46 protein-coding genes and 1 pseudogene (1 of these 47 running past the window's edge) are annotated in these 57,671 nt (G+C 67.9%); 30 read left to right on the forward strand and 17 right to left on the reverse strand.

What is annotated here, in order from left to right; genetic code table 11:
- The 14 genes and pseudogenes from RT688_RS11970 to RT688_RS12035 all read left to right on the forward strand — a co-directional run.
- A pseudogene (locus RT688_RS11970) lies at positions 1-454 on the forward strand (NADH-quinone oxidoreductase subunit L); the annotation flags it as partial.
- Between the two features lie 22 nt (positions 455-476).
- On the forward strand, positions 477-1,988 hold the full coding sequence (locus RT688_RS11975) for an NADH-quinone oxidoreductase subunit M (RefSeq protein ID WP_313705103.1): 1,512 nt from the start codon (positions 477-479) through the stop codon (positions 1,986-1,988).
- A gap of 15 nt (positions 1,989-2,003) precedes the next feature.
- The gene (gene nuoN, locus RT688_RS11980) at positions 2,004-3,506 is read left to right on the forward strand and encodes an NADH-quinone oxidoreductase subunit NuoN (protein WP_313705104.1); all 1,503 of its coding nucleotides are present in this window, start codon (positions 2,004-2,006) and stop codon (positions 3,504-3,506) included.
- Between the two features lie 3 nt (positions 3,507-3,509).
- Positions 3,510-3,887 carry a DUF2818 family protein gene (locus RT688_RS11985; protein WP_313705105.1) on the forward strand — a complete coding sequence of 126 codons (378 nt, stop codon included), beginning with the start codon at positions 3,510-3,512 and terminating at the stop codon, positions 3,885-3,887.
- 59 nt (positions 3,888-3,946) lie between these two features.
- Positions 3,947-4,504 carry an NUDIX hydrolase gene (locus RT688_RS11990; protein ID WP_313705106.1) on the forward strand — a complete coding sequence of 186 codons (558 nt, stop codon included), beginning with the start codon at positions 3,947-3,949 and terminating at the stop codon, positions 4,502-4,504.
- 9 nt (positions 4,505-4,513) lie between these two features.
- Positions 4,514-5,212, forward strand: a complete 699-nt coding sequence (locus RT688_RS11995; RefSeq protein ID WP_313705107.1) for a hypothetical protein — start codon at positions 4,514-4,516, stop codon at positions 5,210-5,212.
- Entirely contained in the window at positions 5,209-5,913 is a 705-nt protein-coding gene (ispD, locus tag RT688_RS12000) for a 2-C-methyl-D-erythritol 4-phosphate cytidylyltransferase (protein ID WP_313705108.1), read from the forward strand. Before RT688_RS11995 ends, ispD begins: the two co-directional genes overlap by 4 nt.
- A gap of 7 nt (positions 5,914-5,920) precedes the next feature.
- On the forward strand, positions 5,921-6,433 hold the full coding sequence (gene ispF / locus RT688_RS12005; RefSeq protein WP_313705109.1) for a 2-C-methyl-D-erythritol 2,4-cyclodiphosphate synthase: 513 nt from the start codon (positions 5,921-5,923) through the stop codon (positions 6,431-6,433).
- A 276-nt stretch (positions 6,434-6,709) separates the two neighbouring features.
- On the forward strand, positions 6,710-7,972 hold the full coding sequence (locus RT688_RS12010) for an MFS transporter (RefSeq protein WP_313705110.1): 1,263 nt from the start codon (positions 6,710-6,712) through the stop codon (positions 7,970-7,972).
- Positions 7,973-7,975: 3 nt separating this feature from the next.
- Positions 7,976-8,284 (forward strand): hypothetical protein, encoded by a 309-nt coding sequence (locus RT688_RS12015; protein ID WP_313705111.1) that lies wholly within the window; start codon positions 7,976-7,978, stop codon positions 8,282-8,284.
- Positions 8,285-8,357: 73 nt separating this feature from the next.
- Entirely contained in the window at positions 8,358-8,912 is a 555-nt protein-coding gene (locus RT688_RS12020) for an NAD(P)H-dependent oxidoreductase (protein WP_313705112.1), read from the forward strand.
- Complete coding sequence (locus RT688_RS12025; protein ID WP_313705113.1) at positions 8,902-9,357, forward strand: VOC family protein; 456 nt, start codon at positions 8,902-8,904, stop codon at positions 9,355-9,357. The genes RT688_RS12020 and RT688_RS12025 overlap by 11 nt, the downstream gene beginning before the upstream one ends.
- On the forward strand, positions 9,354-10,250 hold the full coding sequence (locus RT688_RS12030; RefSeq protein ID WP_313705114.1) for an ion transporter: 897 nt from the start codon (positions 9,354-9,356) through the stop codon (positions 10,248-10,250). The genes RT688_RS12025 and RT688_RS12030 overlap by 4 nt, the downstream gene beginning before the upstream one ends.
- A 174-nt stretch (positions 10,251-10,424) precedes the next feature.
- Positions 10,425-11,006, forward strand: a complete 582-nt coding sequence (locus tag RT688_RS12035) for a phasin family protein (RefSeq protein WP_313705115.1) — start codon at positions 10,425-10,427, stop codon at positions 11,004-11,006.
- Positions 11,007-11,204: 198 nt separating this feature from the next.
- On the opposite strand, the gene RT688_RS12040 is transcribed toward RT688_RS12035, so the two are convergent.
- The 6 genes from RT688_RS12040 to ribA form a co-directional block, all read right to left on the reverse strand.
- On the reverse strand, positions 11,205-12,440 hold the full coding sequence (locus RT688_RS12040; protein ID WP_313705116.1) for an acyltransferase family protein: 1,236 nt from the start codon (positions 12,438-12,440) through the stop codon (positions 11,205-11,207).
- A 120-nt stretch (positions 12,441-12,560) separates the two neighbouring features.
- Positions 12,561-13,283 (reverse strand): LytTR family DNA-binding domain-containing protein, encoded by a 723-nt coding sequence (locus RT688_RS12045; protein ID WP_313705117.1) that lies wholly within the window; start codon positions 13,281-13,283, stop codon positions 12,561-12,563.
- Positions 13,271-14,338: a histidine kinase gene (locus RT688_RS12050; RefSeq protein ID WP_313705118.1), complete on the reverse strand. Its 1,068-nt coding sequence runs from the start codon at positions 14,336-14,338 to the stop codon at positions 13,271-13,273. Before RT688_RS12050 ends, RT688_RS12045 begins: the two co-directional genes overlap by 13 nt.
- A 65-nt stretch (positions 14,339-14,403) precedes the next feature.
- Positions 14,404-15,378, reverse strand: a complete 975-nt coding sequence (locus RT688_RS12055) for an FHA domain-containing protein (RefSeq protein ID WP_313705119.1) — start codon at positions 15,376-15,378, stop codon at positions 14,404-14,406.
- Complete coding sequence (locus RT688_RS12060; RefSeq protein ID WP_313705120.1) at positions 15,375-16,814, reverse strand: serine protease; 1,440 nt, start codon at positions 16,812-16,814, stop codon at positions 15,375-15,377. Before RT688_RS12060 ends, RT688_RS12055 begins: the two co-directional genes overlap by 4 nt.
- A gap of 109 nt (positions 16,815-16,923) precedes the next feature.
- Positions 16,924-17,583 carry a GTP cyclohydrolase II gene (ribA, locus tag RT688_RS12065; RefSeq protein WP_313705121.1) on the reverse strand — a complete coding sequence of 220 codons (660 nt, stop codon included), beginning with the start codon at positions 17,581-17,583 and terminating at the stop codon, positions 16,924-16,926.
- 146 nt (positions 17,584-17,729) lie between these two features.
- Here ribA and RT688_RS12070 point away from each other — a divergent pair, with 146 nt between their 5' ends.
- Together RT688_RS12070 and RT688_RS12075 are read left to right on the forward strand one after the other, a co-directional pair.
- The gene (locus RT688_RS12070) at positions 17,730-20,039 is read left to right on the forward strand and encodes an ATP-binding protein (RefSeq protein ID WP_313705122.1); all 2,310 of its coding nucleotides are present in this window, start codon (positions 17,730-17,732) and stop codon (positions 20,037-20,039) included.
- Positions 20,040-20,190: 151 nt separating this feature from the next.
- Positions 20,191-21,903 (forward strand): glycosyltransferase family 39 protein, encoded by a 1,713-nt coding sequence (locus tag RT688_RS12075; protein WP_313705123.1) that lies wholly within the window; start codon positions 20,191-20,193, stop codon positions 21,901-21,903.
- Between the two features lie 7 nt (positions 21,904-21,910).
- Here the strand turns inward: RT688_RS12075 and RT688_RS12080 are convergent, their stop codons facing one another.
- The 5 genes from RT688_RS12080 to RT688_RS12100 form a co-directional block, all read right to left on the reverse strand.
- Entirely contained in the window at positions 21,911-23,587 is a 1,677-nt protein-coding gene (locus tag RT688_RS12080) for a hypothetical protein (protein WP_313705124.1), read from the reverse strand.
- Entirely contained in the window at positions 23,584-25,065 is a 1,482-nt protein-coding gene (locus RT688_RS12085; RefSeq protein WP_313705125.1) for a glycosyltransferase, read from the reverse strand. Before RT688_RS12085 ends, RT688_RS12080 begins: the two co-directional genes overlap by 4 nt.
- The gene (locus RT688_RS12090) at positions 25,062-26,129 is read right to left on the reverse strand and encodes a HEAT repeat domain-containing protein (protein WP_313705126.1); all 1,068 of its coding nucleotides are present in this window, start codon (positions 26,127-26,129) and stop codon (positions 25,062-25,064) included. Before RT688_RS12090 ends, RT688_RS12085 begins: the two co-directional genes overlap by 4 nt.
- Positions 26,130-26,159: 30 nt before the next feature.
- The gene (locus RT688_RS12095; protein WP_313705127.1) at positions 26,160-26,543 is read right to left on the reverse strand and encodes a response regulator transcription factor; all 384 of its coding nucleotides are present in this window, start codon (positions 26,541-26,543) and stop codon (positions 26,160-26,162) included.
- Positions 26,544-26,705: 162 nt separating this feature from the next.
- Positions 26,706-26,927: a DUF3820 family protein gene (locus tag RT688_RS12100; protein ID WP_313705128.1), complete on the reverse strand. Its 222-nt coding sequence runs from the start codon at positions 26,925-26,927 to the stop codon at positions 26,706-26,708.
- Positions 26,928-26,997: 70 nt separating this feature from the next.
- On the opposite strand from RT688_RS12100, the gene RT688_RS12105 reads away from it, so the two are divergent.
- Positions 26,998-27,417 carry a DUF1810 domain-containing protein gene (locus RT688_RS12105; RefSeq protein WP_313705129.1) on the forward strand — a complete coding sequence of 140 codons (420 nt, stop codon included), beginning with the start codon at positions 26,998-27,000 and terminating at the stop codon, positions 27,415-27,417.
- A 13-nt stretch (positions 27,418-27,430) separates the two neighbouring features.
- On the opposite strand, the gene RT688_RS12110 is transcribed toward RT688_RS12105, so the two are convergent.
- The gene (locus tag RT688_RS12110) at positions 27,431-29,083 is read right to left on the reverse strand and encodes a phosphoethanolamine transferase (protein WP_313705130.1); all 1,653 of its coding nucleotides are present in this window, start codon (positions 29,081-29,083) and stop codon (positions 27,431-27,433) included.
- Between the two features lie 357 nt (positions 29,084-29,440).
- Between RT688_RS12110 and RT688_RS12115 the strand changes: the two genes are divergently transcribed.
- The 9 genes from RT688_RS12115 (at position 29,441) to RT688_RS12155 (ending at position 45,096) form a co-directional block, all read left to right on the forward strand.
- Complete coding sequence (locus tag RT688_RS12115) at positions 29,441-31,003, forward strand: NYN domain-containing protein (RefSeq protein ID WP_313705131.1); 1,563 nt, start codon at positions 29,441-29,443, stop codon at positions 31,001-31,003.
- Between the two features lie 164 nt (positions 31,004-31,167).
- Positions 31,168-31,599 carry a hypothetical protein gene (locus tag RT688_RS12120; protein WP_313705132.1) on the forward strand — a complete coding sequence of 144 codons (432 nt, stop codon included), beginning with the start codon at positions 31,168-31,170 and terminating at the stop codon, positions 31,597-31,599.
- Between the two features lie 286 nt (positions 31,600-31,885).
- Positions 31,886-33,355, forward strand: coding sequence for a sodium:solute symporter (locus RT688_RS12125; RefSeq protein ID WP_313705133.1), 1,470 nt, complete (start codon positions 31,886-31,888; stop codon positions 33,353-33,355).
- Between the two features lie 42 nt (positions 33,356-33,397).
- Positions 33,398-35,254 (forward strand): signal peptide peptidase SppA, encoded by a 1,857-nt coding sequence (gene sppA, locus RT688_RS12130; protein ID WP_313705134.1) that lies wholly within the window; start codon positions 33,398-33,400, stop codon positions 35,252-35,254.
- Positions 35,255-35,548: 294 nt separating this feature from the next.
- On the forward strand, positions 35,549-36,868 hold the full coding sequence (locus RT688_RS12135) for an efflux RND transporter periplasmic adaptor subunit (RefSeq protein ID WP_313705135.1): 1,320 nt from the start codon (positions 35,549-35,551) through the stop codon (positions 36,866-36,868).
- Positions 36,869-37,058: 190 nt separating this feature from the next.
- On the forward strand, positions 37,059-40,157 hold the full coding sequence (locus tag RT688_RS12140; protein ID WP_313705136.1) for an efflux RND transporter permease subunit: 3,099 nt from the start codon (positions 37,059-37,061) through the stop codon (positions 40,155-40,157).
- Positions 40,154-43,447 carry an efflux RND transporter permease subunit gene (locus tag RT688_RS12145; protein ID WP_313705137.1) on the forward strand — a complete coding sequence of 1,098 codons (3,294 nt, stop codon included), beginning with the start codon at positions 40,154-40,156 and terminating at the stop codon, positions 43,445-43,447. The genes RT688_RS12140 and RT688_RS12145 overlap by 4 nt, the downstream gene beginning before the upstream one ends.
- A gap of 8 nt (positions 43,448-43,455) precedes the next feature.
- A complete protein-coding gene (locus RT688_RS12150) occupies positions 43,456-44,865 on the forward strand; it encodes an efflux transporter outer membrane subunit (protein WP_313705138.1) in 1,410 nt (469 codons plus the stop codon).
- A gap of 54 nt (positions 44,866-44,919) precedes the next feature.
- Positions 44,920-45,096, forward strand: a complete 177-nt coding sequence (locus RT688_RS12155) for a hypothetical protein (RefSeq protein ID WP_313705139.1) — start codon at positions 44,920-44,922, stop codon at positions 45,094-45,096.
- Here RT688_RS12155 and RT688_RS12160 read toward each other — a convergent pair.
- The 3 genes from RT688_RS12160 to RT688_RS12170 form a co-directional block, all read right to left on the reverse strand.
- Positions 45,090-46,067, reverse strand: coding sequence for an SDR family oxidoreductase (locus RT688_RS12160; RefSeq protein ID WP_313705140.1), 978 nt, complete (start codon positions 46,065-46,067; stop codon positions 45,090-45,092). The two genes, RT688_RS12155 and RT688_RS12160, sit on opposite strands and share 7 nt — an antisense overlap.
- A gap of 192 nt (positions 46,068-46,259) precedes the next feature.
- Positions 46,260-46,445 carry a hypothetical protein gene (locus RT688_RS12165; RefSeq protein WP_313705141.1) on the reverse strand — a complete coding sequence of 62 codons (186 nt, stop codon included), beginning with the start codon at positions 46,443-46,445 and terminating at the stop codon, positions 46,260-46,262.
- Positions 46,446-46,472: 27 nt separating this feature from the next.
- Positions 46,473-47,342: an SPFH domain-containing protein gene (locus RT688_RS12170; protein WP_313705142.1), complete on the reverse strand. Its 870-nt coding sequence runs from the start codon at positions 47,340-47,342 to the stop codon at positions 46,473-46,475.
- A gap of 275 nt (positions 47,343-47,617) precedes the next feature.
- On the opposite strand from RT688_RS12170, the gene RT688_RS12175 reads away from it, so the two are divergent.
- The 3 genes from RT688_RS12175 (at position 47,618) to RT688_RS12185 (ending at position 53,148) form a co-directional block, all read left to right on the forward strand.
- On the forward strand, positions 47,618-48,544 hold the full coding sequence (locus RT688_RS12175; RefSeq protein ID WP_313705143.1) for an ABC transporter ATP-binding protein: 927 nt from the start codon (positions 47,618-47,620) through the stop codon (positions 48,542-48,544).
- A gap of 9 nt (positions 48,545-48,553) precedes the next feature.
- Positions 48,554-52,135 (forward strand): M1 family aminopeptidase, encoded by a 3,582-nt coding sequence (locus RT688_RS12180; protein ID WP_313705144.1) that lies wholly within the window; start codon positions 48,554-48,556, stop codon positions 52,133-52,135.
- Between the two features lie 155 nt (positions 52,136-52,290).
- Positions 52,291-53,148: a hypothetical protein gene (locus tag RT688_RS12185; protein WP_313705145.1), complete on the forward strand. Its 858-nt coding sequence runs from the start codon at positions 52,291-52,293 to the stop codon at positions 53,146-53,148.
- 48 nt (positions 53,149-53,196) lie between these two features.
- On the opposite strand, the gene RT688_RS12190 is transcribed toward RT688_RS12185, so the two are convergent.
- Complete coding sequence (locus RT688_RS12190; RefSeq protein WP_313705146.1) at positions 53,197-54,228, reverse strand: bile acid:sodium symporter family protein; 1,032 nt, start codon at positions 54,226-54,228, stop codon at positions 53,197-53,199.
- A gap of 206 nt (positions 54,229-54,434) precedes the next feature.
- Between RT688_RS12190 and RT688_RS12195 the strand changes: the two genes are divergently transcribed.
- Positions 54,435-56,558, forward strand: a complete 2,124-nt coding sequence (locus RT688_RS12195) for a S46 family peptidase (RefSeq protein ID WP_313705147.1) — start codon at positions 54,435-54,437, stop codon at positions 56,556-56,558.
- 201 nt (positions 56,559-56,759) lie between these two features.
- On the opposite strand, the gene RT688_RS12200 is transcribed toward RT688_RS12195, so the two are convergent.
- Positions 56,760-57,671, reverse strand: the 3' portion of a protein-coding gene (locus RT688_RS12200; protein ID WP_313705148.1) for an ATP-binding protein. The gene runs 474 nt beyond the window's last position; the window shows 912 of its 1,386 coding nt (coding positions 475-1,386); its start codon lies off the right edge, out of view; its stop codon occupies positions 56,760-56,762.

Here is a 57,671-nt window from a genome sequence, read left to right on the forward strand (position 1 = left end):
CGTCGGCGAGAACCACACCGCGATGGAAACCCTGCGCGAAGAGTTCCACGGCGCGCTGGGCATGGCCATCCACGGCCTGCAGACCGCACCGTTCTGGCTGGCACTGGCAGGCGTCGTCTGCGCCTACTACTGCTACATGGTCAACCCGCGCGTCCCGGCCTGGTTCTACAGCAAGTTCAAGTTCCTGCACACGCTGCTGGACAACAAGTACTACATGGACAAGTTCAACCAGGTCGTGTTTGCCGGCGGCGCGCGCGCCATCGGCGGCGGCCTGTGGAAAGTGGGCGACCGCGCGCTGATCGATGGCCTGGTGGTCAACGGTTCGGCGAAGCTGGTCGGCTGGTTCGCGCTGCTGACCCGTACCTTCCAGACGGGTTACATCTACCACTACGCGTTCGTGATGATCGTGGGCGTCCTCGCGACCCTGCTGTACTTCTTCCCGTTCTGGCGCTAATCACAGGCAAAGAAAAAGACAAATGATGCAGTCTACGATCTCTACATTTCCTCCTTACCTGAGCCTGGCTATCTGGCTCCCGATCCTGTTCGGCGTGCTCGTGCTCGCCGTGGGCCGCGACAAGAACGCCGGTTTCGTGCGTCTCCTGTCGCTGGTCGGCGCCATCGTCAGCCTGCTGCCGACGATCCCGCTGATTACGAACTTCGATAACGCCGCGCACGGCATGCAGTTCGCCGAAACGGCGCCGTGGATCGAGCGCTTCAACATCTTCTACCGCCTCGGCGTGGATGGCCTGTCGCTCTGGTTCATCCCGCTGACCGCCTTCATCACGATCATCGTGGTGGTCGCGGCCTGGGAAGTGATCCAGGAACGCGTGGCCCAGTACATGGGCTCCTTCCTGCTGCTGTCGGGCCTGATGATCGGCGTCTTCGCGGCGCTGGACGGCGTGCTGTTCTACTTCTTCTTCGAAGCGACCCTGATCCCGATGTTCATCATCATCGGCGTCTTCGGTGGCCCGAACCGCGTGTACGCGGCATTCAAGTTCTTCCTGTACACGTTCTTCGGCTCGCTGCTGACCCTGATCGCGATCATCTACCTGTACAACGTGTCGGGCACCTTCAACATCGTCGAATGGCACGCACAGCCGCTGTCGATGAAAGAGCAGATCCTGATCTTCATCGCCTTCTTCATGGCCTTCGCCGTCAAGGTGCCGATGTGGCCGGTGCACACCTGGCTGCCGGACGCCCACGTCGAAGCGCCGACCGGCGGTTCGGTCGTGCTGGCCGCGATCATGCTGAAGCTGGGCGCCTACGGCTTCCTGCGTTTTTCGCTGCCGATCGCCCCGGACGCCTCGCACTACCTGGCGCCGGTCGTCATCGTGCTGTCGCTGATCGCCGTGATCTACATCGGCCTGGTCGCCATGGTCCAGAAGGACATGAAGAAACTGGTCGCCTACTCGTCGATCGCCCACATGGGCTTCGTCACCCTGGGCTTCTTCATCTTCAACGAGATGGGCGTGCAGGGCGGCATCATGCAGGCGATCTCGCACGGCTTCGTGTCGGGCGCGATGTTCCTCTGCATCGGCGTGCTGTACGACCGCGTTCACTCGCGTGAAATCGCCGACTACGGCGGCGTCGTCAACACGATGCCGAAGTTCGCCGCCTTCGCCGTGCTGTTCTCGATGGCCAACGCCGGCCTGCCGGCCACCTCGGGCTTCATCGGCGAATTCATGGTGATCCTGGCCGCCGTGCAGTTCAACTTCTGGACCGGCCTGCTGGCAGGCACCGCCCTGATCCTGGGCGCCGCCTACTCGCTGTGGATGGTCAAGCGCGTGGTCTTCGGCCCGATCGGCAACAAGCACGTCGCCGAACTTGCCGATCTTAACAAGCGCGAGTTCGCCATCCTGGCGGTCCTGGCCATCGCCACGCTGTACATGGGCCTGTACCCGGCGCCGATCGCCGACACCCTGCAGACCTCGGTGTCCGACCTGCTGCAACACGTGTCCGTGAGCAAGCTCCCGCAGCTGCCTCAATAAATCGATATGAACGAGATGACCAACACTTTGCTACCGGCAGTCGACACCAACCTGGTGCCGGTCTACGCCGAAATCTTCCTGCTGATCGCGGCTTCCGCGATCCTGCTGATCGACTTGTACCTGAAGGGGTCGCGCCGTAACGTGACCTACTACCTGTCGCTGCTGACCCTGGTCGGCTGCGCAGTGTTCAGCTGGGCCGACTTCAACAGCGGCGCCACCGTGTACACCTTCAACCACATGTTCGTGTCGGACCCGATGTCGAACCTGCTGAAGCTGTTCACCTACCTGGCGGTCGGCATCACGCTGGTGTACTCGCGCCAGTACGTGGGCGAGCGCGGCATGCTCTCGGGTAACCTGGGCGGCGAGTTCTACGTGCTCGCGCTGTTCTCGACGCTGGGCCAGATGATCATGATCTCGGGTAACAGCATGCTGTCGATCTACCTGGGCGTGGAACTGATGTCGCTGTCGCTGTACGCCCTGGTGGCGCTGCGCCGCGACCACGCGGTCTCGACCGAAGCGGCGATGAAGTACTTCGTCCTCGGCGCACTGGCCTCGGGCTTCATGCTCTACGGTATCTCGATGATCTACGGCGCCACCGGTTCGCTGGACGTGAACGAGATCGCCGCGCGCAGCGTGGACGGCGCCAACACCACCATCCTGGTGTTCGGCCTGGTGTTCCTGGTCGCGGGCATGGCCTTCAAGCTCGGCGCGGTGCCGTTCCACATGTGGGCGCCGGACGTCTACCAGGGCGCGCCGACCGCGGTGACCCTGCTGCTGGGCGGCGCACCGAAGCTGGCCGCGTTCGCGATGCTGATGCGCATCCTGGTCGAAGGCCTGCCGGCCATGGCCAAGGACTGGCAGCAGATGCTGCTGGTGCTGGCCGTGCTGTCGCTGGCCATCGGCAACCTGACCGCGATCGCCCAGACCAACATCAAGCGCATGCTGGCCTACTCGTCGATCGCCCAGATGGGCTACGTGCTGCTGGCCATGATGGCCGGCGTCGTCGGCGACAGCACCGCCAACATGGCGACCGCCTACAGCGCCGCGATGTACTCGTCGATCACCTACGTCCTGACCACCCTGGGCAGCTTCGGCGTCGTCATGATGCTGGCGCGCGCCGGCTTCGAAGCCGACCTGCTGGCCGACTTCAAGGGCCTGGGCAAGCGCAGCCCGTGGTTCGCCGTCGTGATGACCATCCTGATGTTCTCGCTGGCCGGCGTGCCGCCGATGATGGGCTTCATGGCCAAGTGGGCAGTGCTGCAGGCGGTCGCCAGCGCCGGCCTGGTCTGGCTGGCCGTGATCGCGGTGCTGTTCTCGCTGATCGGCGCGTTCTACTACCTGCGCGTCGTCAAGCTGATGTGGTTCGACGAAGCCGCCGACACCAGCCCGATCGCCACCCCGGCCGACATGCGCGTCGCGCTGTCGCTGAACGGCATCATGGTCCTGGTCCTCGGCGTGATCCCGGGCGCACTGCTGGGCACCTGCCTGCAGGCGATCCGCGCCACCCTGGCGTCCTGATCCTTGGACGTCTCGCTGGCAGCTTGGCTGGTGCTGGCGGTCGCAATCGCGGCCGCCAACCTGCCGTTCGCGAACGAGCGCCTGTTCGGCTTCATCCCTCTGCCGCAGGGCAGGGGGGCGAAGGCCCCGCCGCCGGGCGTCACCTCCGCTTCCTCCTCTTCCTCTTCTCCAGCCGCAGCGGCACGCACGAAGTCCTTCTTCGCGCGCCTGCTCGAGCTGCTTGTCTTATACTTCATCGTCGGCGCACTGGCCTACGCATTGGAAGCCGGCATTGGCAACGTGTTTGCCCAGGGCTGGGAGTTCTATGCGATCACTGGCTGCCTGTTCGTCGTGCTGGCGTTTCCAGGCTTCGTCCTGCGTTACCTGCGCAAGCGCCGCTAGAGCGCCATTGGGCTTTCCCAGGCGCTCTGGATATCTCCACAATCCAACCTGGGAGCGTAATGGATTCTCATCTCAAAGAAGTACGCCTCGACGGCGAGGTCGCCTACGACGGCAATTTCCTGAAAGTCTCGCGTGACCGTATCCAGCTGCCTGACGGCAAAGTGACGCACCGCGAATACATCCGCCATCCGGGCGCGGTCGTGATCCTGCCCCTGTTCGATGACGGCCGCGTGCTGCTCGAACGCCAGTTCCGCTACCCGAACGACCGCGTCTTCGTCGAATTCCCCGCCGGGAAGATCGATCCGGGCGAAGAGCACCTGGCCTGCGCCCGGCGCGAGCTCGAGGAGGAAACCGGCTACACCGCGACCGACTGGCGCTACGTCTGCACCATCCACAACGCGATCGCCTATTCCGACGAGCACCTCGAGCTGTTCCTGGCGCGCGGCCTCACCGCCGGGACGCCGAAACTGGACGAGGGCGAGTTCCTGGAAACCTTCACCGCCACCGTGCCCGAGCTGCTCGAGATGGTGAAAAGCGGCCAGGTGACCGATGTGAAGACCATCATCGGCGCTTTCTGGCTCGACAAGATTACCAGCGGGACCTGGACGCCGGCCTGAGGCGCCACGATGAAACTGCCGTTCGCGCTGGCCATGCTGGCGTGCTGCGCACCCGGCATGGCGGCTGAACGGACTGCGTTTCAGGCGCGCTGCGAGGACACCATCGGCGAGAGCATCTCGGTGCTGTCCTCGCGCCAGAACGGCTACCGCGTCGACAATACCTATTCCTTCCACGGCCTGACGCGCATGAAGGGCAACCGCGCGCCGGGCAGCTACGTGCTCGGCCTGACGCGCGCCGAGAGCCGGGTCGCCATCGCGGTGCACGGGCGCATGCTGCAGGACCCCGCCACCGGCTACGAATGCGTGGCGCCGCGCCTCGAGGTAAACCTCTACTACCTCCCGATCGTTGTCTACGTGGGACGCGAGTTCGCGCCCGGCAGCTGCGCCTACCGGGAGATCCTGGCGCACGAGATGCGCCACCTCGAGGTCTACCGGGACTTCCTGCCGCGCGCCGAAAAGATCGTGAGCGAGGCGCTGGCGCGGCGTTTCCAGGGCAAGCCCTTGTATGCGCCGGCCGGCCAGGCGCGCAGTTTGTTGCAGCGCGAGATCGACAGCGGTTGGATGCCTTTCATCAAGAAGGAAATGGCGAAAGTCGAGATCCTGCAGGCAGCGATTGATACTCCGCAGGAATACGCGCGTCTCGGCAAAGTTTGTGCAGGTGAGGTACAGTCTCTTATTAGACCGGCAAAACGTAAGAAAACGACATGAATTCACAAGCTCCACGCTATTTCGCCTTGATCCCCGCTGCCGGCGTCGGGGCGCGCATGGCCGCCAGCGGTCCCAAGCAGTACCTGAAAATCGGCGGCAAGCCGATGCTGCGCCACGCCATCGACGCCTTCCTGTTCAGCGAACTGATCGCCCACACCTACGTCGTCGTCAGCCCCGACGACCCGATCATCGACAGCGTCGTGCCCAGCCACGGTGTCACCGTGCTCAGATGTGGCGGCGCAACACGGATGGAGTCGGTCCGGAACGGCCTGGCGGCCCTGAACGGCACCCTGCGCGAAAACGACTGGGTGCTGGTGCACGACGCCGCGCGCCCTGGCCTGGACGACGGCCTGATCGAAAAGCTGATCACCAACACCGGCGAACACCCGGTCGGGGGCGTGCTCGCGCTGCCGGTGGTCGACACCGTCAAGCGCTGCATCGCGGGCGAGGTTGGCACCGTCTCGCGCGAGGGCATGTGGCTGGCGCAGACGCCCCAGATGTTCCGCTATAAACTGCTGCGCGACGCCCTGGCCGCTGCGCGCGATCCGCACCAGGTCACCGACGACGCTTCCGCCGTCGAGGCGCTGGGCCTGTCGCCGAAACTGGTCGAAGGCCATCCGCGCAATTTGAAAGTCACGCTGCCGGGCGACGTCCGCATCGCCGAGATGTACCTGGCAACGACCCAACCCGAACTACTGTAACCGAACCATGGCACTTGCATCCTACAATCCGACCCCGCCGTTCCGCATCGGTACCGGCTATGACTGTCACCGCCTGGTCGAGGGCCGCAAGCTGATCGTCGGCGGCGTGACCATCCCGCACCGGCTCGGCCTGTTCGGTCATTCCGACGCCGACGTGCTGCTGCACGCGATCATCGACGCGCTCTTCGGCGCCGCCGCGCTGGGCGACATCGGCAAGCATTTCCCCGACACCGATCCGATGTTCGCAGGCGCGGACTCGCGCACGTTATTGCGCGAGGCGGCGACGCGTGTCCTTGCCACCGGCTACACCATCGGCAACGTCGACGCGACCATCATCGCCCAGCAGCCGAAGATGGCCCCCCACATCCCGCAGATGGTCTCGCGCATCGCCGAAGACCTGGGCGTCTCGCCGCAGCAGGTCAACATCAAGGCCAAGACCAACGAGAAGCTGGGTTACCTCGGCCGCGAGGAAGGCATGGCCGCCGAAGCGGTGGCGATGCTGATCCGCGCCGGCGCGTAAGCCCCGGCTCGCTCGCCTTGTACCGGGTGGGTTCGAGAACCCACCCTACGAAAACCAGGACGCCATTATCATCGACGAGCGTGGACGTAGGGTGGGGACTTGTCCCCACGCGGTGATACGCGACGTCTCCGTCCCACCAACCGCACCGGCGGTGAGAACGACGTTTCCCCATCCGCCCGCCGCGCCGACAAAAACAAACCCCGGCCAGCACACCCTCGACATCGTTGCTAAAATCCCATCCCTGATCCACGCCCACGCGTCCGAACCGGGAAACCAATGACCACGAATAACGAGATGTCGCCGCGCGCCGCCTGGCTGCTGATCCTGGCCGCCAGCGCCATCCTGATGATCACGATGGGCGCGCGCCTGACCACCGGCCTGTTCCTCTCGCCGCTGAACACCTCGACCGGCCTGGGCGTGGCCACGATCAGCTTCGCGATGGCGGTCGGCCAGTTCATGTGGGGCGCCTCGCAACCGGTGTTCGGCGCGGTGGCCGACAAGTACGGCCCGGCGCGCGTCATCGTTCTCGGCGCCGTGCTGCTGGCCGGCGGCCTGGCCGCCACGCCTTTCGTCAGCTCCGAGTGGGGCCTGCTGGTCACCCTCGGCGTGCTGTCGGCGGCCGGCGCCGGCGCGGGCAGCTTCTCGATCCTGATCGGCGCCACCGCCCAGCGCTTGCCGGCCGCGCGCCGCCCCTTCGCGTCCGGCTTCATCAACGCCGGCGGCTCCTTCGGGCAGTTCGTGTTCTCGCCTTTGACGCAGGTCCTGATCGCCGGCCCGGGCTGGATCGTCGCGATGCTGGCCATGGCCGCGACGACCCTGCTGACCATCCCGCTGGCCTGGTTCATGCGCGGCAAGGGCCCGGACGCGAAGACGAGCGCCGACACGGTCGCCGCCGCCGGCCCGGCCCCCATCGCCGGCATCGGCCTCACCGAACAGCTGCGCCAGGCCCTGCGCGACCGCAGCTACCTGTGCCTGCACGCCGGCTTCTTCACCTGCGGCTTCCACATCGCCTTCCTGGTCACCCACCTGCCGGGCGAGGTCGCGCTGTGCGGCCTGCCGGTCGGCGTCGCCGGCACCGCCCTCGGGCTGATCGGCCTGTTCAACATCGCCGGCAGCCTGTGCGCCGGCGCGCTGTCGACGCGCTACCGCATGAAGAACCTGCTGGCCCTGATGTACGCCAGCCGGGCGCTGATCATCGTGATCTACCTGCTGGCGCCGAAGACGGCGCTGACCTTCTACCTGTTCGCCGCCGCGCTCGGCTTCACCTGGCTGGCCACCGTGCCGCCGACCGCCGGCCTGGTCGGCAAGCTGTTCGGCACGCGCTACCTGGCCACGCTGTTCGGCCTGACCCTGTTGTCGCACCAGGTCGGCGGCTTCTTCGGCGCCTGGCTGGGCGGCCTGGCGTTCGTCCGCTTCGGCGACTACAGCTGGATGTGGTACGCCGACATCCTCCTGGCCCTCCTGGCCGCCCTGGTCAACCTGCCGATCCGCGAGGCGCCGCCGGCGCGCGCGGGCCTGCTGCCGGCGGCGAAGGCCTAGGCGATGGCGCGCGACACCTGGGCCTACCGCGAAGTGGCCGTGCATTCCGTGCGCGATGGGCGCAGCAGCAGGCTGCGCATCGTGCCGATGCCCGGCCAGGCCTTCGCCCCGACCATGCGCGTGCAGTGCGCGGCCGCCCTGCGCGACCCGGAACGCTATCCCGAGGGCACGCGCTTCCTGCTGCAGGCCAAGCTCACCGACCGCCTGGGCGGCGAGCCTTACCTGTATGCCTGGCATGGCGATCCGGTCCAGGTGCTGACCGCCTCGCAGGCGAAGAAATTCCTTGCCGCCTTCCGCCGCGGACGCATTTGAAGGCGGGCCGCGCACGCACTGCCGCAAAAATGGTTAACATCTGGTCTTTGCAACTAAACATGAAGGGGGAGAAATGGCAACGAAGAAAATCGCCGTCGTCGTCGGCAGCCTGCGCAAAGAGTCGTTCAGTCGCAAGATCGCCCAGACCATGATCAAGCTGGCCGAGGGCAAGCTCGACATGGAAATCGTCGAGATCCGCGACCTGCCGATGTATAACGAGGACGACGAAACGGCGACCCCGCCGCACGCCTTCACCGAGTTCCGCAACCGCATCCGCGCGGCCGACGGCGTGCTCTTCATCACCCCCGAATACAACCGCTCGGTGCCCGCGGCCCTGAAGAACGCGATCGACGTCGGCTCGCGCCCCTACGGCAAGGCCGCCTGGACCGCCAAGCCCTGCGCCATCGTCAGCCAGTCGCCGGGCGCGCTGGGCGGATTCGGCGCCAACCACCACCTGCGCCAGATGCTGCCGTTCCTGAACATGCCGGCCATGCCGGCGCCGGAAGCCTACCTCGGCGGCATCGCCGCCAAGTTCGAAGGCGACACGCTGACCGACGACTCGCTGCGCGGCTTCCTGCAGACCTTCGTCGACAGCTTCGCCGGCTGGGTGGACAAGCATGCAGGCTGATGCAGGAAACAGGACGGCCGAGGGCCTGGCCGTGCCGCCGATCGCGATCCGCGAGATCGACCACGTGGTGCTGCGCGTGGTCGACCTGGAGCGCGTCGAGCGCTTCTACCGTGAAGTGCTCGGTTGCACGGTGGCGCGCCGCCAGGAGGCAATCGGCCTGATCCAGTTGCGCGCCGGCAGCTCGCTGGTCGACCTGGTGCCCGTCGACGGCAAGCTCGGCCGCATGGGCGGGGCCGCCCCCGGCAGGGAAGGGCGCAACGTCGACCACGTGTGCTTCCGCGTCGAGCCCTTCGACGAGACGGCGATCCGCGCCCACCTGGCGGCGCACGGCGTCGAGGCCGGCCCCCTTGATTCCCGTTTCGGCGCCGAAGGCGACGGCCCCTCGATCTACCTGCAGGATCCCGAGGGCAACACGATCGAGCTGAAAGGGCCGCCTTCGGCATGACCGACGAGCGGCGCAACCTGGCCCGGCGCGCGCCGGCTTCCTATGGCAAGCCAGCCGGCGAGGGCCTGCGCGCGCGCCTGTTCGAGATCATCTTCGAGTCCGACACGCCGGCCGGGCGCCGCTTCGACAAGGCGCTGATCGTCGTCATCCTGCTAAGCATCCTGGTCGTCGTCCTCGAAAGCGTGCCCTCGATCGGCGCCCGCTACGCCGCCACCATGCACGTGCTGGAGTGGGGCTTTACCCTGCTGTTCACGGCCGAATACATCGCGCGCCTGGCCTGCGTGCGCCGGCCGCTGCGCTACGCTACCAGCTTCTTCGGCGTGGTCGACCTGGTCTCGGTGCTGCCGACCTATGTCTCGCTGCTGGTGCCGGGCAGCGCGGTGCTGCTCGACATCCGCATCCTGCGCCTGCTGCGCGTGTTCCGCATCTTCAAGCTGACCCTGTACGTCGAGGAATACACGCGCCTGGGCCATGCGCTGGCCGCGAGCCGGCGCAAGATCATGGTGTTCCTGTCGGTGGTCCTGATGGCCATCGTCGTGCTCGGCACGCTGATGTACGTGGTCGAGGGCCCGGAGAACGGCTTCACCAGCATCCCGATGGCGATGTACTGGGCCACCGTCACCATGACCACGGTCGGCTATGGCGACATCACGCCCCACACCCACCTCGGCAAGGCCATCGCCTCGTGCATGATGCTGCTCGGCTGGGGCATCCTGGCAGTGCCCACGGGCATCGTCACCGCCGAGATGACCTCGCAGCGCCTGGGCCGCCGCGGCCCGCGCACGCCCGAGCGCGGCTGCCCCGGCTGCGGCAGTACGGGCCACGACCCGCGCGCACGTTTCTGCAAGGATTGCGGGGCCGCCCTGTCGCCGCCGTCCGACCCCGCGGCCTGAAGCACGTTTGAGCGGCCGCAAGCGCCCGACACCTCGCTCCCCTAGTCTTGAGGCTCCTGTGAAAGACGGCCAGGCAACCGCGCCAGGCCGTGCTTCCGCCGGATCCACGCGCGCCGCCCTGTGCGGCGCCGGGAACGTATCGACACAAACCACAACCATTTCACGAGGCGACGCATGTACCCATTTTCCCAATCGGTGAACCCGGCGGTACGCACCCACCTGGATGCGCAGACCGCTTTCATGAACGACATGTCCAAATCGTTTTTCCAGTCCATCCAGCAGATGTGCGACCTGAACATCCAGCTGGTGCAGACCATGCTCGAGGAAACCGCCCTGACCGGCCAGCAATTGCTGACCGCCGACCGCCAGAGCGAACTGATCAGCGCAGCCGCTTCGCGCGCCCAGCCGGCCAGCGAAAAGCTGCGCGCCTACCAGCAGCACATCTCGCGCCTGGCCGCCGACGCCCAGGTCGAGCTGGCGCGCGTGACCGAACAGCACGTGCAGAACACGTCCCGCACCGCCCGCGCGCTGGCCGACGAGGTGGCGCGCACCGCCTCCGAGGAAACCGAGCGCGGCCTGCGCAAGCAGCAGGAAACCGTGCAGCGCTTCGTCGATCCTTTCGTTCGTTCCGGCTACAGCGGTAACGGCGAAGCCCGCTCGCAAACCAACGCCAGCGCCGGCGCGCATACCGCGCAGGGCCAGAGCATGCAGCGCGGCGACGGCAACATGGCCGGGAAGAGCGCGCACAGCGCCTGAGCATTCACCTGAGCTGCCCGGTCCGTCCTGACGGGCAGGCCTGCTACCCGGCCTGCTGCCCGGCCCGTTCTTGGACCTGTTCTTTGGCCTGTCCTTCGGCCTGATGTCCGGCCCGTTATTCGTCCTGTCACTCGTCCGCCAGTCTCGAACCGGCTGGCGGCGGGTTTCCGGGCCAGCTCCCGCCGGCGCCGTCCCGGTCTAGGCTCCTGCGTCCGCTTTCGCGTTGGTGCTCATTTCCACCTTCGTCTCCACCTTCGTCTCCGGCGTCGTCTTCCTTCTCAACGGCAGCCCGAACAGCGGGCGCAGCAGCCCGACGCGGCGCACCGCCTCGAAGATGGCGAAGCTGAGCGTCAAGGTCAGCACCGTCAGCAATATGCCTTCGATGCCGGGCGCCAGCCTGGCCGGCTTGAACCAATGGGCGAGGGTGACGATCAAGGTCTGGTGCACGATGTACGCGGGGAAAACGGCTTCGACCAGGTAACGCCGGGCCGGGCCGTCGCGCTCCAGGTGGCGCGCGCCGAAGCCGCAGGCGGCGGCGATGGCGCTCCACGCCGTCGTCGCATACACCGCCGCCATCGGCGCGAACATGGCCTCGAAGTCGATCCCGGGCGCATCGGCCTTCCACAGCGCGCGCCAGGTCACGATGGCGGCCCAGCCGGTCAGCGCCAGCGCCAAGGCATGCCAGCGCAGGGCGACGAAGCGCGGCCAGCAGTGCGGAGTGTGGGCGAACAGGGCGCCGAGCAGGAACAGGAACAGGTAGGTCGCGTGGTTGAACCAATCGTTGACGAACATGTGGGTTTCGCCGAATTCCCGCAGCAGGCTCACGCGCGCCAGCGCCAGGCAGGCGGCCGGGAGCACGATCAGCTTCCAGCCGTGCAGTTGCGCCGCGGCCGCGTTTGCCCAACGCGGCAGGCGCGCGCCGGCGCCGCCGGCCAGCAGGGCCAGCACCACGCCGTAGGCCCACAGGTAGGGCAGGAACCACAGGTGGTTCCAGGTCGGCAGGAACAGGCAGCCGTCGCCGTCGCAGAAGTCCTGGTAGCCCTGCAGGTACAGGGCCATGAAGCGCAGGTAGCCGCCGTCGAAACCGAGGGCCTCGACCACCTCGACATACGATTGCGGCGGCACCACGACCAGCATGCCGAACAGCAGCGGCAGCAGCAGGCGCAGGCTGCGCCGGCGCAGGAAGGCGCGGCCTCCCAGGCGCCGCAGGGACATGGCGGCGGCCGCGCCGCCGACCAGGAACAGCAGGCCCAGGCGCCATGGCGAGGACAGCAGCATGAAGGGCTCGGGGCCGGGGCCGGCGAGCGCGCTTTTCACGTGCCAGTCCCAGCTGACGTAGTACATGCCCACGTGGTAGAGAACGAGGATGAAGAAGGCGATGATGCGCAGCCAGTCGAGGAACAGCAGGCGCGGCGCCGGGGAGGAAGTGTGCATGGCCGGGACGATGGATGGAAAACGCCCAGCGTAGATCCGCGGCGCGCGCGGTGCGAGCGCTATGTGGCCAGCCGCGTGCGGGATGGGGTGAAGCGCAGCGGATCAGTCCCGCGCTGCGGATCAGCCCGGCGTCGCGGAACAGCCCAGTGCCGCCATCACGCCGGCGCGATGCTGCCGGCTGCAGGGCACCATGGCCCCGCCGCGCAGTTGCAGCGAGCAGTCGCCGTGCGGCCGCGCCAGCACGCGCTCGATCCAGGCCACCTGGACCGCCGCGCGCCGGTGGCAGCGCACGAAGCCGGGACCGAGCTCGGCCAGCAGCGCCGCCAGGGTCCTGCGCAGCAGCGGCTGGGCGTCGCGGGTATGGAGGATCACGTAGTTGTCGGCGGTTTCGACCCAGCCGATGTCGGACACCGGCACGATCGCGGTGCCGCCGCGGCCGGGCACCAGCAGGTGGGCCGGCTGCGCGGCTGGCGGCTGCGGGGGCGCCTGCGCCGCCAGCCGCGCGCGCACCCGCTCGAGCGCCCGGCGCAGGCGCGCGCCGTCGAAGGGCTTGAGCAGGTAGTCCGCCGCGCCGGTGTCGAAGGCCGCCACGGCATAGGCGTCGAAGGCGGTGGTGAAGACCACCTGGGGCCTGGGCGGCGCCAGGCTGGCCGCCAGCTCCATGCCCGAGCTGCCCGGCATTCGGATGTCGAGGAACACCACGTCCGGCATGCCGGCGGCGAGCCGCGTCCGCGCCTCGGCCGCGTCGCAGGCCTCCAGCACCTCGGCCACGCCTTCCAGCTGGAGCAGGCGCCGCAGCCGCGCCCGCGCCGGCGCTTCGTCGTCGACGATCAGGGCGCGCATGGCAGCCGCATCTCGGCCCGCACGCCGGCGGGCGCCAGCTGCGACAGGGTGAGTGTTGCGCCGGGGCCGTACAGGTTGTCCAGGCGCGCGCGCAGGTTGGCAAGCCCGACCCCGCCCGGCCGCGCGCCGTCCTCGGGACCGGCCAACCTACCGGCGTCGTCCTCGACCCGCACCAGCAGGTCGGCGCCGTCGCGCAGCGCCGATACCGCGATGCTGGTCGGCGCCTGGCGCTGCTCGACCGTATGCTTGAAGACGTTTTCGAGCAGGGGCTGCAGGCTGAGCGTGGGCAGGCGCAGCGGCAACAGCGCGTCGCCCACCCGCCAGTCCAGCCGTACCCGCGTGCCGAAGCGGGCGCTCATCACCTCGGCATAGGCGCGGGCCAGGCCAAGCTCGGCCGCCAGCGAGGACTGCGCCTGCTCGCCGGCCCGCAGGGTCGCGCGCAGCAGCTCGCACAGCCGTACCAGGGTCGCGTCCGCCTTGTCGACGTCGGTATGCATCAGCGAGGAAACCGTGTTCAGCGCGTTGAACAGGAAATGCGGCTGCACCTGCTGCGCCAGGCGCTGCAGCTCGGCCTGGCGCAGCAGGGCGGTGGCGCGCTCCAGGCGCAGGCGCTCCTCCAGCAGGCGGCGCCAGGACAGCAGCCCGAAGGCGATCACGGTGAACAGGCAGACGAACAGCGAGACCTTGGAGATTTCATAGACGAACAGTTGCGGCCAGGGATCGTGGCGGTAGACCTCGCCCGCCATCGCATACACGGCATGGCGGATGCCGAACGCCAGCGGCACGAAGGCGAGCCAGTACATGGGCAGCCAGGCAGCCTGCAGCGCGAACCAGCGCCAGGGCCGGTCGAGCAGGCCGGCGTGGCGCGCGCTGGCGCGCCGCTGCACCAGCCAGAGCAGGCTGATGACCAGCGCCGACGAGCCTTCCCACAGCAGCGGCTGCCACAGGGCGCTGCCGCCGCCCCGCCGGTAGTCCTGGACGGCGATCAGGGTCATCAGCGCCCAGAACAGGCACCAGGCGCAGACGATGACCCGCGTATTGCGTGTGGATGGCACGATGAACCCTTGAACCCTGTCGAGATGCCGGGATCATCATTTATTTTTAACAAGGTGTCAAAGCGTCACGGCGCCGGCGCATGCGCGCGCGGCTCCTCCTCGTCGGCCCGTTCCCGGTCGAGCCTGGCTTTCATTCCCGCCACGTCGTCCATGAACTCGTCCACCGTGGCGTCGGGCGTGGCGCGCATGTCGGGCGGCAGCAGCACCGACATGTAGAGCTCATCGGCCAGGCGGCCGTTGCGCTGTTCGTTGCTGATCAGGACCAGTCCCGAGCCGAGCACGGCCAGCGCCGCGCAGCTGATGGCGAAGCGCCGCCGCGGCTGCGGCGTCACCGTCGTCAGGTGGAAGTAGATCATGCCGGCCACCAGCGCGATCGCCACGTGCGAGCCGTAGCGCGTGAACAGCTCGATCGAATACGCGTAGCCGAGCGCGCTCGAGGCCAGCCGGAAGGCCATCAGCACCGCGACGCCGCAGCCGAAGATGAACAGGTGGCGCCCGAGGCGGGCGTGGCGCCCGAACAGGCGGTTGCCCAAGGCCCATAGACCGGCCCAGACCAGGCCGGCCCCCAGCCCGTAGGCCAGCGCCTGCAGGTAGCGGAACAGGCGGAACGGCTGGGTGTCGGCCAGCCACATGGTAAACAGGGCCACCAGCGCGATGAGGAAGGCGCCGGCCAGGCCGGGCAGGGCGCCTTCCCAGCCGTGCATGGTACGGTCCAGCAGTTCGGCCGGCACCGGGAAGTCGGCCGCGCGCACCCGCAGCGTCGTGTGGCCCAGGCGCACCACGGTGTTGCCGCCCAGCGGCAGCGTCTTGATGCGCTTGCCCGCGTGGACCATGCCGTTCCTGGTGCCGAGGTCGCGCAGCACCAGGCCGCCGTTGCCGTCGCTGTCCACCCGGGCATGGCGCGCGGCGGCATGGGCATCGTCAAGGATGTAGTCGTTGTCGTAGCCGCGCCCGATGCGGATCGGCAGCGTGTCGACGCGGTGGCGGTGCAGCACGTCGCCGTTGCGCGCGAGGGTTTCGATGAACCACGGGCCCGTCATAGCTGCCCGCTGCGCCCGAGCGCGGCCAGGAAAGCGCGCGTCACGCGCATGCCGTTGTCGTAGGAAACGCCGGCCACGTCGAGGCGGCTTTGCAGGCTGGCCTGCGGGTTGTCGGTGCTGGCGGTCAGCAGCGTGAAGTTGTACAGGCCAGGAAACTTGCGGTAGGCGCGCACGCACACCACCGCGCGCAGCGGCAGCGTGTTCGAATGCACGAAGCGCTCGCTGCACAGGGGGCCGGTCAGGCGCGTGTCGCGCGTGCTGCCCAGGCGGTCGACGCGGAACTGGCTGCTCGCCAGCGCGGCGAAGCGCAGCGGGTGCAGGTTCGGCGAGCGCAGGTACTGGTGGGTCATCGACACGTGCCCGGTCTGCTGGGTGTCGGAGACGTAGATCGCCGACTCCATCGCGCAGCTCATGGTGTCGGCGCTGTAGGAGGTCTCGGCCTTCACGTTCGAGCGGCCCCAGCAGCGCACCTGGCCGGACTCGCGCACCGGCACCCGGTACGGCCCCATGTTCTTGATCGAGAGCGGCGCGTCGAGCAGGCGCGCCACCATCGCGCGCTGGTGCGCCAGCAGCTGGGCCGCGATCAGGGGATTGAAGTCCTTCGGCGGGGCGCCCTGGAGGGAAACCTGGCGCAGCAGTTCCTGCGCGTACTTGACCGGCACCAAAAAGCTGACCGCCTCGCCGTCGCGCCGTTTCGAGACGTTGATGCCGGCCACGGTGCCGCCGGCCGTCACGCTGGGGCCGCCGCTCATGCCCGAATTGATCGGTCCGCTGAAGATCAGCTGGTCGTAGAAGCTGCGGCTGACGACGCCGTTGTAGGCGCCTTCCGAGATGGCGAAGCCGAGGTCGAGGGGATTGCCGAGCGAATACAGCGGCTGGCCCTGGGTCAGCTTCACCGGCTGGTCCGGCACCAGGAAGAAGCCGCTGCCCTTGCGGTTCACGCGCACCACCGCCAGGTCGTGCAGCACGTCGACCGCCATCAATTCGATCGGGCCGCGCCTGCCGTCGGTGTCGACGTATTCGCCGGTGTAGACGTCGGGGTCGAGCGCCATTTGAGAGACGACGTGGTAATTGGTGAGGACCAGGTTGCTGTCGCCGACCAGGAAGCCCGAGCCCACCGTCGACTGGGTGCGGCCGTTGCGCAGCAGCATGCGGATCTGCAGCAGGTCGGCCTGGGCCGAGGAATACAGTTCCTGGGCGGCCGACGAAGGCGGCGGCAGGGTGGTGGTCTCGTCGGTTTCGCCGGGGCCGGGCGCCTGCGGCGTGGCGGCGGGCGGCGTGGCGGGAGGGGTGACGAGGGGCGGGGCCGGCGGCGCCTGTTTCGATGACGCAGGCGGCGCGGCGGTGCGCTTGACGGGCGCGGCCGGCTTGTCGCCGGTCGCGGCCATGGATACGCTCAGGCAGAACAACAGGGCAAGGCTGGCGGCTCGTCGCATGGTTCGTCGCTTCGGGCAACGGCGCCGTGCGGGGGCCGCTGCCCGCGCTTATCGAAAAGGGTGGCGGACAGCGATTATCTTGCCACCAGATCAGCCAACGTGCAGAACCTTACAGTTCGCCATCTTGCGCCACGACTTCGGCGGGCGTCATCATGTGGCCGAGCTTGGCTTGCTTGGTGTTCAGGTAGCTGTTGTTGAAGGCGTTGCGGTTGACCAGCAGCGGCACGCGCTCGGTCACCTCGATGCCGAGGCGGGACAGGGCATCGATCTTGCGCGGGTTGTTGGTCATCAGCTTGACCTGCCTGATGCCGAACTGTTCCAGCATCGGGCGGCACAGCTCGTAGTTGCGGGCGTCGGCATGGAAGCCCAGCTGCAGGTTGGCCTCGACCGTGTCGGCGCCGGCTTCCTGCAGGCGGTAGGCGCGGATCTTGTTCACCAGGCCGATGCCGCGGCCTTCCTGGCGCAGGTAGAGCAGCACGCCGCGGCCTTCGGCGGCGATGCGCTTCAGGGCGCCCTCGAGCTGGGCGCCGCAGTCGCAGCGTTGCGAGAACAGCACGTCGCCGGTCAGGCATTCCGAGTGCACGCGCGCCAGCACCGGCTCGCCGTTGCCGATGTCGCCCAGCGCCATCGCCAGGTGTTCCTTGCCGGTGGCATGTTCGACGAAGGCGTGCAGCGTGAACTGGGCCCAGGGCGTGGGCAGGGCGCAGGACGTGACGTAGTCGAGCAGGTTTTCGGTGGCAGGCGCTGAGGCGGTCGTAGTGTTGGACATGCTGGTCTTGGGACAAATGGCTGTAGCCGGTAAGTATAAAAGAAATCGGCCTTCCCCGTGCGGCCGGCGGCCGCGGCCGCTCCTGGCTGCTGGCTTGCGGCCGCCGCGGCGTGGTACGCTTGCGCTTCAGTCAACACGTAAGCAATATGGACCAGGCAAGCAACGATACCCCGGGATCGCGCCCGCGGCAGGGCAGGCGCCGCTCGCTGGGAGGCTGGCTGGCGCTGGCGTTTTCCTTGCTGTCGATCGTCCTGACCCTGCTGCTGGTCGAGGTCGTCGACATCGCCGCCACCGGCCAGGTCGAGACCAGCATCGGCCAGGGCCTGCGCGAACTCGCCCTGCAGACCGCCGACAAGCTCGACCGCGGCATGTTCGAGCGCTACCGCGAAGTGCGCCTGCTGGCCCAGCGGCGCGACCTGGCGCCCGGCAATGCCAGCCAGGCCGAGCGCCGCGCCGTGCTCGACAGCATCCAGGACACCTATGGCTACTACGACTGGGTCGGCATGGCCGGCCTCGACGGCCGGGTCCAGGTCGCCGGCCGCGGCCTGCTCGAAGGCGCGGACGTCTCGCAGCGGCCCTGGTTCCGCAACGCGCTGCGCGGGGTGAACGTCGGCGACGTGCACGAGGCCGTGCTGCTGGCGCGCCTGCTGCCGCAACAGGACGGCGAGCCGCGCCGCTTCGTCGACGTCGCCTTTCCCTATGTCGACCGCGACGGCAAGAACCTCGGCGTGCTCGGCATCCACCTGTCCTGGCAGTGGGCGCGCGCGGTCGAGCGTTCGGTGATCGCGCCGATCGCCGCGCGCGGCGGCCGGGTCGACGCCCTGATCCTCGGCAGCAACGGCACCGTCCTGCTCGGGCCGCAAGGCCTGCAGGGCAAGCCGCTCGACCTGCCCAGCTTCCAGGCCGCCCACAACGAGGACGCCGGCTTCGTCGTCGAGCGCTGGCCCGACGGCCAGTCCTACCTGGTCGGCTACGCGCGCAGCAAGGGGTTCGATAGTTATCCCGGCCTGGGCTGGACCGTGCTGGTGCGCCAGGCCGTCGACGACGCGTATGCGCCGGCGCTGGCCCTGCGCCAGCGCGCCATCTGGAGCGGCATCGCGCTGGCGGCCCTGTTCTCGGTGGTCGGCGTGCTGGTGGCGGGCCGCATCACCCGGCCGCTCGGCCAGCTGGTGCGCGACGCCGGCCGCATCCGGCGCGGCGAAAACGTGCAACTCGACACGCAAGGCCGCACCTACGTCGAGGTCGAGCGCCTGTCGGACACCCTGAATGCCCTGGTGGGCGACCTGGTGCGCGGCCGCGCCGAGCTGCAGGGCCTGAACGCGACGCTGGAGCAGCGGGTCGAAGCGCGCACGGCCGAGCTGGAGCGGGCATTGGCGGCGGTGCAGGCCAGCGAGCAGCGCGTCGGCGCCATCATCGAAGCGGCCCAGGACGCCTTCGTCGCGGTCGACCTGCGCGGCATGATCACCGACTGGAACAGCGCGGCCGAGCGCATGTTCGGCTGGAAGCGCAGCGAGGTGCTGGGCTGGCCGATGGGCGAGATCCTGGTGCCGCAGCGCTTCCGTCCCAGCACGGCGCGCGCCTTCGACCAGTTCCGCGCCACGGGACACAGCGTCCTGCTCGAGCGCCGCACCGAGCGCATCGTGATCAACCGCCAGGGCGACGAATTCCCGATCGAGATGACGGCCAGTCTCGCCAGCGGCAGCGAAGGCGTCTTCTTCGCCGTCTTCCTGCACGATATTTCCGAGCGCAAGAAGGTCGAGCGCATGAAGAGCGAATTCGTCGCCACCGTCTCGCACGAATTGCGCACCCCGCTGACCTCGATCCGCGCCTCGCTGGCCATGCTGGACGAGGGCATGGCCGGCGAACTGCCGCCGGACGTGGCGCGCCTGGTGACCGTCGCCTTCGAGAGCAGCGAGCGCCTGGTGCGCATGGTGAACGACGTGCTCGACCTGCAGAAGATCGAGGCCGGCGTCATGCACTTCGAACGCCGCGCCCAGCCGCTCCTGCCGGTGGCCGAGCACGCCCTGGAGGCAATGCAGGGCTACGCGAAACAGCTGGGCGTCACGCTGCGCCTCGAATGCCGCGAGCCGGCGCGCAAGCTCGCCGCCACCATCGACCGCGACCGCCTGGTGCAGGTGCTGACCAACCTGCTGTCGAACGCGATCAAGTTCTCGCCGCGCGGCGGCCTGGTCACCCTGGTGCTGGCCGAGTACGAAGGCTGCGCGCGGCTGTCGGTGTGCGACCAGGGCGCCGGCATCCCACCGCAATTCCAGCCGCGCGTGTTCCAGCGCTTCGCCCAGGCCGATGGGGCGGACACGCGCCAGCAGGGCGGGACCGGGCTGGGGCTGAGCATCACCAAGAGCCTGGTCGAGGAGCATGGAGGCCGGATCGGGTTCGAGACGGCGGCGGGGCAGGGGACCACGTTCAGGGTCGATTTGCCGCTGGCGCGGGAGTGAGGGGCCTCGACAGCTCCCCATAGTCGCACCCGCAAGTGTCGATGCCGCAGCAGCGCGTGCCGGAAAGTGGACGGCAAGCCACGGGTTTATCTGAACATTGGCGACACTCGGCGGTCGAACATGGGTCTTCAGTTTGGCGGAAGGTCGAACCATGCTGCTTACCGCACCCGATGAGACGCAAGTGATTGCCCGCGAACCATGGATACCGCGGCGCGCCGCTGTGTGCCTGCTCATTTGTTTCTGCCTGACCTGGTTCTACACGCTGGGCGCGCGCACGCTGGTGCCGAGCGACGAGGGGCGGTATGCGGAAATCGCCCGCGAAATGGCCGCCACAGGCGATTTCCTCACGCCCCACCTCAACGGCATCAAGTATTTCGGCAAGCCGCCGCTGCAGGCGTGGGCGACCGCGCTGGTCTTTTCCGTGTTCGGACTCGGGGAGTGGCAGGCACGTCTCTGGACGGGGCTGTGCGGACTGGCCGGCATCGCCATGGTCTACCTCGCCGGCAGCCGTTTGTACGGCAAGGGCACCGGCGTCACGGCGGCGCTGGTCCTGGGATCGAGTTTTTTCTGGGCCGGGGCAGCCCACGTCGCCTCCTACGACATGGGCCTGAGCGCGATGCTGACCTGCGCCTTGTGCGCGATGCTCATCGCGCAGCGCCCGGCCGCTTCCCCGCGCGCGCGGCGCAACTGGATGCTCGGCTACTGGGCCGCGATGGCGCTGGCGGTGCTGACAAAAGGCCTGGCCGGCGTCGTCCTGCCGGGCATGGTGCTGGTCCTGTACACGCTGGTGTCGCGCGACTGGCGCACTTGGCGGCGCCTGCACATCGCGCCCGGCCTGGCGCTGTTCCTGGCGATCGCCGCGCCGTGGTTCGTGTTGGTCTCGCTCGCCAATCCGGAGTTCCCGGCTTTCTTCTTCATCCGCGAGCACGTCGGCCGCTTCACCAGCGACGTACACAGCAGGGAAGCGCCCTGGCACTATTTCCTGCCCCTGCTGATCGTGGGCATAACGCCCTGGTTCGGCGTGCTCGCGCAAAGCCTGCGCCACGGCGTGCGCGTTCGCGCCGCCGGGTTCGACCCCGGCCGCTTCCTGGTGGTCTGGGCCGTAGCGATCTTCGTCTTCTTCAGCCTCTCGAACGCCAAGCTGCCGGCTTACATCCTGCCGATGTTTCCGGCGCTGGCGTTGCTGGTTGCCCGCTATCTCGACAGCGCGTCGCCCAGGGCGACGATCGTCGCCGCGGCGCCGGTCGCATTGCTGGGCGCGGCCGCCCTTGTTGTCCTGTGGTTCGCTCCCGCATGGATCGACAACGCGCCTGCATCGACGCCGGTGCGACGCGGGCAGGTGTACTGGATCACCGGGGCCGCCGTACTGCTCGCCTTGGGCGGCGCCGCCGCCGCATGGCTGGCGCGGCGCGCCCGCACATGGGCGTTGACGGTGCTCGCCGCGGCAGGCTTCCTGGCCGGCCAAGCGCTGATGCTCGGACATGAATCCCTGGGACGGGACAAGGCGGGCGTCGCCTACCTTGCGGCCATCCGCTCGGAAATCACGCCGCAAACGCCGATCTACGCAGTGGGACAATACGAATACGCGCTGCCGTTCTACCTCGGGCGCACATTGACCATGGTGCACAGGGCGGAAGACGCCATGCTGCTCGACCTGGAGCGGCGCCCGCATTTGTGGATAGCCAGGCTCGACACGTTTGTCGCGACATGGGAAGCCCAGCGCGCGCGCGGCATCAAGGCCATCGCCTTCGTGCGCCCGGACATCCATGCCGATCTGCAGCGGCGCGGGGTGCCGATGCGCGTGATCGGACAAGACGCGCGGCGCGTGATCGTCACGAACGATGTGACGGCGCAGCGGCCTTGAGGGCGGCTCAACGCCAGCCGTGCAATGCAATCCCGGCAAACCCCGCCCAGGCGCCAAGATCGCGCTCCAGCTCAGGCAGCAGCTTGCGCAGCTTGTCCTTGTCGCCATAAAAGCTGGTGGCGCTGCCATCGAGGATGCGCTCGCTGCTGAACCGGAACAGCGTCCCGGCCGCCGCTTTCGCCGGCTGGCGCAGCAGCACCAGCACCGGCGTTTCGCCGGCCTGGGCCAGCAGCAGTTCCCCGGCTTCGCCCGCGTCGGCCCGCACGTAGCGGCGCTGGCGCTCGGCGCCCACTTTTCCGGCTTCGAGCGCGATGTGCACGCGTTTATGGTGCACCGCCGCCCAGTCGAGGAAGGGCAGGGCGAAGCGGACAATCTCGTCGGGCGCGGTGCGGTAGTCCATCACCGCCAGGCCATCCGCGACGTTCGCCAGTCCTTCGAGCAGTTCGGACTTGTCCCACCACCAGAACGGCACGACGAATTCGAGCGGCATGTCGCCGGCCGCTTCGCGCAGGGCGCGCGCCATCGCCAGGTATTCCTGGTCGCGTTCGTTCGGGGGCAGCACCGCATCCGGCAGCAGGTAGGGTTCGACGTCGAACTGCATCGCGCGCAGGCGTTCTTCAGGCGCCGACGCGCGGTTGTAGGCGGCGAAGGCGCGGGCGCGGTCGGCGGTGGCGGCGCGGTGGTTCGGCAAGGCCATGTGCGGGTCGCCTTCGACGCTGGTGACCGCGATGCCGGCGGCGCTTGCCTTGCGCACGAAGGCGCGCAGTTGCTGCGGGTCGCGCACCCGGGGGCCGTCGAGCGTGACGACGATGAACAGTTCGCCGATGTTCTCACCCTTGGCCCAGGCCAGCAGGGCGTCGCCCTTGTCCATCCACTCGCCGCGGTCCCAGATCCAGGTCGAGCGTGGCGCCGGTTTGGCCGGCGCGACTGGTTCGAGCCGCAGCGCGTGCAGGTCCAGGGTAGCCGCCGTGGAAGGGCAGAGCAGCACGAACTGGCGCCAGTTTGCCCGGTCCAGCTGCGCCGGCAGGGGCAGGGCCACGCTGCGCGGCGTCTTCGTGGCCGCGAGGTCGCCGACCGTGTACGACGACTCGCGCGCGCTCGATGCGGCATCGGCGGCTTGCAGCGCGAAGTTGCCGTTGCCGGAAAAATCGGCGCCCAGTGCGAATGCACCGAGCGCGAGCTTCCACGGGCCGTCCAGCAGCACGCCCGCGGGCCGCGTGCCGGCGCGGCATTGCAGGCGCACTTCGCCGTCTCGCCGTTCGATGCTGACGCGCTCCTCGATCCCGAAGGGGCGCAGCTTCGCATCCGGCAGCAGGTTGGCACGCAGCGGCATCGTCGCGCGCCGCGGCGCGGCATTCGCGGGATCGGGCTGGGGGAGGTCGTGGCTGCCCGGCACGAAGCGCTTCTGGTCCGCCGGCCCGTAGAGCAGGATGGTGCGCGCCGGGCGTTCCCCCAGCGGCAGCGGGTACAGGGCGTCGACCTGGCTGGCGTCGACGCCGAGCGGCGTGGCGCTGCAGCCGGGCAGCGCCGGTTGCGCGCTGGCGACCACGACCAGGTCGCCCGGACCGGGCAGGGCGGCGCGCGGCGCGTCGGCCGGCGCCTGGGAAGCGGGACAGACCTGCAGCGAGGCCTCGTGCGTGGCAGTCATGGTCAGGAGCAGGGAGGCGAACAGCAGGGCTTTCATGAGGCGCTGCCCGGCGGCCGGGTGGAGCTCGTCTCGCCCGGCGGGCCGGCTGGCGGTGCGGCCTGGGCATGCGCATCCACCCCTACGCCCTTGCGCTTCATCGCGCCCCAGCTCGCTTCCTTCTGCACTGCCCAGCGCCACAGGCCGACCAGGCGCCACCAGGTGTTGAGCTGGCGGTAGCCAAGGTTCTCCAGGATCACGACCAGGCCCAGCAGCATCAGTTGCTTGCCCCGCGGGTAGAGGTGGAAGGACATCTCTTCCAGCATCAGGCCGGACGCCGACAGCAAAATGCCCAGGCCGAGGGCGACGAACAGGAAGGCGCCGAAGGCTGTCCAGGAAATCAGGCCGGTGAGGAAGGCATAGGCCATGAAGAGGTAGCCGCCCAGCTCGATCACCGGTCCCAGCCACTCGAAGAAGAGCATGAAGGGGAAGGCGATCCAGCCGGGGACGCCGCCGTTCTTCGAGAACATCAGGCCCCAGTTGGCGCTCAGGCTCTCGGCCAGGCCGCGCTGCCAGCGCACGCGCTGGTTCTTCAGCGTGGCCAGGTCTTCGGGGGCCTCGGTCCAGCAGACCGGATCGGGCACGAATTCGATGCGGTAGGGCTGGCGTTTGGCGCGCAGCGTGCGGTGCATGCGCACCACGAGTTCCATGTCTTCGCCGATGGTGTTGGGGCGGTAGCCGCCGGCCAGGACCACCGCGTCCTTGCGGAAGATGCCGAAGGCGCCGGAAATGATCAGCATGCCGTTCAGGGCCGACCAGCCGAGGCGGCCGAACAGGAAGGCGCGCAGGTATTCGACCACCTGGAACAGGGCGAGGGGGCTCTTCGGCAGGCCGACTTTCGTCAGGAAGCCGCCGCTGATCTCGCAGCCGTTGGCCACGCGCACGGTGCCGCCGGTGGCGACCACGGTGGGGTCGCGCAGGAATGGTTCGGTCACCTTAGCCAGGCTGTCGCGCTGCAGCACCGAGTCGGCGTCGACCCCGCAGAACAGTGGATAGCGCGAGGCGTTGATGCCGGCGTTGAGCGAGTCGGCCTTGCCGCCGTTGACCTTGTCGATCACGCGCACGTTCGGGTAGCGCGTCGAGCGGTAGATCTGGCGCACCTCCTTGGTCGGGATCTGGCGCCGGTACGCCTCGGGGAAGGGCAGCAGGGCGAATTCGCGCCGCAGCACCTCGAGCGTGCCGTCCTTCGAGCCGTCGTTGATGACGATGATCTCGAACTCGGCATAGGTCAGCTGCAGCATCGAGCGGATCGAGGCGGCGATCGTGGCCTCCTCGTTATACGCCGGCACCAGGATGCTGACCGGCGGCTCCAGGCCGGAATAGGCGCGCGGCAGCTCGCCGATGAAGGCTTCCTGGCCCTTGCGGTGGAGCGCGCGCAGCGAGAACAGGTTCAGCAGCAGGTAGCCGCCGTTGAGCAGCACGAAGAAGGCCAGCACGAACCAGGTGATGAAGGCGACCAGCAGGTTGTCGGTATTCATGCGGCCCCGCTTTCGGCCATCGCCTGCGACAGCATGTCGGCCGCGAAGCGGTCGGTGAGTCCGGCGCGCAGGCTTTCCAGTTCGGCGCGCGGCAGCGCCGGCAGTTCCAATAGCGCCTGGGCGGCGCGGTAGCGCACCCACCATTCGCGGTCGCCCAGCAGGGCGACCAGGCGCTCGGCGTCGGCCCGTTCGCCGACCCGGCCCAGGGCGCGCGCGGCCTGCACCCGCACCTGCCAGTCCGGATGCGCAAGCAGGGCGCGCACCTCGGCGATGGTTTCGGGCGTGCGCACGCTGCGCAGGGCGGCGATCACGACCGGCATCGCCTCGCTGCGCAGCGCCGCCGCCAGCAGGCCCGCCGGCAGCGCGGCGTTCAGGGCCTCGGCGATGCGCAGGCCGCGCGGCAGGCGCGCAGCGTCGAGACGGGGCAGGTGTTGCGCCAGCGCTTCGCCGGCCGCTTCGCCGGCCTGCTGCAGGATGCCGGCCGCCAGCGACAGCGCCCAGTCCTCGCGCGCGATGAAGAGCGGCACCATGTAGTCGCTGGCGGCCCGCGGATCGACCCGCACCAGCGCCCACAGCGCGGTCAGCGACATCGTGTCGTCGGGCAGCTCGGCCATGCGCATCAGGCCGTCCCAGGCCTGGCGGTCGCGCAAGTGGCCCAGCACCAGCGCCGCCAGCAGGCGCGCGGGGCGGGCGCCGCGGCCCAGCAGGGTGCGCGCGTAGGCGTCGATGCCGGCGCGGCGCGCGACCTCGTTCAGGGCCTCGCTGGCCTCCCCCCGCAGCGAGCCCTGCAGGTGCGCCCAGAGGCGCAGGAAGGGCAGGCGTTCGCTGGCGCGCAGCGGCGGCAGCGCGGCCGGGATCTCGCCGACGATGGCGGCGTTCAGCACCGGGCGCCAGCGCGCCAGCGCGCGCGCGTCGATGCGTTTGCGCCGGCGCAGGCTCATGCGCATCGCGATGATCTGCAGGCCGAGCAGCGCGGTCAGGAGCAGGGCGGCGAAACCGGTCCAGAGCGCGGCGGTGATGAAGACGTCGGCATGGGCGGCGCCGGCTGCGGGCAGGGCCTGCATGCTAGCTGCCCTCCGCGTGCCGGGGCATGCTCATGCGCCGGTCCTCAGGAAGCGGCGTACGCGGGCCAGCAGTTCCTGGGGCTGGAAGGGCTTGATGACGAAGTCGCTGGCGCCGGCGTCGAGCGCGCGCACGGTGTCGCGCTCGGTGTTCTTGGCGGTCAGCATCAGCACCGGCACGTCGCGCCAGGCCGGGCGCGAGCGGATCAGGCCGACGATCTCGAAGCCGTCGACATAGGGCAGCATCACGTCGAGCAGCACCAGGCCCGGCGCTTCGGCGGCGGCGATGTGGGCGCTGGCGGCGCGGCCATCGGCCAGGTGCACGACCCGGTAGCCCTGGCGCTCGAGCATGAAGCGCAGGACTTCGGCGATGTGTTGGTCGTCCTCCACAACGAGGACGGTCGGAGCGGCGGGCACGGTATTTTGCATGCGTTTAGGAAAGCGTAAAGACCGCTGCCATTATAGCGAAGCGTGCACCGCCAGGGGCCGGAGCGGCTGACAAAAGCCCATGGCGGCGTTGCATCGTCTCGCCCTACGCTCGTACTGTCTTCGACGATGCGCCTTGCCCTGGGACTTTATTCAGGCGCTCCTGGGTCGGCGCAGGGGATCGAGCAGCCCGCGCAGGGCGTTGTGGTCGAGCTCGTACATCAGGGCCAGCAGCTCGCCCAGTTCGCCGCGCGGAAATCCTTCGCGCGCGAACCAGCCCAGGTAGTGGCCGGGGAGGTCGGCGATCTTGTGGCCTTTGTATTTACCGTAGGGCATTTCGTGCGTCAGGAGCAGGGGCAGGTGTTCGGGTTTCATCGTGGACGCCACTTTAGCAAATCCGGGGAACGCGGTAGCATGAAGACGAAGTACTCGCTGGGAGAATGCCATGGACAAGGATTTCGACCTGGACCGCTTCGTCGCCGCGCAGGACCCGCTGTACTCCGACGTACTGGCCGAACTGCGCACCGGCCGCAAGCGCACGCACTGGATGTGGTTCGTCTTTCCGCAACTGCTGGGGCTGGGAAGCAGCGAAATGTCGCGCAAGTACGCGATCCGATCGAGCGACGAGGCCGCCGCCTATCTCGCCCATCCGGTGCTGGGGCCGCGCCTGCGCGAATGCGCGCGCCTGGTCGCCACCCATCCCGACATCGAGGTCAAGCAGATCTTCGACAGCCCCGACGACCGCAAATTCCATTCCTCGATGACGCTGTTCGCCGACGTCGCGCCCGACGAGGCCGTGTTCCAGACCTGCCTCGACATCTTCTTCGACGGCGAGTCGGACCCGGCGACGCTGGCGCGTTTGTAGGACGGACGGGGCCTCAGGAATTGAAGTCGATCCGTACCGGCATGCGCGGCGCCTGCCAGCGGTAGCGCGCGTCGAACACGTCCTGGCCCGGCTGGTCGCCCTGCCACTCGATCCCGAGCAGGTTGGTCAGGCTGTGGGCCAGCCAGTCGCCGCGCACCGGCAGGCTCAGGCTCGATCCGGGCGCGGTGTCCTGGTAGGAGCTCCAGACCATCAGCGGGATGCGGTAGCCGTCCGGCGTGGTGGCGCTGTGGCCGGCGCGGTCGATCGTGTGGCCGACTTCCTGGCCGTGGTCCGACAGGTAGACCCAGGTCTGCCTGCCCGGCGCATGGCGGCTCATGTCGAGCGTGGCGGCGACCGTCTGGTCGTGGTAGCGCACCGCCGAATCGTAGTCGTTGCGCAGTTCGCGCAGCCAGCCGGGGCGGCCTTCGCTGCGCAGGCGGGCGTCGACCAGGTCGGCCGCGTGGGCGAAGGGCTGCATGCCGGCCGGATGGCGCATGACGTAGTTCGGATGCAGGCCCAGCATGTGCAGCACGATCAGCTTGCGCGGGGCGCGGTCCGCCAGGGCCTTGCGCATCGCCGGCAGCAATTGCTCGTCGAGCGCCTCGGACGAGCGGCCCGGCTTGCGGTTCATGATCTCGACGGTGTCGGCCAGCAGCGCGTGTTCCTGCTCGATCGCCAGGTCGTTGTGGTTGCTGATCCACCAGGTGCGGTAGCCGGCCGCGCGCGCCAGCGCCAGCAGGTGCACGCGCTCGCGGTCGTCGGGCTTGCCGAAATAGAAAAGGTTGCGCAGGGCCGGCACGGTCGAGGCGTTCACCGACCAGGCGTGGCGGAACACTTCCATGCGCTCGCCCAGCTCGTGCTGGCGCGCGAACAGGGCCGGCGAGGTCGGGCGCGCGTAGCCGTAATTGCTCAGGTTGTTGCGGTTCACGCTTTCGCTGATCACCAGCACCAGGGTGTCCGGGCTGTCCTCGGCCAGGGTCGGGGCGAGCCCCTTCGCCGCGGCCAGCAGGCGCTGGCGCTGCTGGCCCAGTTCGCCCCATTGGCGGCGCAGGTCGCCGATATCCTGTACCCATTGGGCCCAGAACACGGCCGGATGGTGGCGCCGCCAGGGCTTGCTCACGAAAGCGCCCAGGATCAGGGCCAGCATCAGCACCGCGATCGCGATGCGCCAGCCGCGCGGCTCGGGCAGCTTCGGCGGCGCCTGCCACCACAGGCGGATGCCGGCCACCAGCACGGCCCCGCACAGGAAGGCGAACAGCGACCATTCGACCAGGTCGCGCCAGTACATGGCGACGAATTCGCGCGATTCGCCCGGGGTCGTGTTGGCGACGGCGCTGAGGACCATCGAGCTGTTCGGCAGCGCGTCGTAGGCGGACAACAGGAAGCCGCGCACCGCGCCGTCGAGCACGAAGGCGAGGCCCAGCGCCAGGCAGGCCAGGCCCTGGATGCGGCGCCGGCGCGCGCTGCGCATCGGCCACCACAGCCAGAACCAGCCGGGCAGGGCCAGCACCAGCACCTGCCAGGCGCGCGAGCCGGCATGGCCGGCGTGGATGGCGGCCAGCACGGCGAGGAAGGGCAGCAGCAGGGGCAGCGCCCGCCGCAGGCGGGCGGCAAGGCGCGACGCGCGTGTTACGCGCGGAATGCGGTCATCGACGCAGGATGTCATCGCCTGGAAGGAATCGTGGAAAAGGAGGAGGCGGCTGCTTCAAACCGGCGCTTGCGCCCGGAAAGGCGGGCAAGCGGCGGTATGGCTCAAGCGGAGTGCGACATGTTTCGAGTGTTTCATGCGGGCTCTTACCTCAGAAGTTCAACTGCGTGCGGTTCTACGACGTGCGTTTCTACTACGTACCGGGTCCGCGCCAGGCATCCTGCGCGCCGCAAGTGTATACCGTCGAGGCCGGCTTGTGCGTTCTGATCGGAAAATTTTTATGGCCGTGGTCAGCTTGTCATGCGCGCAGGCAGCACGCATGTTGTGCGTATAATCCGCGGGTAATCTGTCCACTCATTAAGAAACCAACAATTCATGGCTTCATCTTCCGATAACATCAGCATGGCGGTGTTTTGCGACTTCGAGAACGTCGCACTCGGCGTGCGCGATGCGAACTACGAGAAATTCGATATCAAGCCCGTCCTCGAACGGCTCCTGCTCAAGGGCAGCATCGTCGTCAAGAAAGCCTATTGCGACTGGGACCGCTACAAGGGGTTCAAGTCCACCATGCACGAAGCCAATTTCGAGCTGATCGAGATTCCCCACGTGCGCCAGTCCGGCAAGAACTCGGCCGACATCCGCCTGGTCGTCGACGCGCTCGACCTGTGCTATACGAAGTCGCACGTGAACACCTTCGTCATCATCAGCGGCGACTCCGATTTTTCGCCCCTGGTGTCGAAGCTGCGCGAGAACGCCAAGCAAGTGATCGGCGTCGGCGTGAAGCAGTCCACCTCCGACCTGCTGGTGGCAAATTGCGACGAATTCATCTTTTATGACGACCTGGTGCGCGAAGTGCGCCGCGCGGCCGCCAAGCGCAAGGAAGAACTCGATGCGCGCAAGGCCCAGCCGCAATCGAAGCGACCCAGCAACGACAAGCGCAAGGAAGAGCTGGAAGCGCGCAAGGTGCAGGCCCTGGAAATGGTGGTCGAGACCTTCGACGCCCTGGTCTCCGAACGCGGCGACACCGGCAAGATCTGGGCCTCGCTGCTGAAGGACACCCTCAAGCGCCGCCGTCCGGAATTCTCCGAGGTGTATTACGGTTTCCGCACCTTCGGCAACCTGCTCGAGGAAGCGCAGGTGCGCGGCCTGTTCGAATTCGGCCGCGACGAGAAGTCCGGCACCTATGTCTACCGCAGCGCCGCCCCGGCCGTGCTGGCGGAACCGGCGCCGCTCGAGACCGCGCTGCTGGACGCCTCGGCTGCCGAGCCGGCCGAAGCGCAGGCGGCGCCGGCGCTCGAAGAAGGCCGTGCCGAGGGCCGCCGCCGTGGCGGCCGCGGCCGCAAGGGAACGCAGCGCGCCGAGACGCCGGTCGTGGCCGTGACCCCGGACGAGCTGGGCGAGATGGAAGCGGCCGTGCCGCAGGCCCTGGATGCCCAGGCCCAGCCGTCGGCCGAGGCGGCGCCCGAGGACGGCGCGGCGGCGGCCGACGCCGTGGCCGCCGTGGTGGAGAATGCGCCCGCCGATGCCGCCGCGCCCGAGGCGCCGCCGGCGCCGCAGAAGGAACGCCGCCGCACGCCGCGCAAGCCGGCCGCCAAGAAAGCCGCTGCCGTTGCCCAGGGCGACGCCGCCGCCGCCGAACTGGCGCCGCTCGGCGCTCCGGCCGAGGCTGCTGCTCCTGCCGCTCCTGCCGCTCCCGCCGCGCTGCCGCCCGCCGAGGGTGCCGCCGCCGAAGCACTGGGCGCACTGGTGCCGGAAGCAGGTTTCCCGCCAATCGGCGAAAATGAGGACAACGCTGCCGACGAGGGCGCGACTGGCGAGCCGGGCGACGACAAGCCCGCGCGCAAGAAGACCGCCAAGCCCGCCCACAAGGCGCCGGCACGCAAGCCGGCCGCGCGCAGCCGCCGTCCGGCCAAGCCGAAGACTGCGGACAACGCGTAAGGCGGCAGTAGCAGGACAGCAGCAGTCGTACAGCAGCAGGGCGCCAGGGCCGGCGTCCCGGCGCCGCAGCCCTCGGGCTGCGCGCGCCGGGCAGCTGGCCGCGGCCGGCGAATGCGCCGGTCCCTGTGCGGCCGGCAGTGCTCAACCGTTGTGAAAGGAAAGCCATGCGTGTCCTTGCCGGTGTGCTCGTCTCCTTCCTCGTGGCCGCCCCCTGCGCCTCGGCTGCGCCACCGGCGCCGGCCTCCAACCATCCCATCCTCGGCATCTGGAAGCTGTCGCTGCCCGACCTGCGCTGCTCCGAGGTCTACCGCTTCCGCGGCGACGGCACCACCCTCGTCACCAGCGCGGAAGAGGTGTCCGAGAGCGAATTCAGCATTCCCGACAAGCCCAGCGCGAAGGGCTTCTACAAGCTCGAGGACCGCATCGTCAAGGACAACGGCAAGAAGGATTGCGCCGGCGCGATCATGAAGGTCGGCACGCGCGCGACCAATTTCGTGCGCTTCCATCCCTCGGGGGAATTGTTCCTGATGTGCAGCGACGAGTCGATGGAGGCGTGCATCGGGCCGTTCGAGCGGGTGGAGGGCGAGGAGGCTTGACGCTTTTGTAGGGTAGGTTCTCGAACCCACGCGGTATCATCGCTTGCGTGTACGCGGCGTCGAATTCAATTCGTCATGCCCGTCGCTCTTCTTTGCTTGCGTCGCCGCTGATCAACCGCTCTACCGCGTGGGTTCGAGAACCCACCCTACGAAAGGAAAGGCGCAGCACCACCTTCCGAAAGGCGCAGCACCACCTTCCACGCCGTCAATACGGCCAATCCTTTGGTGACCTGCCGTCCGTTCTCAGTTATATTGCTGGGCGAAACGACAACACCTCGGATTTTGCATGTCACCGGTTCTTCTGTTCTGCATCCTCATCGGCTATTTCGCGCTCCTGCTCGGCGTGGCCTGGGCCACCTCCCGCAACGCCAACAACGACAGCTTCTTCATCGGCAACAAAAGCAGCAACTGGATGCTGGTCGCCTTCGGCATGGTCGGCACCACGCTCTCGGGCGCGACCTTCATCAGCGTGCCGGGCAACGTCGGCGCCGACGCCTTCGGCTACGGCCAGATCCTGATCGGCTACGTGATCGGCTACATCGCCGTTGCCTACATCCTGCTGCCGCTGTACTACCGCCTGCAACTGACCTCGATCTACCACTACCTGGACGTGCGCCTGGGACGGCGCGCCTACCAGAGCGGCGCCGGGTTCTTCATCGTCTCGCGCCTGCTCGGCTCGACCGCGCGGCTCTACCTGGTCGTGAACATCCTGCAGGCGATCATCCTCGACAGCCTGGGCATCCCGTTCTGGCTGACCACCCTGGTCATCCTCGGCATGATCCTGATGTACACCTACCAGGGCGGCGTGAAGACCATCGTCTGGACCGATACCCTGCAGACCACCTGCATGCTGTTCGGCCTGTTCGCCTGCGTCTGGTTCCTGCTCGACCAGATGGGCATGTCGATGACGGAAAGCCTGAACGCGATGCAGTCGCAGGGCCTGGCGCGCATCTTCACGATGGACGTCGACAGCCCGAATTTCTGGCTCAAGCAGATCGTCGCCGGCATCTTCATCGTGCTGACCATGACCGGCATGGACCAGGAAATGATGCAGAAGACGATCTCGGTGAAGACCCTGAAGGATTCGCAGAAGAACCTGCTGAGCCTGACCGCGGTGCTGGTGGTCGTCCTGTCCGCCTTCCTGTTCCTGGGCGGCCTGCTGTACCTGTACGCGCCGACGGTCGGCGTCGCGGCCACCGGCGACAAGATCTTCCCGGCGGTCGTCATGGGCCATTTGCCGGCAGCGGTACAGATCATCTTTTTGATTGCCCTGGTCTCGGCGCTGTTCCCGAGCGCGGACGGCGCGATCACGGCGCTCACCTCCACCTTCTGCATCGACATCCTCGGCATCAAGCGTCGCGCCGACCTGTCCGTCGAAGCGCAGGAAAAGCTGCGCCGCCGCGTGCACCTCGGCTTCGCCGGCCTGTTCCTGCTGCTGGTGATGGGCTTCAAGTGGATCGACGAACCGAGCATGATCGTCATCATCCTGAAGCTGGCCGCGTATACCTATGGCCCGCTGCTCGGCCTGTTCGCCTTCGGCATGCTGACCAAACGTACCCTGGCGGACCGCCTGGTGCCCTACGTGACCATCGGCGCCCCGATTCTTTGTGCGCTTCTTGAGCACTATCAACAGTATCTGTTGGGCAATTATCGCCTTGGCCTTGAACTGTTGATCCTCAATGGCATACTCGTATTCGCCGGCCTGTTCGCGATCTCCCGCCGGGAGACCGTGGACAAGGTGGCGGTCACGGCCTGACGTCCCGAGCGCATCACGTTCCAACCTTTTAGCGGAGTTCCGATGTCCTTCAAGCCCTTGTCTTCCCTGCGCCGCGGTATCGGCATGCTCTGGCGCGGCCTCGACGCCACCCGCCGCTTCGTGCTGAACATGTTGTTCCTGCTGATCCTGATCGTGTTCCTGGTGGCGCTGTTCGGCGGCGGCGCCAAGCCTTTGCAGGACAAGACGGCGCTGGTGCTGGAACTGCGCGGCGACCTGGCCGAGCAGACCACCGGCAGTGTCGGCGACCAGCTGTTGTCGAACATCGGCGGCGAAACGCGCCGCACCATCCAGCTGCGCGACCTCCTGACCGTGCTCGACGCCGCCGCCAAGGACGAGAAGATCGGCAGCGTGGTGCTGATGCTCGACGAGCTCGACGGCGGCGGCCTGGCCATGCTGCGCGAGGTCGGCGCCGCCATCGACCGCGTGAAGGCGGCCGGCAAGCGCGTGGTGGCCTGGGGCGGCATGTACGACCAGAAGCGCTACCTGCTGGCCTCGCACGCCAACGAAATCTACGTGCACCCGATGGGCATGGTGCTGATCGAAGGTTTCGGACGCAACCGCAACTACTACCGCGACGCCCTCGACAAGCTGGGCGTGACCGTCAACCTGATCAAGGTCGGCACTTACAAGAGCGCGGCCGAGCCCTTCATCGCGAACGGTCCTTCGCAGGCGGCGCTCGAGGCGGACGCCTACCTGTACGGCGCGCTGTGGCAGAACTACACCGCGATGGTCGAGAAGAACCGCAAGCTGGAAGCCGGCGCCGTGGCGCGCGGCATCGAGCAGCTGCCGCAGTTGATGGAAGCGGCCGGCGGCAGCGCCGCCCAGGTCGCGCGCAACCTGAAGCTGGTCGACGGCATCAAGACCAAGGACGAAGTGCGCGCGATGATGATCCAGCGCGGCGCCTTCGACGCGTCGATCGAATCCTTCCGCCAGGTGTCCTACCATGATTACCTGCAGCGCCATCCGCAGAAACCCTTCGGCGACGCGGTCGGCGTGATCGTCGCGGCCGGCGAGATCACCGACGGGCAGGGCGGCCCGGGCGTGATCGGCGGCGTCTCGACCGCCAACCAGATCCGCCGCGCGCGCGAGGACGACCAGATCAAGGCCGTGGTGCTGCGCGTCGATTCCCCCGGCGGCAGCGCCTACGGCTCCGAGCTGATCCGGCGCGAACTGGAACTGACGCGCGCCGCCGGCAAGCCGGTCGTGGTCTCGATGGGCAACGTGGCCGCCTCGGGCGGCTACTGGATGTCGATGGCGGCCGACGAAGTCATCGCCGATCCGGCCACCATCACCGGCTCGATCGGCGTGTTCGCCATCCTGCCGACCGCCGACCGCGTGGCCGACAAGATCGGCGTGCGCACCGGCGGCTACACCACCACCTGGCTGGCCGACGCCTACAACCCGCTGCGCCCGATGGACCCGCGCTTCGGCCAGCTGGTCCAGGCCAGCATCAACAACGTCTACAGGGAGTTCACCACCAAGGCGGCGGTCGCGCGCAAGACCACCGCGGCGAAGATCGACGAGGTGGGCCAGGGCCGCGTCTGGACCGGCGCCCAGGCCAAGGAGCGCGGCCTGGTCGATACCCTCGGCAGCTACGGCGACGCGCTGCGTTCGGCCGCGAAGCGCGCCAAGCTGGGCGAGGACTTCCGCGTCGCCTACATCGAGCGTCCCGGCTCGAAGTTCGAGCGCTTCCTGGAATTGATGGGCGCCTCGACCCAGACCGCCGTCAACATCCAGGTCAAGCTGGGCATGCTGCCGGACGCGCTGCCCGGGGGCGCGGTGGCCGGCGTGGCCAAGGACCTGGGCTGGCTGAACGAGCTGGCCGACGGCAAGAAGCCGTTCGCCGCCGTCACCCACTGCCTGTGCGAACTGCCGTGATGACGCCGGCACGGGCTTGAGCATGGTGTGAATTTGTAACCGCTGTTACATACCAAGGAACGGGCGCTGGGCAACCAGCGCCCGTTTTTCTTTTACTTATTTCTCTAACTGCGGCTAAGTTCTTCCTATGGTGTAAATCGATGTAAAGGGGAGGCCGCGACGCAGGTTGGCGGCGTATTTCTGGACCCGGCGCTATGTACGTTACGAAACATATCTGGCCGCTGCCCCATGTTACATTCCGAGCTGATTACTTGTGCATTTGTCAGCAGTTCAGTTCGGTCAACAAGGATGAGCATGGATTCTCCCGTATCCCCCAACAAGACTTCCACCACCCCGCCGCGGACCAGGCGCGGCCGGATCGTCGGCAGCATCGTCGCGGTCCTGGCCATGGCGGCGCTGGGCGCGCTGGCCTGGTACCTGACGCACCGCGCGCCGGCAGGCGCGGGCGGTCCGGGCGCGGCGGGCGCGGCGGGCGGCAGGCCGGGCGCCGCAGCCGGTTCCGCCGCGGGCGGGCCGGGCAGGGGAGGCGGGCGCGGTATGCCGGCCACCACGGTGGGCGTGGCCACCGCCGAACAGGCCGACATCCCGGTCATGTTCGACGCGCTCGGCACAGTGGTGCCGGCGGCGGTCGCCACCGTGCGCCCCCAGGTCTCGGGCGTGCTGCAGAAGATCCACTTCACCGAAGGCCAGCAGGTGAAGGCCGGCCAGGTGCTGGCCACCATCGATCCGCGCACCTTCGAGATCTCGGTGCTCCAGGCCACCGGCCAGCGCCAGCGCGACGAAGCCCAGCTGGAAAGCGCGCGCCTGACCCTGTCGCGCTACCGGACCCTGCTGGAGCAGGACTCGATCGCGCGCCAGGAAGTCGACACCCAGGCGGCCCTGGTCAAGCAACTGGAAGGCACGGTCACCACCGACCGCGCGGCCGAGAACCAGGCGCGCCTGAACCTGAGCTACACCCAGGTCAAGGCGCCGATCGCCGGCCGCGTCGGCCTGCGCACGGTCGACATCGGCAACCTGGTGGGCAGCGGCGACGCCAACGGCATCGCCGTCATCACTCAGTTCTCGCCGATCGACGTCGAATTCGCGGTGCCTCAGGACCAGGTGCCGGAACTGCAGCGCCGCATCGCCCAGAACGCGACGCTGCCGGCCACGGCGCTCGACCGCACCCGCAGCAACGAACTGGCGCAGGGCCGCTTCGCCGCGCTCGACAACCAGGTCGACGTCCAGACCGGCACGGTGCGCGCCAAGGCGCGTTTCGAGAACGCCGACAGCAAACTCTTCCCGAGCCAGTTCGTGAACCTGCGCCTGCGGGTGCGCACCATCGAGGACGCGGTCGTGGTCCCGGTGAACGCCCTGCGCCACGGCGCCGACGGCGACTTCGTGTTCGTGCTGAACGAGCAGCAGAAGACGGTGTCGATGCGCCCCGTGAAGCGCGGCCAGGCGACGGTGGACCGGGTCCAGGTAACCGAGGGCCTCAAGCCCGGCGAGCGCGTGATCACCGAAGGCGCGGACCGCCTGAAGGATGGGGCGAAGGTGACGCTGCCGGGCGAGCGGCCGCAGGGCGCGCAGGGCGCACAAGGCCAGCGTCGCCAGCGTGAAGGAAGCGCGCAATGAGGATCGTCGTAGGGTGGGCGGCTTCGCCGCCCACGCGTTCAACGAACGTGTGCGCGAACGGATGCGTATGTGTGCAGGCGACGTTTGTTAATGATGTAGCGCCCGTATTCGCCACAGCGTTGTCCCGCGTCCAATCGATCGCCGGTTGGACGCGTGGGCGGGATACCCGCCCACCCTACGAGGTGCTGCCATGAGCCCGTCCGGCCCCTTCATCCGCCGTCCGGTCGCCACGGCCCTCTTGATGCTGGCGATCGTGCTGGCCGGCATGGTCGGCTACCGCTTCCTGCCGCTGTCGGCGCTGCCGCAGGTCGATTTCCCGACCATCCAGGTGCAGACCCTGTATCCAGGCGCCAGCCCGGAGGTGATGTCGCGCACCGTGACCGCGCCGCTGGAGCGCCAGTTCGGCCAGATGGCCGGATTGACGCGCATGAGTTCGACCAGCGCCGCCGGGGTCTCGGTGATCACGCTGCAGTTCGGCCTCGGGCAGACGCTGGACGTCGCCGAGCAGGAAGTGCAGGCGGCGATCAATGCCGGCGGCTCGCTGCTGCCGGCCGACCTGCCGGCGCCGCCGGTCTACGCCAAGGTCAACCCGGCCGACGCGCCGGTGCTGACGCTGGCGATCACCTCCGATACGATTCCCCTGACCGAGGTCCAGAACCTGGTCAACACGCGCCTGGCGCTGAAGATCAGCCAGGTCTCGGGCGTGGGCCTGGTCACGCTCTCGGGCGGCCAGCGCCCCGCCGTGCGCATCCAGGCCGACACCGAAGCCCTGGCCTCCTACGGCCTGGGCCTGGATTCGCTGCGCACCGCGATCACGGCCGCCAACGCCAACAGCGCCAAGGGCAGCTTCGACGGCCCGACGCGCGCCTATGCGATCAACGCCAACGACCAGTTGCTCACTGTCCCCGATTACAAGAACCTGATCGTCGCCTATCGCAATGGTGCGCCCGTGCGCCTCGAGAACGTGGCGAAAGTGGTCGACAGCGCCGAGAACGTGCGCCTGGGCGCCTGGGCCAACCTGAAGCCGGCGATCATCCTGAACGTGCAGCGCCAGCCGGGCGCCAACGTGATCGCCACGGTCGATGCGATCAAGGAGCGCCTGCCCGAGCTGCAGGCGAGCCTGCCGGCCTCGCTGCAGCTGACCGTGCTGAGCGACCGCACCACCGGCATCCGCGCCTCGGTCGAGCACGTGCAGATCGAGCTGCTGCTGGCCGTGGTGCTGGTGGTGCTGGTGATCTTCGCCTTCCTGCACAGCGTGCGCGCCACCGTGATCGCCAGCCTCGCCGTGCCGATCTCGCTGATCGGATCGTTTGGCGTGATGTACCTGCTCGGGTACAGCCTGAATAATCTTTCGCTGATGGCGCTGACGATTGCCACCGGCTTCGTGGTCGACGACGCCATCGTCATGATCGAGAACATCGCCCGCTACATCGAGGAGGGCGAAAAGCCGATGGCGGCGGCGATCAAGGGCGCGGCCCAGATCGGCTTCACCATCATCTCGCTGACGGTCTCGCTGATCGCGGTGCTGATCCCGCTGCTGTTCATGGGCGACGTGGTCGGCCGCCTGTTCCGCGAGTTCGCGGTGACGCTTGCCATCACCATCCTGATCTCGGGCGTGGTGTCGCTGACCCTGGTGCCGATGATGTCGGCGCGCTGGCTGCGCAGCCACGAAGAGGAAAAGCCGGGCAAGTTCGCGCGCAAGACCCAGGCCTTTTTCGACCGCGTGATCGCCAAGTACGACCGCGGCCTGGACTGGGTGCTGGCGCGCCAGGGGCTGACGCTGATTGTCGCGCTGGCCACGCTCGCGCTCACGGCCCTGCTGTGGGTGGTGATCCCAAAAGGCCTGTTCCCGACCCAGGACACGGGCCAGCTCCAGGCGCGGGTGGAAGCGCGCCAGGCGATTTCCTACAGCGCCATGGCCGAGCTGCAGCAACGGGCCGCCAAGGCCATCCTCGAGGATCCGGACGTGGCGTCGTTGGCCTCCAATGTCGGCGTCGATGCGGCCAACAACACCATGCTCCATACCGGCACCATGCTGATCAACCTGAAGCGCGACCGCAGCTCCGATCCGGACGAGCTGATGCAGCGCCTGAGGAACCGCGTCGCCCAGGTGCCCGGCGTGACGCTCTACCTGCAGCCGACCCAGGACCTGACCATCGACGCCGAGACCGGCCCGACCCAGTACCGCGTCTCGCTCGAAGGCGCCGACAACGCCACTGTCGTCGAGTGGGCGAAGAAGCTGGTCGCCCGCATGCAGCAGCAGAAGCAGCTGCGCAACGTGACCACCGACGCCGGCGCGGTCGGCGCGGCGGCCGTGGTCCACATCGACCGCGACACCGCCTCGCGCCTGAACATCACCGCCTCCGCCATCGACGACGCCCTGTACAGCGCCTTTGGCCAGCGCATCGTCTCGACCATCTTCACCGAGACCAACCAGTACCGCGTGATCCTGGAAGCGCAGCAGGACGAGGCGATGTCGCTGGCGGCGCTCGGCCGCCTGCAGCTGCGCACCGGTTCCGGCGAGCCGACCCCGCTGTCGGCGGTGGCCACCATCCGCGAGGAAGAGGCGCCGCTGCAGGTCACCCACGTGGCGCAGTACCCTGCGACCACCATCGGCTTCGACACGGCGGCCGGCACCTCGCTCGGCCAGGCAGTCGACGCGATCCGCGCCGCCGCCGAGGACATCAAGCTGCCGGCCTCGGTGACCCTGACCTTCCTCGGCGCGTCCGGCGCGTATGAAAACTCGCTGTCGAACCAGCTGTGGCTGATCCTGGCGGCGGTGGTCTGCGTCTACATCGTCCTGGGCGTGCTCTACGAGAGCTACATCCATCCGCTGACGATCCTGTCGACGCTGCCCTCGGCCGGCGTCGGCGCGCTGCTGGCGCTGTGGATCACCGGGCAGGGCCTGGGCGTGATCGGCATCATCGGCATCATCCTCCTGATCGGCATCGTGAAAAAGAACGCGATCATGATGATCGACTTCGCGATCGAGGCCGAGCGCGACGAAGGCAAGACCCCGCTCGAGGCGATCCGCCAGGCCGCGCTGCTGCGCTTCCGTCCGATCCTGATGACGACCCTGGCCGCGCTGTTCGCCGCCGTCCCGCTGATGTTCGGCTGGGGCGAGGGCGCCGAGCTGCGGCGGCCGCTGGGCCTGGCCATCTTCGGCGGCCTGATCGTCAGCCAGCTGCTGACCCTGTTCACCACGCCGGTGATCTACCTGGCATTCGACCGCACGGCGCGCCGCTGGAGCGGGAAGGCGCCGTCGAAACCGAAAGAGGCGGGCGCATGAACTTGTCGAAGCCCTTCGTCCAGCGCCCGATCGCGACCGTCCTGCTGACGCTCGGGCTGGCGCTGGCGGGGATTGCCGCCTTCTTCGTGCTGCCGGTCTCGCCGCTGCCGCAGGTCGACTTCCCCGCGATCTCGGTGTCGGCATCCTTGCCGGGCGCGAGCCCCGAGACCATGGCCAGCAGCGTCGCCACGCCGCTCGAGCGGCGCCTGGGCGTGATCGCGGGCGTCAACGAGATGACCTCGAACTCAGGCAACGGTTCGGCGCGCATCAACCTGCAGTTCGAGCTGAACCGCAAGATCGACTCGGCCGCGCGCGAGGTGCAGGCCGCCATCAACGCCGCGCGCGCCGACCTGCCGGCCACGCTGCGCAGCAACCCGACCTACCGCAAGGTCAATCCCTCCGACGCGCCTGTGATCATCCTGGCGCTCACCTCGAAAACGAGGACGCCCGGCCAGATCTACGACGCGGTCTCGAACATCGTCCAGCAGCGCCTGGCCCAGGTGCCGGGCGTGGGCGAGGTCGAGATCGGCGGCGGCTCGCTTCCGGCGGTGCGCGTCGAACTCAATCCCTACGCGCTGAACCGCCTTGGCGTTTCGGCCGAGGACGTGCGCGCGGCGATCCAGTCGAGCAACCCGAACCGCCCGAAAGGCGTCATCGAGGGCGGCGGCAAGCGCCTGCAGATCTATTCGCAGGCCGACACGCCGACGGATGGCCGCACGGCCGCCGACTACCGCGGCCTGGTGGTGGCCTGGCGTAACGGCGCGGCGGTGCGCCTCTCCGATGTGGCAGACGTCATCGACGGCCCGGAGAACATCAATACCCTGGGCCTGTTCAACGGCGAGCCGGCGGTGATCGTGCTGATCACGCGCCAGCCGGCGGCGAACGTGATCGAGACGGTCGACGGCGTGCGCGCGCTGCTGCCCTCGCTGCAGGCCCAGCTGCCGGGCGACATCACCCTGCAGGTGGCGTCGGACCGCACCAATTCGATCCGCTCGTCGCTGCACGAGATCGAGTTCACGCTCCTTGTTTCGATCCTGCTGGTGGTGCTGGTGGTCAGCGTGTTCCTGCGTAGCGTGCGCGCCACCGTGATCCCGGCGGTGGCGACCGTGGTCTCGCTGCTGGGCACCTTCGGCGTCATGTGGCTGCTCGGCTTCAGCCTGAACAACCTGTCGCTGATGGCGCTGACGGTGGCCACCGGCTTCGTGGTCGACGACGCAATCGTGGTGCTGGAAAACACCGCGCGCCACGTCGAGAAGGGCATGGACCGCATGGAGGCCGCGCTGCTCGGCGCGCGCGAAGTCGGCTTCACCGTGCTCTCCATCAGCCTGTCGCTGGTGGCGGTGTTCATTCCGCTGCTGTTCATGGGCGGGCAGGTCGGGCGCCTGTTCCGCGAGTTCGCGGTCACGCTGTCCGCGGCGGTGATGATCTCGCTGGTGATCTCGCTCACCACCACGCCCATGATGTGCGCCTGGCTGCTCAAGAAAGGCCACACCATCGAGCGCCCCCAGGGCCGGTTGTCGCGCTGGGCCGAGGGCGGCTTCGACTGGCTGCTGCGCGTCTACGAGCGCGCGCTCGACTGGGCGCTGGCCAGCCGCGCGCTGGTGATGCTGATCCTGGTGTTCGTGATCGGCCTGAACGTCTACCTGTTTTCCGCGGCGCCGAAAGGCTTCTTCCCGCAGCAGGACACGGGCCAGATCAGCGGCGGCATCCGCGCCGACCAGAGCATCTCCTTCCAGGCCATGCAGGCCAAGATGCGCCAGCTGGTGAACATCATCAAGGACGATCCGGCGGTCGACACCGTGGTCGGCTTTACCGGCGGCGGGCGCGCCGGCGGCGGCTTCATGTTCATCAACCTGAAGCCGGCGTCCGAACGGACGGACAAGGGCCAGGCGGTGATTGCGCGCCTGCGTCCGCAGCTGGCGAAGGTCACCGGCGTGTCGCTGTTCCTGAACCCGGTGCAGGACCTGCGCATGGGCGGGCGCTCCAGCAACTCCACTTACCAGTACACGCTGAAAAGCGACAGCAGCCAGGACCTGAAGGAGTGGGCGTCGAAACTGGCCGACGCCATGAAACGCCAGCCGGCCCTGGTCGACGTCGACACCGACCAGGCCGAGAACGGCGTCGAGATGTTCGTCACCATCGACAAGCAAAGCGCGGCGCGCCTGGGGATCAGCACGCGCGACGTCGACAATGCGCTGTACAACAACTTCGGCCAGCGCCAGGTCGCCAACATCTACGACGAGTTGAACCAGTACCACGTGATCATGGGCGTGGCCCAGCGCTATGCGCAGTCGCCGCAAGCGCTGAACGACGTGTACGTGCCGGCGCGCGCCGGCGGCGGCTCCGGCGCCACCGGCGCCACCGCTTCGGCCGGCACGACGACGTCGACCGCCGCCGGCGCCGCCATGACCGGCAACGGCGCCCCGGCCCCGGCTTCCACGCTCAGCGCCACGCGCGACGCTTCCAGCGGTGCGGCCCTGTCCACCAGCGCGTCGACCATGGTGCCGCTGTCGGCGATTGCCAGCTTCGCCGAGAGCGCGACGCCCACGTCCGTCAACCACCAGGACGGCGAGCTGGCGACCACGGTGTCCTTCAACCTGGCCGAAGGCTACAACCTGTCCGACGGCCAGGCCGCCGTGCGCCAGGCCGAGGCCGACATCGCCATGCCGGCCAACGTGCGCGGCAGCTTCGAAGGCACGGCGCGCGCCGCCCAGGAATCGAACAAGGAGCAGCCGCTCCTGATCCTGGCGGCCATCGTCGTGATCTACATCGTGCTCGGCATCCTATACGAAAGCCTGGTGCACCCGATCACCGTGCTCTCGACCCTGCCGTCGGCCGGCGTCGGCGCGGTGCTGGCCCTGCTGCTGTTCAACATGGAGTTTTCGATCATCGCCCTGATTGGCGTCTTCCTCCTGATCGGCATCGTCAAGAAGAACGCGATCCTGATCATCGACTTCGCGCTGGAGGCGGAGCGGGCGCACGGCTGGACCGCGGTGGAAGCGGTGCGCGAAGCCTGCCTGCTGCGCTTCCGCCCGATCCTGATGACCACCCTGGCCGCCGCGCTCGGCGCGCTGCCGCTGGCGATCGGCTTCGGCGAGGGTTCCGAGCTGCGCCAGCCGCTGGGCATCGCCATCATCGGCGGCCTGATCGCGAGCCAGTTGCTGACCTTGCTCACCACGCCGGTGGTCTACGTCCTGATGGACAAGCTGCGCCGCCGCACGCCCGGCGAGCGCGAGCTGAGCCGCCACGCGCTCGAGGACGATCAGGCCGTCCCGTCACCATCGAAATGAGAGTGTTTATGTATGCAACGACGCCAATCCGACTGACCCTGCTTGCCTTGGCTGCGGCCCTTGCCGGCTGCAGCGTCGCTCCCGCCTACCAGGTGCCCACCACGCCGCAACCGGCGGCGTTCAAGGAATTGGCCGGCTGGGTGCCCGCCGCGCCAGGCGACGCGCTCGAACGGGGTCCGTGGTGGCAGCTGTTCGACGACCCCGTCCTGAACGAACTGGCGAGCGCGGTCGAGGTCTCGAACCAGAACGTGGCCCAAGCGGCCGCCAACTACGCCCAGGCGCGCGCCCTGGTGCGGCAGGAACGCGCGGCCCTGTTCCCCTCGCTGAACCTGCAGCTGAGCGCCGACCGCGCCGGGGTGCGCGGGCAGGGCGCGCAGAATGCGTATCGCCTGAACCTGGGCGGCAGCTGGGAGTCCGACGTCTGGGGCCGCCTGCGCGCCGGCGTCACCAGCGCCCAGGCCAATGCCGAGGCCAGCGCGGCGGACCTCGCCAGCGCGCGCCTGTCGGCCCAGGGCGAGCTGGCCGCCAACTATTTCGCGGTGCGCCAGCTCGACATCGCGCGCAAGCTGCTGGCGGACACCATCGCCGGCTACGAGCGGGTGTTCACGATCACGCAGAACCGCTTCAAGGTCGGCATTGTCGCCCGCACCGACGTGCTGCAGGCCCAGACCCAGCTGGCGAACGCCCGCAACGACGAACTGGGCCTAGTGCGCCAGCGCGCCCAGTTCGAGCACGCCATCGCCATCCTGCTCGGCAAGGCGCCCAGCGACTTCGCGCTGGCGCCGCAGCCGCAGTGGCGCCCGACCGTGCCCGAGGTGCCGGTGGGCGTGCCGTCCACCCTGCTGCAGCGCCGCCCCGACATCGCCGCCGCCGAACGCGACGTGGCCGCCGCGAACGCGGAAATCGGCATCGCGCGCTCGGCCTATTTCCCGAACATCGGCCTGTCGGCATCCGGCGCCACGGCCGGCGCCAGTTTCTCCGATTTGTTCTCGGTGTCGAACGCGGCCTGGTCCTTCGGCCTGTCGGCCGCGCAGTCGATCTTCAATGCCGGCGCCACCCGCGCCAGCGTCGCCGGCGCCGAGGCGCGCCACCAGGCGGCGGTGGCGCGCTATCGCCAGACCGTGCTGAACGCCTTCGCCGACGTCGAGGACCAGCTGGTCGCCACCCGCGTGCTGGCCGAACAGCAGGCCCTGCGCCGCGAAGCGTCGGAAGCGGCCGACCTGGTCGAGCAGCAGATCCTGAACCGCTACAAGGCGGGGCAGGTGAGCTATACGGAAGTGGTGCAGGCCCAGGTCACGGCCCTGAATGCGCGCCGCTCCCTGGTGCAGTCGCAGTCCGACCGCCAGACGGTGGCGGTGGCGCTGATCCAGGCCATGGGTGGCGGCTGGCACGCGGGTGGGCAGACGGCCCAGCCTTGAAAGAGGGGACTTTGTTCCCACCTTGAGTTGTCATTCACTCAAGGTGGGTTCGCCATGTTCAATTTCCGTCATCCGAAGCCGGTCGTGGATGGCCGCGCCGTCGCGGTGCAGGTCGTGCAGCAGAAGGCCGCGACGCCGCGGACGCCGGTGCTGGTCGCCGAGCATGCGCCGCCCGCGCCGCTGAAAACACGGGAGGGGGACGGCGGCGAGCTTGCGGGCGAAACTCAGTAGGACTGTTCGCGCTCGCGGCGGCGCAGCAACTGCCAGCCGAGCACCCCGATGGCAAGTCCCGCGCCGACCATCAGCGCGGTGTTGCGCTGCCCGCCAGGCTGGCGCTGGCCGCTGTGGATGCCATCCGCTCCGCCTTGCGGTTCGTAGAGCGCGCCGGTGGTGTCGCTCGTGCGGTCGGCCCGTTTGGCCCAGGCGTCCATGAAGCGGCCCAGCAGCATGGCGGGCAGGGGCGCCGCCAGCTCGCTGATCTTCATCAGGGCCAGCGGCGCGCCGATCACCGTGGTGTCGCGCGGCTGCTCGGCCAGTGCGACGATGGCGTCGGCGACCTTTTCCGGCTCCACCGTGCCGGGCGGGTAGGACAGCTTGGCGCCGGTGTAGTTGGCCGCGTGCCTGAAGCCGGGCGTATCGACGAAGGTCGGGTAGACGTCGCAGATGTGGATCTGGGGATGCTCGCGCAACTCGGCGCGCAGCGCCTCGCTGAAGCCGCGCAGGCCGAACTTGCTGGCGGCGTAGGCGGCTGAGTAGGGCGAAGCGACGAAGCCGCCGAAGGAAATCATGTTGACCCAGATGCCGTGGCCCTGCTCCAGGAAGACCGGCAGCACGGCGTGCGCGTCGTGCATGTGGCCGAGCAGGTTGGCCTCCACCACGCGCCGGTGGTCTTCCAGCGGCACCTCGGGGTACTTGCCGACCACGCCGATGCCGACGTCGCTGAACCACAGGTCGATCTCGCCGAGGATGTCGCGCGCCTCGCGCGCGAAGGCGGCGACGGCATCAGCGTCGGTCACGTCGACAGTGCGCACCTCGGCGCTGCCGCCGGCATCGCGGCATTGGCGCGCGACGTCGTCGAGGCCCTCCTGGCCGCGTGCGCCCAGGACCAGCATGGCGCCGTCCCTGGCGAAAGCGATGGCCGTGGCGGCGCCGATGCCGCTCGATGCGCCGGTGATGACGACGCGGGTGTTTGCTGGATTCATTCTGCTCGCCTTTCTCCGGGTTGTCGTGTGCGGCCGCGTGGGCCGGCATCCCGACGCTTCGGGCGGCGGCGCAGGCGGCGCGCATGGCCAGCCCTTGCCGGCCGGCGCGATGTCATGATGCCTTAATTGCACCATTCCCGGTCGCACGACTCGCAAGAGCGCCGGCGAGGGCGCGCGGCTTTTCCGCGCTTCTTATTCGCTGCCGTCGTCCTGCTGCACCGGCGCGACGCGGATGCCGCGCCGCGCCAGCGCTTCGCGCAGCAGGAAATCGATCTCGGCGTTCACGCTGCGCAGGTCGTTGGCGGCCAGCCGCTGCAACTGCTCCCACAGGGCGGGATCGATGCGTAGCGGGTAGGACTTTTTTCCAGGACTTGCCAATTCGTGTGGCCTCGTTTGTCTCGTTGATCAGTTATACAGGGTGCCGGCGTTGACGATGGGCTGCGTCTCGCGGTCCGAGCACAATACCACCAGCAGGTTGCTGACCATGGACGCCTTGCGTTCCGCGTCCAGTTCGACGATCTCGCGCTCCGCCAGTCCTTTCAGGGCTTCCTCCACCATGCCGACCGCGCCGCGCACGATCTGGGCCCGGGCGCTGATGATCGCCTGCGCCTGCTGGCGGCGCAGCATGACCTGCGCGATCTCGGGCGCGTAGGCCAGGTGGGTCAGCTTGGCGTCCACCGTCTCCACGCCCGCCGCCTCGAAACGGTCGGTGAGTTCGCTCCGAAGCGCCGCCGCCACCTCGGCCGCGCCGCCGCGCAGGGTCAGTTCGCCCGGCGCCAGGTCTTCGCCTTCGTCGTAGGCGTATTGCGCGGCCAGGTGGCGCAGGGCTGCTTCCGCCTGCACGCTCACGTAGCGCTCGAAGCTGTCGACCTCGAACATCGCCTGCGCCGTATCGCGCACCCGCCAGACGACAGCCGCCGCGATCTCGACCGGATTGCCGCGTTTGTCGTTCACCTTCAGCGTCTGGATGTTCAGGTTGCGCGCGCGGACGCTCAAACGGTGCTTGCGGTACAGCGGGAAGGCCCAGCGCAGGCCCTCGCTGCGGTCGGTGCCGACGTAGCGGCCGAACAGGGTCAGCACGGCCGTTTCGTTCGGCTGCAGCATGTACAGGCCGCTGAAGGCGAGGATGCCCAGCACGACCAGCAGGACGCCCGGCAGTACCGCGCCGCCGCGCAGCAGCATGGCGCCGACGGCGATGGCGAGCAGGCCGGCGCCGGCGCCCAAGTAACCGTTCATCGACGAAAGCGGGGTTTCGTGCCGTTTGTTCATGGTCATTGCTGGTCTCCGAAGTGATCTAAAAGTGATATCACTTTAAGATCTAACTTTCTGCTCGTCAAGAAAATAATTGAACAGCCAACGCGGCCCGCCGGCGTCTCCATGCGCTGTGCATATCCCTCGAAAAACGTCATCCATTCCCGGATTTCTGCAGCCTGTCACAAACGGCTGACATTGCTTTTCATCAAAGATACATTAACAAGGAGGAAATAATATCCGTCGATCCGCCCCGGCAGCACGAGGCATCGAATCATCATAACTAGGGAGAAACAACGATGTTATCGATCAAGCAGCTCAACAAGACCTACGCCAACGGCGTCAAGGCCATCAACAATGTCAGCCTCGAGATCCCGAACGGCATGTTCGGGCTGCTCGGGCCGAACGGCGCCGGCAAGTCCTCGCTCATGCGGACCATCGCGACGCTGCAGGACCCCGACAGCGGCAGCATCCATTTCGACGGCCTCGACGTCCTGAAGGACAAGGAAGGGCTGCTGCGCCAGCTCGGCTACCTGCCGCAGGACTTCGGCGTCTACCCGAAGGTCAGCGCGGAGCGCCTGCTGAACCACTTCGCCGTCCTGAAGGGCCTGACCGGCAAGGGCGAGCGCAAGGAAGCGGTCGAGGCGCTGCTGCACCAGACCAACCTGTGGGAGGCGCGCAAGCGCGCCCTCGGCACCTATTCGGGCGGCATGCGCCAGCGCTTCGGCATCGCCCAGGCGCTGCTCGGCGCGCCGCGCCTGGTGATCGTCGACGAGCCGACCGCCGGCCTCGACCCGGACGAGCGCAACCGCTTCCTGAACCTGCTGGCCAAGATCGGCGAGCAGGTGGTCGTCATCCTGTCGACCCACATCGTCGAGGACGTGACCGACCTCTGCCCGCGCATGGCGATGATCGCCAAGGGCACGGTGCTGCTGCAGGGCGAGCCCCAGGCCGCGATCGACACCCTCAAGAACCGCGTCTGGCGCCGCACGATCAGCCAGGAAGCGCTGGCCGAATACCAGGAGCGCTTCAACGTGCTGTCGACCCGCCTGGTGGCCGGGCGCCCGCAGATCAACGTCTACGCCGAGTCGCAGCCGGACGACGGTTTCGTCAGCGTCGAGCCGGACCTGGAAGACGTCTACTTCCTCCAGATCCGCAACGCCGGCCGCCCCGCTCAGACGGCTACCCCGGCCGCATCGGCTGACCACACGCCGGCGATGGCATAAGGGGCGGCCATGCTGAGAGAATTCTTCAAGTTCGAACTCGCCACCCAGTTGCGCCAGCCCCTGCTGTGGGTCTGCGCGCTGCTGTTCGGCGCACTGGCCTTCGGGGCCACCACCACCGACGCGATCCAGGTCGGCGGCGCCATCGGCAACGTCAACCGCAACGCGCCGCTGGTCGTGGCCCAGCTGCTCGGCTCCTTCAGCCTGATATCGATGTTCGTGGTGACCATCTTCATCGCCGGCACCGTGCTGCGCGACAGCGAGGTCGGCATTTCCGACATGCTGTTCGCCACGCCGATGAAGAAGCACGACTACCTGATCGGCCGCTTCGCCGCCGGCCTGGTGGCCTGCCTGTTCATCTTCGCCCTGATCGTCGCCGGCTCGATGCTCGGCCCGCTGATGCCCTGGGTCGATGCCCAGCGCGTCGGCCCCTTCCCGGGCAGCGCCTACCTGTGGTCCCTCGGCGTCATCGTGGTGCCCAACCTGTTCTTCATCGGCGCCGTGCTGATGCTGCTGGCCTCGACCACGCGTTCGATCATGCTGGTCTACGTCGGCGTGCTGGCCTTCTTCGTCCTGTGGATCGTCGCCGGCCGCTTCACCACGAACATCGACAACGAGTGGATCGCCGTCCTGACTGACCCCTTCGGCATCCGCGCGCTGGGCCGCGCCACCCGCTACTTCTCCACCGCCGAGGCGAACGCCGGCCTGCCGGACTTCGCCGGCTACATCCTGGCCAACCGCGTCCTCTGGTCCGGCGTCGCGCTGGCGCTGTTCGGCCTGACCCTGGTCCTGTTCAAGCCGCAGCGCGCCGGCACCGGCAAGCGCCTGTTCGGCAAGGCCAAGGCACTGGCGCCAGTGGCGCCCGTTGCTGCTACGCGTCCGCTGCCGCGCATCGCACCGCGCTTCGGGGCCGCCACGCGCTGGACCCAGTGCTGGCATATCTTCGCCTTCGACGCCACGGCTGTCTTCAAGAGCGTGCCTTTCCTCGTCATGCTGCTCTTCGGCGTGCTGAACATGGTGGGCTCAGCGTCCCAGATGGGCCGGATGTTCGGCACCGATGTCTATCCGATGACCCACCTGATGATGGAACTGCTGAACGGCAGCTTCAACTTCATGCTGATCATCATCGTGACCTTCTATGCCGGCGAACTGATCTTCAAGGAACGCCAGGCCAGGATCGCCGACGTCGTCGATGCGATGCCGACCCCGAACTGGGCGCCGCTGGTGGCCAAGAGCATGGCCCTGGTCGGCGTCGTGCTGGCCTTCATGTTCACCGGCGTCCTGACCGCGATCGCGATCCAGCTGGTCAAGGGCGGCGCGCCGGTCGAGCTGGCGCTCTACGTCAAGGGCATGCTGGTCTCGAGCGTTCCCTTCATCTTCATGGGCCTGATCGCCATCGTCCTGCAGGTGGTCACGAACAACAAGTTCGCCGGCTACGCCCTGATGATCGTCCTCATCGTGTCGCAGGTCGTCGCCGCCGTCATGCACTTCGACCATAACCTGTACAACATCGGCGGCCTGCCGCGCACGCCGTACTCGGACATGAACGGCTACGGCCACTTCATCGCGGGCTGGGCCTGGTTCGCGCTGTACTGGACGCTGTTCACCGTGGGCGCCCTGATCCTGGCGCAGGCGTTCTGGGTGCGCGGCCTGTCGGTCGAGTGGCGTACCCGCGTGCGCACCGCCGGCCAGCGCCTGAAGGGGCCGTCCGGCGCGGCGCTGGCGGCCTGCGGCATTGCATTCGCCGGGGTCGGCGCGTGGATCTTCCATAATACGAACACGCTGGCGCGCTACGAGGCCGGCGACGTGGCGATGGACAAGCAGGCCGAGTACGAAAAGACCTACCGCAAGTACAAGGACCTGCCGCACGCGAAGATCGTCGACGTACGCGCGAACGTGGATATCTATCCGGAACAACGCCGGGTAGCGATCAAGGGCCATTACGTCCTGGAGAACAAGACGAGCCAGCCGCTCGATACCCTGCGCCTGCAGCTCAACCCGGATGTGTCGACCACCCTGTCCGGGCTGCCCGCGCACAAGGTCGAGCTGGACGATAAAAAGTTCGGCTTCACCATCATCAAGCTCGACCAGGCGCTGGCGCCGGGCGAGCGCCTGCCGCTCGACTTCTCGGTCGACGTGCGGCGTCCCGGTTTCACCAACGGGGGAACGGCCGACACCATCAACCTGAACGGGACTTTCTTCAACAACCGCGCGTTCTTCCCGATGATCGGCTACCAGTCCGACGCCGAGCTGAGCGACCGCAACGAGCGCCGCAAGCGCGGCCTGGGCGAACCCGAGCGCATGGCCAAGCTGGAAGACAAGGCGGCGCGCGCCAACACCATGTTCGGCCAGGATGCGGACTGGATCGATTTCGAGACCGTGGTCTCGACCAGCGGCGACCAGACCGCGCTGGCGCCGGGCTACCTGCAGAAGTCGTGGAAGGAAAACGGCCGCAACTACTTCCAGTACAAGATGGACCAGAAGATGATGCCGTTCTTCGCCTACCTGTCGGCCGACTGGCAGGTGAAGAAGGGCGAGTGGAAGGGCATCCCGATCGAGATCTACCACGACAGGAAGCACGCCTACAACGTCGACCGGATGATCGCGGGCACGCAGAAGTCGCTGGACTATTTCACGACCCAGTTCACGCCTTACCAGCACAAGCAGGTGCGCATCCTGGAGTTCCCGAACTACCAGAGCTTCGCCCAGTCCTTCGCCAACACGATCCCGTTCTCGGAGGCGATCGGCTTCATCGCCGACCTGCGCGACAAGGAAGCCATCGACTACGTGTTCTACGTGACGGCCCACGAAATGGCGCACCAGTGGTGGGGCCACCAGGTGACCGCCGCCAACGTGCAGGGCGCGACCATGCTGATCGAATCGCTGTCGCAGTACTCGGCGCTGATGGTGATGGAGAAGGAGTACGGCCGCCAGCAGATGCGCCGCTTCCTGCGCTACGAACTCGATCGCTACCTGAGTTCGCGCGGCGGCGAGCTGATCGAGGAACTGCCGCTGGTGCGCGTGGAGAACCAGGCCTACATCCACTACCGCAAGGGCAGCCTGGTCTTCTATCGCCTGCGCGACGAGATCGGCGAGGAAGCCCTGAACCGCGCGTTGAAGCGCTTCTTGCAGGACAAGGGCTACCAGGAGTCGCCGTTCGCCACCTCGAGCGAACTGGTCGACTACATCCGCGCCGAAGCCCCGCCATCGAAGCAGGCCCTGATCACCGACCTGTTCGAGAAGATCGTCTTCTACGATAACCGCGTGCTCGAAGCGAGCGCGAAGAAGCGCAGCGACGGCCAGTGGGACGTGACGATGAAGCTGCACCTGGCCAAGATGGAAGCCGACGGCAAGGGCAAGGAAACGCCCCGCGCCTACGACGAGCCGGTGGAAGTCGGCGTCTTCGCCCGCGCCAAGGGCGCCAAGGAAGCGGACGAGAAGGTGCTGCTGCTGGAGAAGCGGGCGTTGTCCGCCGCCAACCCGGTGCTGACCGTGACGGTCAAGGAGCAGCCGTTCGAGGTCGGCGTCGATCCTTACAACAAGATGATCGACCGGGTCTCGCGCGACAACCGCAAGGAGGTCAGCATCGAGTAAGAGGACGGAAGAGGGGGCAGGGTGGACGGCGATTGCTGACCCTAAGGTCAGCAATCGTGCGCGTTGTTAATATGACATTGGCGATAATAAAAGTGTTGTCGCGCCAGACAGAGTCTGGCGGACATTTATGAATAACACTTTTTATTGGAGTAACGATGTCCAACCCAGCCACGCGCGCCGTCCGCCCCTCCCTGAACAAGATCGTCGTCAATGCCGTCAAGGGCGCCATCCTGCTGGGCGCCGCCATGGCCGGCATCGCCCAGGCCCAGCAATCGCCGGCCCTCGACCGCGTCAGTATTTCCGCCGGCGCCTTCTATGCCAAACCCGAGATCCACCTCGGCGGCGACACCCGCTACGGCCGCGTCGACACGCCCGACGAAAAGATCGGCCACGAGACCCTGCCGCGCGCCAAGGCCGAGCTGCTGTTCGGCGACAGCCACGGCCTGTCCTTCGACTATTTCCGCTTCAGCAAAGGCTACGGCGCCACGCTCGACGGCGACACCGTGTACGAAGGCCGTCCGGTAAGCGGCAGCATCGACGCCGATGCCAAGCTGCGCCTGGAGATGGCGCGCCTGGCCTACAAGCTGTGGTTCGGCAAGGAAAAGAGCGTGTTCGGCGTGGGCCTGGGCGCGGCCTACCTGCGCGCCAAGATTTCCGGTTCGGCCGATGCGCGGCTGAGCGCATCGAACCCGCCCGAGACCTATACCTGGAGCGGCAGCGGCTCGTCCAGCGACGGCGTCTGGGCGCCGACGGTCGAACTGGCCTGGCGCCATGCCCTGAACGACAAGGTGCGCCTGTACGCCGAAGCCGGCGGTGTCAAGAAGAACGGCGGCACGGTCGAGGGCCACGTCTACAACGGCGCCGCCGGCGTCGAATGGCTGGCGGCCCGCAACGTCGCGCTGGTGCTCGACTACGGCATCCAGAAGATCGACCTGCACCGCAACGGCGAGCGCACCGCCGATCTCGACCTGAAGCTGACCGGCCCGTCGGCCTTCGTCAAGGTCCGCTTCTGATCCGGACGCCGACCAGGTCGAGGCAGGCCCTGGCTTGACGCCGGCAGGCTAGCTGACGTCGGCGGGCACCGCCTCGACCGGTTCGTCGCGCCGCGCCCACTTCTGCGCCAGCACCGCGCACACCATCAGCTGGATCTGGTGGAACAGCATCACCGGCAGGATGATCATGCCCAGCGCCGATGGCGCGAACAGCACCTTGGCCATCGGCACGCCGGTGGCCAGGCTCTTCTTCGAGCCGCAGAACACGATCGTGATCTCGTCCTCTTTCGAGAAGCCCAGGCGGCGGCTGGTCCAGGTGGCCAGGCCCAGGGCAATGGCCAGCATCAGGCAGCTCACGCCGATCAGCGCGAACAGGGTCCAGCCCGAGATGTGCTGCCACAGGCCCTCGGTCACCGATTCCGAGAACGCCGTATAGACCACCAGCAGGATCGAGCCCTGGTCGACGTAGCGCAGCATCGGTTTGTGGCGGTCGATGAAGGCGCCGATCCAGGGGCGCAGCAGCTGGCCGGCGAGGAAGGGCAGCAGCAGTTGTTCGACGATGCTCAGCACCTGCGACCAGCCCGAGCCGGCGCCGGCCGCGCTGCCGCCGCTGACGATCAGCGCACTGACCAGCATCGGCGTCAGGAAGATGCCGAGGAAGTTCGAAGCCGAGGCGCTGCAGACGGCCGCCGCCACGTTCCCGCGCGCCATGGCGGTAAAGGCGATCGAGGATTGCACGGTCGAGGGCAGCACGCACAGGAACAGGATGCCGAGATACAGGTCCGGCGTGAGCAGGCCCAGGGCCAGCGGCTTCATGGCCAGGCCCATCAGCGGGAACATGACGAAGGTCGAGGCCAGCACCACCAGGTGCAGGCGCCAGTGCATCAGGCCGACGACGATGGCTTCGCGCGAGAGCTTGGCGCCGTGCAGGAAGAACAGCAGGCCGATGGCGACCGTGGTGACGTCGCCCAGCGCGACGGCCACCTGGCCGCTGGCGGGCAGGAAGCTCGCCAGCACGACCATGCCGAGCAGCGCCACGGTATAGGCGTCGAGCGCGAGCTTGTGCGCAATGTTGGAGAGGAGGGTAGTGAAGCGTCCCATGTCGTCCCTTCGAAATGCAGGCCCGGCGGGCAATCCTCCATTCTAGCCAGAATGCACGAGTTGCGGGGCACGGAGCACGCTTCATGCAGCCTGTATGGACGCCAAAAAACCATGTTGGGCCTGCGACAACCGGCTATACTCCCCGCTTGTTTTTACTCATCCGGGGTCCTACCTTGTTCAAATCCATCGTCCTGCGGGCCGTAGTTATGCCTGCTATTTTGTTGGGCGTCGCGGCCAATGCCGTCGCCGACGAAGGCCAGTGGCAACCGCACCAGCTGCCGCAGCTGAAATCCGAACTGAAACGCATCGGCATCACGATGCCGGCCGAGAAGCTGGCCGACCTGTCGAAGCATCCGATGAGCGCGATCGTCTCGCTGGGCGGCTGCTCGGCCTCCTTCGTCTCGCCGGACGGCCTGGTGGTCACCAACCACCACTGCGCCTACGGCGCCATCCAGCGCAATTCGACCGCGGAAAAGAACTACATCGTCGACGGCTTCCTGGCCAAGACCCGCGCCGAGGAACTGCCGGGCGGCCCGAACACCCTGGTGTACGTGACCGAGAAGGTCGAGAACGTGACAAGCGGCGTGCTGAACGGCCTGGGCGCCGGCATGAGCGGCCGCGAGCGCAGCGAGGCGATCTCGGCGCGCGTCAAGGCCCTGATCGCCGAATGCGAGAGCGACAAGGCCTACCGCTGCTCGGTGCCGGCCTTCCACCGCGGTCTCGAGTACTACCGCATCAAGCAGCTGATGATCCGCGACGTGCGCCTGGTGCACGCGCCGTCGGACAAGATCGGCAACTTCGGCGGCGACATCGACAACTACGAGTGGCCGCGCCAGACCGGCGACTACAGCTTCCTGCGTGCCTACGTCGGCCCCGACGGCCGTCCGGCCGACCCGTCGCCGAACAACGTGCCCTACAAGTCGAAGGACTTCCTGGTCGTATCCGCCGAAGGCCTGAAGAACGGCGACCCGATCCTGCTGGCCGGCTACCCGGGCCGCACCAGCCGCTACAAGCTGCCGTCGGAAATCCGTTTCGCGCGCGAGGTCGACTACCCGGCCAAGGTCGCGACCATCACCGCCGACCTGGACGTGATCGCCGCCGCTACCAAAGGTAACGCCGCCTGGGACGTGCGCTACGCCAGCGTCGCCAAGAGCCTGAACAACGTGCTGAAGAAGACCCAGGGCCTGCTGGACGGCTTCGCGCGCAAGGACATCGCCGCCATCAAGGACGTGCAGGACGCCGAATTCCGCGCCTGGTACGGCAAGAACGGCAGCGCGGGCAAGGGCAACCTGCTGGCCGACCTGGACGCCGTGATCGCATCGGACATCGCGCTGTCGCGCGAGGAAGCAGCCTATTCGGAAGCCACCCACAGCGACCTGCTCAAGAGCGCGCGCACCCTGTACCGCCTGGCCCAGGAACGCCAGAAGCCGGACGCCCAGCGCGACGCCGGCTACCAGGAACGCGACCTGTCCTTCATCAAGGCGCGCCTGACCCGCCTCGAGCAGTCCTTCGTGCCCGCCGTCGACCAGGCCCGCTGGGCCGCCGCGCTCGGCCGTTACGCCAAGCTCGATGCGAAGCTGCGCCCGCAGGGCCTGGACGCCCTGGCGCCGAACGCCGCCAATCTGGACGCCTACTACAAGGGCACCGAGCTGGCCGACACCGCCAAGCGCCTGGCCTGGATGAACGCCGACGTCGACGCCTTCCGCAAGTCGAACGACCCCTTCATCCAGCTCGCCGTGCGCCTGAATGAGGTCGCCGACGCGCTCGAGAACCGCCGCAAGGACATCGACGGCAACCTGGACCGCACCATCCCGCAGTACATGAGCGCCGTCATCGCCTGGAAGAAGTCGCAGGGCAAGCCGGTCTACCCGGACGCGAACTCGACCCTGCGCGTGACCTACGGCACCGTGTCGCCGTACGCGCCGCGCGACGGCCTGGTCAAGGGTCCGTTCACGACCGTCGAGGGGATCCTCGAGAAGGAAACCGACAAGGACCCGTTCCTGGTGCCCGCAACGCTGAAGAAAGCGGTGCTGGAGAAGCGCTATGGCGTGTTCAAGGATCCGGTGCTGGGCACCGTGCCGGTCAACTTCCTGTCGAGCGCCGACACCACCGGCGGCAACTCGGGTTCGGCGGTGATGAACAAGCGCGGCGAACTGGTCGGCCTGAACTTCGACTCGACCTACGAGTCGATCACCAAGGACTGGTACTTCGACACCGCGATCACGCGCGCGATCCACGTCGACATCCGCTACATGCTGTGGGTGATGAAGGAAGTCGACGGCGCCGACAACCTGCTGAAGGAAATGACGATCAAGTACCCGAAACAGTAATCCGTTCGGATCGATCGAAGAACCGCGGCCGGAGCGATCCGGCCGCGGTTTTTTTATTGGCGCCGAAATGCGCCCTGCGCTATCGTCGGACCCGTAGGGTGGACGGCTCCGCCGTCCACGCGGTGATCGTTATCGGCGCCGGCGTCGTGCCCGGCGCTCTCGCCGCCAACGATCGACGCGTGGACGGGAAACCCGTCCACCCTACGGGTCAACGGGGAACTTGATCTCGAACCGCGTTTCGCCTTGCCCGGTCGAGGCCAGTGAATACGCGAACCCGTGCCGCAGCAAGACCTCGCGCACGAACATCAGGCCGATCCCCTGGCCGCCCTGCTTGGTGCTGAAAAAGGGCGTGAACAGCCGGCGCGGCGGCACCTCGCCGAGCAGGTCGGCCGAGTCGAGCACCGCCAGCACGGCCTCGCCGCCCTCGGCTTCCAGCGACAACGCCACATAACCGCCGTCCACACCCGCCGCCTGGCGCGCCGCCACCGCCTCGATCGCATTCTTGACGATGTTGAGGAGCGCGCCTTCCATCAGTTGCGCGTCGAGCGCCACGGGGGCTACCTGATCGCAGCGGCGCCAGCCGAGCCGGATGCCGCGGCTCGCGCAGTGCTCGCGGTTGAGCCAGAGGATGTCGTCGACCATGTCCTTCAGCTCGACCCGGCGCGGCTCCGGCGCCGGCATCTTGACCACGCGCGTGAAGCGGTCGATGAATTCGCCCAGGCTGACGTTGCGCCGCTTGACGGCATCGATCGCGGTCGCGAAGTCGGCGCCGTCCTGGGCCGCCAGCTGGCCGCGGTAGAACAGCAGCGAATCGAGCACCGAGCGGGTCGCCGCCACCGTGTTGTTGACCTCGTGGGCCAGCACCCGCACCAGCCGGGCGTAGGTGGCGCGTTCGGAATCCTCGAGCTCGGCGGTGAGTTCTTCCACCATCAGGAAGTGGCGCGCGAAGCCGCGGTCGTAGAACTGGCCGCGCTGGGCGCGGTAGCGGCGGTTGGCGGTGTCGGTCAACAGGCGGCTCTCGCCCTGGGGCAGGGCGTCGAGCTGGGCGATCAGGTCCAGGCTGCGTTCGCGCGCGCGCGCGTCCAGGCCGGATGCCAGCGGCGCCGCGCCGGC

The organism is Massilia sp., assembly GCF_032106685.1.
Lineage (GTDB): Bacteria > Pseudomonadota > Gammaproteobacteria > Burkholderiales > Burkholderiaceae_D > Telluria.

Coding starts and splice junctions, on each gene's coding strand:
- RT688_RS12110 (WP_313705130.1), bottom strand. CDS start 29,083: ATGACATCCTGCGTCGATGACCGCATTCCGCGCGTAACACGCGCGTCG.
- RT688_RS11975 (WP_313705103.1), top strand. CDS start 477: ATGATGCAGTCTACGATCTCTACATTTCCTCCTTACCTGAGCCTGGCT.
- RT688_RS12195 (WP_313705147.1), top strand. CDS start 54,435: ATGCCTGCTATTTTGTTGGGCGTCGCGGCCAATGCCGTCGCCGACGAA.
- RT688_RS12100 (WP_313705128.1), bottom strand. CDS start 26,927: ATGAAACCCGAACACCTGCCCCTGCTCCTGACGCACGAAATGCCCTAC.
- ispF (WP_313705109.1), top strand. CDS start 5,921: ATGGCACTTGCATCCTACAATCCGACCCCGCCGTTCCGCATCGGTACC.
- RT688_RS12185 (WP_313705145.1), top strand. CDS start 52,291: ATGTCCAACCCAGCCACGCGCGCCGTCCGCCCCTCCCTGAACAAGATC.
- RT688_RS12080 (WP_313705124.1), bottom strand. CDS start 23,587: ATGAAAGCCCTGCTGTTCGCCTCCCTGCTCCTGACCATGACTGCCACG.
- RT688_RS11995 (WP_313705107.1), top strand. CDS start 4,514: ATGAAACTGCCGTTCGCGCTGGCCATGCTGGCGTGCTGCGCACCCGGC.
- RT688_RS12055 (WP_313705119.1), bottom strand. CDS start 15,378: ATGACGGGCCCGTGGTTCATCGAAACCCTCGCGCGCAACGGCGACGTG.
- RT688_RS12020 (WP_313705112.1), top strand. CDS start 8,358: ATGGCAACGAAGAAAATCGCCGTCGTCGTCGGCAGCCTGCGCAAAGAG.
- RT688_RS12030 (WP_313705114.1), top strand. CDS start 9,354: ATGACCGACGAGCGGCGCAACCTGGCCCGGCGCGCGCCGGCTTCCTAT.
- RT688_RS12175 (WP_313705143.1), top strand. CDS start 47,618: ATGTTATCGATCAAGCAGCTCAACAAGACCTACGCCAACGGCGTCAAG.
- RT688_RS12045 (WP_313705117.1), bottom strand. CDS start 13,283: ATGCGCGCCCTGATCGTCGACGACGAAGCGCCGGCGCGGGCGCGGCTG.
- RT688_RS12135 (WP_313705135.1), top strand. CDS start 35,549: ATGGATTCTCCCGTATCCCCCAACAAGACTTCCACCACCCCGCCGCGG.
- RT688_RS12060 (WP_313705120.1), bottom strand. CDS start 16,814: ATGCGACGAGCCGCCAGCCTTGCCCTGTTGTTCTGCCTGAGCGTATCC.
- RT688_RS12070 (WP_313705122.1), top strand. CDS start 17,730: ATGGACCAGGCAAGCAACGATACCCCGGGATCGCGCCCGCGGCAGGGC.
- RT688_RS12170 (WP_313705142.1), bottom strand. CDS start 47,342: ATGACCATGAACAAACGGCACGAAACCCCGCTTTCGTCGATGAACGGT.
- RT688_RS12040 (WP_313705116.1), bottom strand. CDS start 12,440: ATGCACACTTCCTCCCCGGCGCCGCGCCTGCTGTTCCTCGACTGGCTG.
- RT688_RS12035 (WP_313705115.1), top strand. CDS start 10,425: ATGTACCCATTTTCCCAATCGGTGAACCCGGCGGTACGCACCCACCTG.
- RT688_RS12105 (WP_313705129.1), top strand. CDS start 26,998: ATGGACAAGGATTTCGACCTGGACCGCTTCGTCGCCGCGCAGGACCCG.
- RT688_RS12190 (WP_313705146.1), bottom strand. CDS start 54,228: ATGGGACGCTTCACTACCCTCCTCTCCAACATTGCGCACAAGCTCGCG.
- RT688_RS12010 (WP_313705110.1), top strand. CDS start 6,710: ATGACCACGAATAACGAGATGTCGCCGCGCGCCGCCTGGCTGCTGATC.
- RT688_RS12085 (WP_313705125.1), bottom strand. CDS start 25,065: ATGAATACCGACAACCTGCTGGTCGCCTTCATCACCTGGTTCGTGCTG.
- RT688_RS12115 (WP_313705131.1), top strand. CDS start 29,441: ATGGCTTCATCTTCCGATAACATCAGCATGGCGGTGTTTTGCGACTTC.
- RT688_RS12155 (WP_313705139.1), top strand. CDS start 44,920: ATGTTCAATTTCCGTCATCCGAAGCCGGTCGTGGATGGCCGCGCCGTC.
- RT688_RS12015 (WP_313705111.1), top strand. CDS start 7,976: ATGGCGCGCGACACCTGGGCCTACCGCGAAGTGGCCGTGCATTCCGTG.
- RT688_RS12075 (WP_313705123.1), top strand. CDS start 20,191: ATGCTGCTTACCGCACCCGATGAGACGCAAGTGATTGCCCGCGAACCA.
- RT688_RS12025 (WP_313705113.1), top strand. CDS start 8,902: ATGCAGGCTGATGCAGGAAACAGGACGGCCGAGGGCCTGGCCGTGCCG.
- nuoN (WP_313705104.1), top strand. CDS start 2,004: ATGACCAACACTTTGCTACCGGCAGTCGACACCAACCTGGTGCCGGTC.
- RT688_RS12150 (WP_313705138.1), top strand. CDS start 43,456: ATGTATGCAACGACGCCAATCCGACTGACCCTGCTTGCCTTGGCTGCG.
- RT688_RS12120 (WP_313705132.1), top strand. CDS start 31,168: ATGCGTGTCCTTGCCGGTGTGCTCGTCTCCTTCCTCGTGGCCGCCCCC.
- ispD (WP_313705108.1), top strand. CDS start 5,209: ATGAATTCACAAGCTCCACGCTATTTCGCCTTGATCCCCGCTGCCGGC.
- sppA (WP_313705134.1), top strand. CDS start 33,398: ATGTCCTTCAAGCCCTTGTCTTCCCTGCGCCGCGGTATCGGCATGCTC.
- RT688_RS12125 (WP_313705133.1), top strand. CDS start 31,886: ATGTCACCGGTTCTTCTGTTCTGCATCCTCATCGGCTATTTCGCGCTC.
- RT688_RS12180 (WP_313705144.1), top strand. CDS start 48,554: ATGCTGAGAGAATTCTTCAAGTTCGAACTCGCCACCCAGTTGCGCCAG.
- RT688_RS12160 (WP_313705140.1), bottom strand. CDS start 46,067: ATGAATCCAGCAAACACCCGCGTCGTCATCACCGGCGCATCGAGCGGC.
- RT688_RS12140 (WP_313705136.1), top strand. CDS start 37,059: ATGAGCCCGTCCGGCCCCTTCATCCGCCGTCCGGTCGCCACGGCCCTC.
- RT688_RS12090 (WP_313705126.1), bottom strand. CDS start 26,129: ATGCAGGCCCTGCCCGCAGCCGGCGCCGCCCATGCCGACGTCTTCATC.
- RT688_RS11990 (WP_313705106.1), top strand. CDS start 3,947: ATGGATTCTCATCTCAAAGAAGTACGCCTCGACGGCGAGGTCGCCTAC.
- RT688_RS12145 (WP_313705137.1), top strand. CDS start 40,154: ATGAACTTGTCGAAGCCCTTCGTCCAGCGCCCGATCGCGACCGTCCTG.
- ribA (WP_313705121.1), bottom strand. CDS start 17,583: ATGTCCAACACTACGACCGCCTCAGCGCCTGCCACCGAAAACCTGCTC.